Source organism: Chitinophagales bacterium (assembly GCA_041392475.1).
GTDB lineage: Bacteria > Bacteroidota > Bacteroidia > Chitinophagales > UBA2359 > JAUHXA01.
This window is the reverse complement of sequence record JAWKLZ010000001.1, coordinates 980,417-1,038,087: the sequence shown is the minus strand read 5'-3', so window position 1 is coordinate 1,038,087 and position 57,671 is coordinate 980,417. Positions and strand designations below refer to the sequence as shown.

The window sequence follows — 57,671 nt, the reverse complement described above, 5'->3', positions numbered from 1 at the left end:
GGTGAATCCAGATGTCATCATCGTGGACAATATCAGCTTCCTACACACCGAAAGCACCCAAGATACCAACATTGCGCTTGAAGTGATGAACTACCTCAAAGACCTCAAAGAAATCAGCGGTATGTCCATCATGGTCATTGGACACACCACCAAGGTCAATGCAGGTGCTTCACTCAACCTCACCCATCTGGGAGGTTCTGCTCATTTGGCCAATTTTGTGACCTCCATCTTTGCGATGAACAAAACCAATGGACAATTCGGCAATCGCTATGTCAAGCAACTCAAAGGTAGACTTGGTCGATAATTGGAGTAGTAGCACCAACAGTTTGCAGTGATGGTATGTTTGTCATGTAATTGTAATGTTAAAAGTTATGGGTTGTCTTATAACATAAAATATACTTGAAGTTTTGTCATTTTAGTTTGTTTTTAGCATCTTTGGAAAAGTAATAAGTTTGCATAGGAAAATCAATTAATATGCAAAGAACATTCACCACTGCAACTAAATGACAAAGCCATAAGATGGAAACACACAATCACCCCACCCAGATATTTATCTCTTATGCTGCCCAAGATGAAGTCCATAAAAAAGCATTGGAGAAACATTTGTCTGCTTTGCAAAGGCAAGGCATCATTACCTCTTTTGATGCAGGAAAAATACATGCAGGCGAAAATTGGAACGAAAGTATTCAACAACATTTAGCAGCAGCCGACATCATTTTGTTGTTGATGAGTGCGGATGCCCTTGCAGATGATTACCTACACGATGAGCAACTACAAAAAGCCCTACATCGAGCCGAAAAGAAAGAGGTCGTTGTGATACCTATTCTATTGCGTTCGGTAGATTACAAAGGCTTGGGTGTAGAAAAATACGCTGCTCTGCCCTCCAATGGCAAAGCTGTCACTTCATGGGACAATCAAGATGAAGCTTACCAACACATCACTTCCCAAATCCGTAGCGTTGTCGAAAACCTAAGCGACTACAAAAGTGGCAATGTCAGTGCTTTTGAAGAAATTTTCTCCAAAGAGGAAGAAAACGAGAACCCCGCTCCCAATGAAGCAGCAGGGAGCAAAACCATTCACCAAACGGCTGAAAAGATTTACAACATCGAAAAAATTGACAAAGCCGATTTTTCGTAAACTTATACGCTGTTAGGCAGCAGACTACAAAAGTTTTCAAAGTTAGGCAGCAGACTACAAAAGTTTTCAAAACTTTTGTAGTCTAAAAATAAGAACCCATGACTAAAATACAAGGCAATGCCAACATCGTTATTCAAGGTGTCAGTGACAGCACAATTACCGTCAATGTAAACGGTCAAATACAAGAATTGGCGAAAAGATTGGACGATTTGGTGGACTTGATGAAAAGTCAGCAAAGCCAATCTTTCCAAACTGCCGATAAAATCTACAATATCGGGAGTATAGGCGAAGCCAATTTTAGCTTTTTAATCGACCAAGTTTCACACAGCAAAAAACTCCCAACCGAATTAGCCGAAGACCTCATTACCAACGATACAATTTGGGTAAAAAGTTTGAATCGGGAATTTTTGCGGCATGGCGTTTCGGTAACAGACAGACATTCAGCTATTTTTCAGCACTACGGTTGGTTGATAGAAACCTTTTTGCAGAAGATGAATACGCCTGTCGGCAAAGAACGCAATCTTCGCCGCTTGTCCTTTATGGCAGAAGCTTTTCAGAGCAGTGTGCGCTACTTGTCTTACATACAATTGGCGCAAATATTGGTCAATGGACAGCAAGTAGTTGAACCTGTGATTGCAGATTTCTTCAAAATGAGTGAAACGGATTTTATTTCCTTCGATTGGCTCAACTTTTTGATTAGCCTGAACAACTTGCTGGCAAAAAAAGGCAATTTCATGGAAGAAATGCCCGACTTTGTAGCCGAACTGAGCGATACCGAAAGCGACTTGTATGGAGCAGCTTTGTTCCTCGAAAAAAACCGCCACAAGCTGCTGAAAGGTGCGATTCCCGAAGACGAACATTTCGACCAACTGCTGAATGAATACCTCACCGCTTTGGTGTTTTGGCTGCGAAACATTGCTTTTTTGGCGAAATACCGCTTGGTGTCCATCAAAGACATCAACCTCAATTACCGCTTGGGTTCTGCCAAAAATTTTGTGCATTTGTACGGTGAACTGCATGGAATGTACAGCGAAGTGTATGGCGAACAGGGTGATTTTTTGTCCCATTCCATCCAAGACTTTTTCACCTACAACAAAAGTGTCTTGCTCTTCAAAGGCAGAAACATCACCAACTCCCTCAACAGCATCAACGACAACGCCAATTACCTGTCTTTGTCGCCCTTAATCATTGACCAAAGCGTGTTTGCAGAAAAAGAAACCCAAACGCCTGAGATTTATTACTATATCGGCAATGAGAAACGCCGCTATTATTTTGCCCAATACAAAAATGAATTGGTCTATGGTACTCAAAAAGAAAGCACCTCCAATAAAACCTTGAAGGTAAAAGTGCAAAACAACAACCAACCTAAGTTGGACGAGTTGTTTGAGCAGATGGAGCAGGTGTTAGTGCCTTTTAGTTAGGAAGCGAGAAAGACCGCTTTGCTATACGTAGCCCACGAATTAATTCGTGGGCTACGTATAGGGTAGAACAAAATACAAAATAAGTTTTTAATATGAATTGGTTTTCAATGACTTATTTGTATTGTGGAATTGATTCGAAGATACAGAATAAAGTGAAATTACTCCGTTAGGAGTACAATATTTGTAGAAAGTCAGTATAAGAATTATCACAACTCCGTAGGAGTTGAACATCAGTAGTCTCTGCTTAGTGGATTTGTGTTGAACTCCTAACGGAGTTCTGTAATTACTTGCTTTATTTGGCTACAAATATTGAAGTCCTAACGGACTTGCCGTAACCGCCAATTTTAATTGGTTGGTTGTTATGATTTGGTTGTCAGAACCTCCCCAATAAATTTGGGAATTACAATGAAATTTAAACATGAAACAACATTCCCCCTTCAAATTCTTAGACGCCTACCAAAAAGCCGACAAAGACATCTTTTTCGGCAGGGAAAAGGAAACCAACGATTTGTACGACGCTTTGAGTGGGGTCAAACACTTGTTGGTGTATGGCCCTTCGGGGGCGGGCAAAACGAGTTTGATAGAATGTGGTTTGCGGAACCAATTTTCGGATGCCGATTGGTTTGCGCTGAGTATTCGGCGGGGCGACAACATCAATGCTTCTGTATTTGCCCGCATCAATGAGGTTTTGGAGGAAAAAATCGCCTTCAACCCACAAACTCGACTGCCAGAAGATACAGAGGTGAGTTTTGGCGGATTGGTAGAGCAATTGTTTGACGAGCGTTTCCAGCCTGTTTATTTGCTGTTCGACCAATTCGAGGAACTGCTCATTTTGGGCAGCGATGCCGAAAAAAAGGAATTTTTCACCCGCCTCAACGAACTCATACGCTACAAAGTACCTTGCCGCATCCTGCTCATCATGCGAGAGGAATTTATTGGGCATTTGTCGGAATTTGAAGCCCTGTGTCCGAGCATTTTCAAGCACCGTTTCCGCTTGGAGAAGATGCGAAAAGAAAAGGTGAGAGGCGTGATTTACGAGATGTTGGAGGCGGAGGAATACGAAGATTTTTATGCCGTTCAAGATAGTGCTGCTTTGGCGAATGCCATACTCGACAAACTGCCCGACCAAAAAAAGGAGATAGAACTGACCCATGTTCAGGTGTTTTTGAGTGAGCTATGGGACAGAGCCAAACAACAACAAACACCTGCCGACAAACTGCCTCTTTTGCAGCCCGATTTGGTGACGGAAGAAGATGATTTGGAGGGTGTATTGAACAGTTTTTTGAAAAAACAACTGCAAGCCCTCAACGCTTCTGCTTATGGCGAAAATACGGCATTGGAGATTTTGGCGGCAATGATTTCGGAACGACACACCAAACTGCAAATCAGTCAAGAGGCGATTGAAAACGACCTGCAAAGCAAAAAGGTGGCAATTCCACCTAAACTCTCCAATCTGCTGCAAGATTTGGAAAAACGTCGGCTGATACGCTCCCAAAAAGCGGGGGAACAGACGCAATACGAAATCAGTCACGATTTGTTGGCTTTGGCGGTTGGGCAGAACCTGACGGAAGAAATGCAGATGCGCCAAAAAGCGGGGGAGGTCTATGCGGTGTATGCCGAGCGACAAGGTTATTTTAGTCAAGACGAATTGGATTTTATTCGTCCCTATCAAGCGTATAAAGATTATCCGAGTGCTTTGGAGGGGAAAATACGGGAGAGTGAGGTGTTTTTGAAGAAAGAACAAGAACGTGAACTGCAAGCAGCACGAAATCAAAGCAGAAGATTAAGATTTTTGTTGGGAGCGGCTTTCTTGGCATTGGTGTTTGCGGGGTGGCAATATTGGGAGGCAGATAAGGCGAGAAAAGAAGCAGTTGCCAATGAGCAAAAAGCAAAAGCAGCTTTGGCAGATGTGGATAAAAATGAAATGATTGCTCGAACTAATTTAGATGAAGCAGAGGCATATATTTTGGAGTTGGAGTATGAAAAGGCTTTAGTGAAAATTGAGGTGGCAGCTGGCTTGCGGGTAGAAACCTTGGATTCCACTATTTTAAAAAACTATATGGAACCTGCGTTTTGGTATGTAGAAACACATCAATATGATAAAGCAAAGGAAATTCTGAAAACTGCTTTGGAGCATCTGCCCAATTCAACAGCAAAGGGTTTTCTGCAAAAAGCAAATCAAGAAGGTAAGGAAAGGCAGCACTTACAGGCGAGCTTAAAAGCTTTGGATGAAAAAAGGTATGGCGAACTGCAAAACCGCTATTATCCAAACATGATTAAGGTAGAGGGAGGAATTGTAGAAATGGAACAAGGACAAAATTTTAGGGTGGAATTGAGTGATTTTAAAATGGCAGAAACAGAAACTACGGTGTTTCAGTTTGCTTTGTATTGTCAAGTAGCGTATGGTGATAAGTGGAAAATAGATGGAAAATATGCCTATATGGAAGGGGCTACTGCCAAAGATAGTATTGGTTTGCATCCTGTGGCGAAAGTGAATTGGTACGATGCAGTTCAGTATTGCAATTGGTTGAGTGAACAAAAAGGAAATGCCAAAGCCTATAAGATAGACAAAGAGAACGAAGACCCGAATAATGGAAATGGCTATGATGAAATAAAATGGATTGTGGAAATGGATATCAAGACTAAAAAGGGTTATCGTCTGCCAACGGAAGCGGAATGGGAATATGCAGCAAAAGGAGGAGAATTGATGGAGCTGTTTGAATATTCGGGAAGTAATACGATTGAAGAAGTCGCTTGGTATGGGGAGAATAGCGAAAGTAGGACACACCCTGTGGGAAGTAAAAAACCGAATGGAAAAGGCTTGTACGATATGAGTGGCAATGTTTGGGAATGGTGTTTTGATTGGTATGGGGATTACCCAGAAAATACTTTGATTGCAAATTACTTTGGATTAAAAAATAGCTCGACTCGCGTTTTGCGGGGCGGTAGCTGGAACGACTTTTCGGAGGGTTGTCGTGTTGCCTCTCGGTACTCCAGCTCCCCGCACCGCAGGCACTACGCCAACGGCTTCCGCCTTGCCTATAGTTTATAGCGGTTCATCCATCCTACTTTTGAGCTAAAGAAAAGAGCGGAGCGATAGAAAGAGAAAGTGGAATGGAGTGGTCTTTGCAAGCAAGATGCTAAGCGGATGTTTGAACAAAGCTTGTTCCGAGAACTCGGAAAACTGTTAGATGGAAAGGAAATGCTTGTATGGTATGGAGGGGGGACTGCCTTGAACATGAAGGTTTAATAAAAAGGAAGCTTGTATAGTTTTGTTTAGTCGGTGTCGCCAAGTCCTTCGGACGTTGAGCGAACCTTCGTTTGTAGCGAAAACTTTGGCAAGATTTACTTGATTTTAGAGGCAATCAAAGTAGTGGAAAACTTGGCGACACCCGATGGGGTTTGGCGATGTTTGAAGCGGCTTAAGAAAACAAATCATCCATCGTTACCTCATTTCTTACCAGCAGATTGGCGTATTTGTTTTTCTCTACCCCATAAGTGGTAATCATGGTAAGAAATACCGATTTTTTGGTTTTGGTAGCGGTTTTGAAGGTCGCTATTTTCGAGCGTAGTTTTTCGGCATAGCCCTTATCTATCGAAAAGGAATCCAAAGAAAACTTACATTCACAAAGGTTGATAACTTGATTACAACGGTCAATCAACAAATCAATTTGAGCAGACTTTTGGCTTGTTTTTCCTCTCCATGCTACATTGTTGGAAAGCAACCAACCAATTTTCAGAAGCCTTTTCGTAAACGAGGTGGGATTGTTTGCGTAATACATCATCAAATTGAAAAGTTGTTGTTGAGTATTCGCATTGCCTAAACCCGAAATCTGAAAATCGAAAGTATAATTGAAGTATTCCCGAATCAGAAAGGTTTTGCCAACTCTTCGCCGACCATATACAGCCAAAAATTCAGACTTTTTGCTTTGAAGAACTCTGTCTAACTTTTGTATCTCTTTTTGTCTTCCTATAATTGAAGTATCCATCATCAGCCAAATTTGATATAAAAATACAAGTTTTGGCTGATAGATGCAATACTTGCAGCCAAAAATGTATTTTTTAGCTAAGTTTTGGCTGTTGATTCGTTAGGTGTCGCCAACCAATAACACCCTAAACCCATACATCCCTCTAAGACAAAGTTTCACTTGCTTGCTGGAACGAAAACTTGGTGTCAATTTTCACCCTCAACCGCCGCACCCAATACCACCAAATCCCCCAATACTTGTGGCCGTCTTTCACCATACCACACAAAACCAGAAAGGATAAACTCCGACAAATTCGCTCGTTGAATCGGGGTGAAAGTAGCGTCCGACTGACCGATAAATTTGATGCGGTTGATGCTTTTCTCTTCAAAAAATATCCAGATTTTGCTGGCAGTCGCTTGGTTGATACCCAAAAATTCCTCTTTTTCGTTCTGACCAAAATAAATACTTTCGGCATTGCCCTCCGCCTTCAATAGTTCTAAGTTGCTGTCTTTGAAGAAGCCGTAAATATTGCGCCCTGCAATTTGATTGAAAATGTTGTCTTGCAGCCGATTGCCGATAAAAGCCGATTTGAGGAGGTCAATCGTATGGGGTTTGTTGTTTTGGGTGGTCAGGCGAATGGTATCTGCGCTCAACTGAAATTCATCTACCCATAACACAGGTTTTTGAAACATCCGAAAAACAGAATCACGCAGCGAATAGGTCAAAGAATCGCAGACCCCTTGCAGATCGCTTTTCAGGATTTTGACATGGTGGTAGGCAAACAATACTTGCGCCGTATCGCTTTTTGCAGCCGTAGAATCCGTTGCAGCGATGGTTCTGATTTGTTTGAAAGTCGTCAAAGTATCGGCGGTGATGTAGAGGGTATCTTCCTCTACCACATTGGAAAGCAGCACATTGTTGTAAGCCAATACTTTTTCATCCTTGTCATAAAAATTGGCAAAATCGCTGTTGATGGTTAGGTTTCGAGCCGTGTCTATCCAATAGACATTTCCTTTGGCATTTCCGATGCCCGTTTTTTTGTCGTAGAAAAAATCGTCTGCGGTGATTTCGTTGTTGTCGCTCACAATCGTTGAACGGCTAAACAGTTGCAATTGGTCTTTTTTGGCATTGTATTCACCCGAATCGGTTTCAATCACACCATCCTTTTGTTTGATGGTCGTGGCTCGGTTAAATTTGGCTGATTCCGTTTGGATATTGTAATCCAACTGACTGGTAGTGATGTCGTAATTGGGGGAAACGAGGTGCACATCTTGCTCAAAAATCACCTGGTCTTTGCGCCCATAATACCGTCCCTTTTGGCTAGTCAGTGTTGTTTCCCCATTCAGCAGTTTGCCATTGCCGCTATATGTTCCCTCTTCGCTGTTCATATCGTAGTCCATCCTATCTGCGCTCAGTTTCATCGTGCCATCGTTCAACTGTACATTCCCTATCAACACCGATTGACGGGTATTGACCGAATACTCCACTTTATCGGCTTTCACCTTCACCTTGCTGTCTTCAATCCGCACATCCTTATACAAATACGACATTTTGGTGTTCACAAAATACTCCAAAGAATCGGCATACACATCGCTCTTTGCATCCTTCAAATGCACATTGTCGTTTAGAATCGCCTTTTTCGTTTTGAGGTCGTAAAACAAAAAATCGGAGTAAATGTCAGATTTAGGGTCTTTTAGATGCACATTACCTTCCAAACGGGCTATTTTTTTGTTGTCGTCAAAAAACAAAAAATCAGAGTAAATATCCAAGGAATCACCCTGTTTGAAATGCACCTTATTTTGAGCCTCCACAATTTCTTTGTCCATATAGTAGTAAGCACTATCGCACCAAAGGATCATTTCATCTGCCTTTTGCTGCAATTGGACATTGCCTGTCAATTTCCGAACAGGCTGATTCTTAATGGTAGTCTGCTCAAATTGATCGGCATGGATGATTTCGATATAAGTCGTATCTGTTTGAGGCTTGGCAGCCGTATTTGAAGCCGATTTGGGCGGCTTTGACTGCAATTTCTGATTGGGATTTTGCGCCATTAGGCTCGTTGCAGCCAAACTGCAAAGAAGCCAAAGAATGTAAAATAAAGGTCTGATATTCAAAATTTTGTTGTGTTTAAAATTATCCACAAATAGATTTCATCTTGCATCTTCCTTTTAAACGCATTCAAACCACAAAAGGGTGTGGTTAGGATTGTCTGGTTCTTTGACAAAATCTGTGATTTGAGACTTCGGAAGTTTGCCGCTCACAAAATCAAAAAACTATTTCGCTAAAAAGTAACTTCTTATAAAATGAAACTTCCGAAGTCTTTATTGCTTCCACAAAAATTGTCACAGAACCAAAAGTCTTTATGCCATTGAGGAACTTAACTTTATTGGAGTCACTAAATATTTTTTGGATAGTCGCTTAACTGCAATTTGGTGCTATATGCTTCTATAAATCCTTTTCCTTCAATTTTTGACTGTACCCAAGCCAAATAATCAAAATGCTCCAATTCTGTCTGAAAATGAGGGTCATTCATCAATTTATTCATTTTTTTCTGTAAATCTAAAAAGGCTGCATTGTCATCGGCATAAGGTACTTTTTTGAAAAAATTAAGTAAGAGTTTTTCAGAAGCATAAGGTTTTTGCAACTGCGATAAATACCGCTGTGTAGAGCGAATAATAGAGGGCAATAATTCCCAATTCTCTGATTCATAGTGTGTAATCAAGTACAATATGCGCCCAAAACGAAAAAGTTCACGGTTGAAAGTCAGGTCGTTGTTGTGGATGAAATGTTCCAAATACACAAGACATTGCGGGTAGTTCTGTAAGGCAAAATGGGTGTAAGCAAAAAAGTAGTAAAAAGGATAGCGGAAAGCCTCATTCAGTTTGTTGCCAAATTTCTCGAAACCCGCTTCAATGTCTGGAATCATTGCCGCTGCTTCTTCAAAACGCCCATTTTTCACCAGCGCATTGAAAACCATTGCAGTAGAAGAACGAAAGACCAGTAATTCTTCTACTTGTGTCAGTTTTCTATCCATTGCATACGCCACGTTTTTGATTTTGTCCAGTACCTTGTAAAAATTGGGGTAATCTCTCAATTCATTGTAGTTGTGGAGTAAGTTGTTGAGTGACACCAAGTAATTCACAAAACTTCGCTGTATCAAATCTTTGTTGGCTTCAAAAAGTTCCACCAATTCTTGACGGCTTTCACAACTGCGCTTCAAATCACCAATGGTTTCGTGGCACAAAGCTTTGATGTTGAAAAAGTGCATTTTCGCAAAGCTGGAAGTGGCATCGGCACTGTTTTGCAGTAGAGGGTCAGCCAAGAGTACTCGGTAGGCTTCTTCATCGTTCAGATTGCGGGCAACGTGGGTGCGGTGGTAGAGTTGAAAAGTTTTATTAGAAAGCCATTCATAATGCATCAGGTTGCTCAATTGCTGCAAAGCCCATTGTTCTTTTTCGATGTATTCATCAATGCGTTTTTCAAAATTATCCACATCTATTTTTCTGATATACAATAGTTTAAGGCGTTTGTATATGAGCAAACAATGTTCAAAGGTTTCCTTTTCTTCGGCAAAAGTAGCCGCTTTTTGCAGTAATTTGAGCGATTGAAGGAACAACCCTTTTTCACTCAATATTTCACTTTTGTCAATCAACTCACTGATTTGTTGGTTGATATTTTTGCCCGAATGAAAAGCCCACAAACTATCCAAAACCAAATTGTACAAGTAGTTTTTGATGACGTGAAACTGCTTCACAAATTTCTCTTTCTTGAACTTCACCTTCAAGTCATTTTCATCATAACTACTTTGGCTGTCAATGGCATCAAATACTTTTTGGTACTGATTATCCTCTATTTTATATTTGGAACAATGCAGCTTAAAATAGCGTTTTTCGGACTTGTCCATGGATTGAATAAGGTCAAAAAGTTGTGTTGAAACTGCCATTGAAGTGAAGATGAAAATTGAAGTGAAAACAAAAAATAAAGTTACAAAAAAAGACGAATCAATACCTAACTATCTTTTTTACAAACGATTCTCGACCGTTGTTCAGTTGCAATAGGTAAACACCATCGGGTAAATCTACCAAAGACCAATCGAAAGTCTGAAAACCTTGCTGCAATGACACCCGTTTTCGCTGCAAAGGCCGCCCTATCATATCGTAACAGAATACATCCAAAATTTGAGTTTCTGTGGTCCAAAATTGAAGTTGCAGCAAATGATTGGGTAAATATACGACTTCAAAATTTTCCAAAAAAGAAAGCATTTCCACACCAACTGCAATGTTTTCCTCTGTTGCAGAACAGTCTGCATTGTCAGTTACCGAGATACTTAGCAATTCTTCCATCAGTGGCATATCCTCCAAAACCACCATCTGGAAAGGTGCATTGACCACAGTTTCAACGCCATTGGAAAGGGAAATTTGGTAATTGCTGGCATTGAAGTCAGGCAAACCGCCGCTAACCGTCACATTTAAGTCAAACGTCTGATTGGTTTCATCGGTAAAGACCTCAAAATCAATGCCGATTTTATTCAAAAAAACCACAGGCGTAGGATTGGACAGTTTCAAACATTCATTGTTTTCGAGTTCGGGAAAACCGTTTTCGTCCATATCAAAACCTCCAACAGCCGTCACATAATACGAAATTCCCGTCATTAATTCAGGTATTGCCGCAAAGTCAAATGTTGGTACATTGCTGAAATACAGTGGATTGGTAATTGCATTGTTGGGCGTAGAGTGCAGAATATAAGCCAATGCCATTCCATCAGGAAGCATTGTGTTCAAATGATTGATTTGCAGTAGATCACCCGAACAAACAAATTGATTTTCAGAGGGCATTTCTCCAATATTGAGTATCTCACACAAATCTGTTTTGCACGAAATCGGCGCATTGTAGGCATTGAAGAGCGTATCTTCACATAGACTGTTGATAACCAAACCTGCCACTACAGTTACATTCATTTCACCATTGGCTGGCAAATCCTCCAACACAAAAACTTGTTCACCACTGCCGTCAATTGTTCCGCCACCTGTACCAAAAGTACCTGCAAAAACGGCAATCGGCGCATTGGGAAGTGTGCCATACGTCACCACAACTTCCAAACTATAGGTATTGGTCGTTGAGTCGCACATAGAGGGTATGGCCGACACTACTTCTAAATTGCAAAATGCTGGTGGACAAGCATCATAAGTCACTTCAAAAGACTGTAAACCACAAACATTGTTCTCAATTCCCGATGTCACTTCAATCGTTCTCAAACCCGATTCGGTGTCAGGCGGTAAGTTGAAAGTCGTTTCTGAAAGTAGGTCATTGAGGCAAGCAGGCAAAATTTGGTAAGTACATTCGTTGTCAATTCGTTCAATGGTGGGCATTTGCGGATTTGGGAAAAGCTGAATGGTCAAAGTTCCTGCTGCAATCGTTGAAGCATCCTCGCTGCAAGTCGCACGGGCATACAAAATTTTGGTTTCCAATTGACAAACATCATCCATCGAATGTGTCAACAATTCGCCTCCATAAGGAAGCGTAAAACTTTGGTCTTCAAACCATTCTATTGAAAAAACGCTTCCATCACCACTGAATTGCAATTCACTTTCGGCAGCCGTCAAATCTGGAAAACCACTTTCACAAAAACTTTCCGTTGCCACCATGTTTTGCAGAATCGTTTGGGAACAAACCAACATCGGACAGGCTTCAAAAGGTACATCGAAACTCATTGAAGTACAAGTGTTTTCAGCCAAATCTGATGTTACTTCAATCGTTCTCAAACCCGATTCGGTGTCAGGCGGTAAGTTGAAAGTCGTTTCTGAAAGTAGGTCATTGAGGCAAGCGGGCAAAATTTGGTAAGTACATTCGTTGTCAATACGTTCAATAATAGGCGTTTGTGGATTGGGAAATAGTTGGACGGTCAAAGTTCCTGCTGCAATCGTTGAAGCATCCTCGCTGCAAGTCGCACGGGCATACAAAATTTTGGTTTCCAATTGACAAACATCATCCATCGAATGTGTCAACAATTCGCCTCCATAAGGAAGCGTAAAATTTTGGTCTTCAAACCATTCTATTGAAAAAACGCTTCCGTCACCACTGAACTGCAATTCACTTTCGGCAGCCGTCAAATCCGCTGTTCCACTTTCACAAAAACTTTGAATAGCAGCCATGTTTTGCAGAATCATTTGGGAACAAACCAACATCGGACAGGCCTCAAAAGGAATGTCAAAACTCATTGAAGTACAAGGATTTTCATTCAAACCCGATGTCACTTCAATCGTTCTCAAACCCGATTCGGTGTCAGGCGGTAAGTTGAAAGTCGCTTCTGAAAGTAGGTCATTGAGGCAAGCGGGCAAAATTTGGTAAGTACATTCCTCGTCAATGCGTTCAATAATAGGCGTTTGTGGATTGGGAAATAGTTGGACGGTCAAAGTTCCTGCTGTAATCGTTGAAGCATCCTCGCTGCAAGTCGCACGGGCATACAAAATTTTGGTTTCCAATTGACAAACATCATCCATCGAATGTGTCAACAATTCGCCTCCATAAGGCAGTGTAAAATTTTGGTCTTCAAACCATTCTATTGAAAAAACGCTTCCGTCACCACTGAACTGCAATTCACTTTCGGCAGCCGTCAAATCTGGAAAACCACTTTCACAAAAACTTTCCGTTGCCGCCATGTTTTGCAGAATCGTTTGGGAACAAACCAACATCGGACAGGCTTCAAAAGGTACATTGAAACTCATTGAAGTACAAGTGTTTTCAGCCAAACCTGATGTCACTTCAATTGTTCTCAAACCTATTTCGGTATCGGGCAGCAAGCTAAAAGATGTTTCAGAAAGTACATCGTTGGCGCAAACGGGCAGCACTTGATAGGCACAAGCATCGTCTAACCTCACAATCTCAGGCATTTGTACGGGAGGATAAACCACAAATGCCAAAAAACCTGCTGCTATTGAAGTATTGTCAATATTGCAAATCCCTTTTGCAAATAGGGTATCGGTTTCACTTACACACAAATCACTTTGCGAATGTTGAAAGCTTTGGTTTAGGTAAGGGATGGTAAACATTTGATCTTCAAACCATTTAATTGTGAAAACTGTTCCGTCACCGCTGTACGCTATTTCTGCCTCGGCAAGAGTTAAATCGGGGGTAGCAATTTCGCAAAAACTTTGCAGACTGGCAGTAGTTTGGGTGATGGTTTGGTCGCAAACTGGGTCAGGGCATTTTTCATAAGGTACTTCAAAATTTGCTGTACAGGTTGGATTGAAGGGAGAGGTGACAGTAAGATTTCTGTTGGCAGCTTCTGCACTTGGCATCAAATCGAAAGTGGTTTCGGAAAGTAGGTCATTCGGGCAAGCAGGGAGAACAAGGTAAGCACATTCATCGTCTAATCGCACAATTTCAGGCATTTGTGGTAGGGGATATAGGATTGCCTCCAATGTTCCAGCGTCGTATTCGGTCGCATCAATGCTACACGTTGCTTTGGCGTACAAGATAAACGATTCTTGTTCACAAATCCCTATTTCTGAATGGGTAAACGTCTCAGGAATGTAGGGCGTATTGTAATCCACATCTATGAACCATTCAATCGAAAAGATACTGCCATCACCGCTGTATTGGATTTCGTTTTCAGCCGCCGCTAAATCTGGCATACCGCTACCGCAAAATTCCTGAACATTTTCGGTGGTTTGAACGATGGTTTGGTTACAAGGACAAGTGGGCAATACGTTCAATCCCGAAAGTGTACCTTGTGTATGTGCGGCTTTGTCTTGTGGGTCGCCGATGTTGTTAGTGGCATTTGGGTCTATATAGTTGATGGTGGTTAAATTACTGTCAAACAATAAGTTGCTGCTTGTGATGTCATTGATTACTTCAAAACAAACAAGCCCCATTTCTTGCCATGAGTTTGTGACAAGTGGGCAAAGTTGGGTGGTCAATGTTTGTTGTGCAATGGTTGTAAAATTGGCTTCTGAGGTATTGTCATCGAAACCAAATGCAGGTGTATTATAGGCTGCAAAATCACCTGTCAAACAAAGGTTTGTGTTGTCAAAATTACTGGAGGTATAAGTGGGAGATTGAAGGGTAAGCGGATTGTAGCTAAAAAAAACGGTATGTGAACCAATTCTAAAATTTTCTCCTTCGATTGCAGATTTGATTTGTATGCTGACACAAAAAATGGGGGTAGTGTTTTCACAATCTACTACTTGTTCTGCAAACTGCAAATCGTAGGTAGATTGATTGACAGTAGGTTGTGCGACAAGTAGAAGGCTGTGAAAAGTGATGGATAGTGAAAGTAACAGTTTATTCATGGCTTGGTGTCCTCTATTTTTGGTCTGTATCAAAAATCAAAAATAGGTAAATTTGACTCAATCCTTATGTCTATCCCTCATTTCTGCAATATCTGTTACTTCTTCGTTTTGCCTTATGAGTGCAGCAAAAGCTATTCCTTTTATGATGATATTTCGCTAAAAATTATTTCTATTCGTAGCCCATGAATTAATTCATGGGCTACGAATGGGGTTTATAATCAAGCGGTTATTCTGCTTTTAAAAATAGTATTTTATCACCAAAAAGGGAGTAAAATAAGTGACAGCTTATTTTTTACGCAAAAAATTGACAATTAATAGTGGTTCTGTGACAATTTTTGTAGAAACAATAAAGACTTCGGAAGTTTCATTTTATAAGAGGTTAATTTTTAGCGAAATAGTTTTTTTTTGATTTTGTAAGCGGCAAACTTCCGAAGTCTCAAATCACAGATTTTGTCAAAGAACCTTAATAGTTTTAGAAATTAATCACTATTCACCAATTACTGTTATAGTTGCTCAATGCGGTATTCAATTCTGAGACCCATGCTTGCATATCTTTCACTTTGCCGTATTGACCTGCATTATGATAGGTCTGTGCCAAATGTTCCAAAGCGAATTTTATGATTTGTAGGTTACAGGCAGGTTTGTCGTAGGATGGTTGAAAGGGGATTTTTGATTCATGGAGGTAATCTTTGAGTGTATTGCTTGTAAAAATAGCCCCTTTATCTTGCGGGTTGATATAGAATTGCAGTTTGGGAGCTGGTTTTTTCCAACCTCCATGCCTTTTGAAGTAGGCCAATACAAGGTTGTTGTTCAATAGAATACCCGATATTGGAATATCCAATTTTGAAGCGATGATTAGGTACAAAATGGCAATACTGACAGGTACTCCTTTTTTCAAACTCAGTATATGGTTGAGGGCAAAATGTTTCTCGGCATTCTCTTTATTGGCAACGGTTGTGAATTCATACGTATCATACAGCACCTTATTGATAATGCTAACCGATTGAAGAGGAGGATTGTAGCGACTGATTTCAAAATCAATATTATTGACAATTTCTTCAATGTTTTCCTGTATCCGCTGTTCATTCAAATCACGGTATTGGTATTTTGCTATCAATATCATGGCTTGCAGCAAATCATTGGGATGGTTTTGTAACCAATTTTGAAAAGATTTTGACACCAATTCGTAATTGATTTTATCCATTACCTGAATCAATCTTTCTTCAAGTAATACATTGCCTGTGATTAGGCTTTCATCATAAGCGTCCTCCAATTGTGGGAGAATAGTTGTGCTGTAAGATACCAGTTTCGTACTGATATTTGTGTACACTTCTTTATCCTCATCTTCAAGTAGATAAAGAAGGTATTTTAATTCCTTTTGCATGGATGTCGCAGTTCTGTTCAGTGATAACATAAATAATAGCTTAGTCGAATGTAATGTAAAATGCAGTTCGATTGAAGATACACAATCTATTCCAGACACAAAAGGGCTAATAAGGAATAAAAATATAAAATTGTGTAGAAAGTATGAATACTTTTCTTCTTCAATTGGTTACAAAACAAAACATTGTTAAGTTATTTCTGAACAATTCTCCAATCAAACCTACTTTTTTGTTTTAGTATCTTTTTTAGCACTTGCTTTGGGTTTCGCTGTTGTCTTGCCTTTTGGACTTGCCTTCGTTTTTGCAGTTGTGGTAGTTTTAGTACCTGCTTTGGTTTTGGGTGCAGCTTTGGTCTTAGCGGGAGTAGTCGCTTTGGCCTTACTTGCTCCTCGTCCTCTTGCAGGCTTTTTAGGTGCTTCTTCTATCAGCTTCAATACCTCTTCGATGGTCAATTCTTCAGGAGTTTCTTTCTTCTCCTTCGGAATTTTCACATTTTGCTTACCCGCTTTGATATAAGGTCCCCAACGTCCGTGCAGTATTCTGATATCGGGATAGTCGTCAAATTCCTTGATGAGTTTTTTGGCATCTTCAATGCGCTTATTTTTAATCACTTCAATAGCCTCCTCCAAGGTAATCTCCAATGGGGTCAATCCACTATCTTTTTTCAACGAACAGAACAACTTATTGTGAACCACATAAGGCCCAAAACGCCCTGTTGCAGCTTTCACCACATGCCCTTCAAACTCTCCTAAGGTACGTGGCAATTTGAACAATTCCAATGCTTGCTCCAAAGTGACCGTTTCCAAAGTCAATGGATAGCGAATCGCAGAATATTCTTTTTCTTCATCCTCAGGTCCTCCAATTTGAACCATCGGCCCAAAACGACCCAAACGAGCGATGATGGGCTTACCAGATTTGGGGTGAATCCCTAATTCTCGTTCACCAGAAGCACGTTCAGCAGTTTCCATCGTTTCCTCTACATTCTTGTGAAAAGGTTTGTAGAAATTGTCAATCATCTGATTCCATTCCTTCTTACCGTCTGCAATCTCGTCAAACTCCTCTTCAATCTTTGCCGTAAAATCGTAGTTCAAAACATTTGGGAAATGCTCCAACAAAAAATCATTTACCACAATTCCTGTATCAGTCGGGAACAGCTTTTGCCTTTCAAAACCTGTATTTTCTGACTCTATCTTCTTATCTATTTTTTGACTCTTACCATCCAACAAAAATAGGGTATATTCACGTTTTACACCGTCTCTATCTTCCTTGATGACATAGCCTCGTTTTTGAATCGTACTGATGGTAGGCGCATAAGTTGAAGGTCGTCCGATGCCCAATTCCTCCAATTTTTTCACCAAAGTAGCCTCACTGTATCTGGGTGCTGCTCTATTGAAACGCTCACGAGCCTCCATTTCCTTCAAATCCAATACTTGCCCAACAGTCAAAGGCGGCAACATATCCCTTTCTTCGGGAGCCTCATCTTCATCAATCGCTTCTCGATACAACTTCAAAAAACCATCAAATTTCAATACCTCACCTTTTCCGACCAATTCTTCCGATCGAGTCGAAATACCTACTCTTGCAGTCGTACGCTCCAATTCGGCATCCGCCATTTGAGAAGCTACCGCACGTTTCCAAATCAAAGAATACAAGCGTTCTTCATCGTAATCACTGCCCGCAGTTTGCTTGTCAAAATAAGTGGGGCGAATCGCCTCATGCGCTTCTTGTGCTGACTCTGATTTGGTTTTAAATACCCTCGGTTGTACATACTTGTCACCAAATTCACTGCCAATCATGCTGTGTGCTGCCGTACGAGCAGTATCAGATAAGTTGGTTGAGTCGGTACGCATATAGGTGATGTGACCTGCTTCATACAGTTTTTGGGCAACACGCATGGTTCGTGTCACCGAAAAACCCAATTTTCGGCTGGCTTCTTGCTGCAATGTCGAGGTAGTGTAAGGAGCAGGAGGTGATTTTTTGCCTGGTTTCACTTTGATGTCATTGATGGCATAAGCAGCTCCCATACAGTCTTTCAAAAACGCTTCAACAGTGGCTTCTTCGTCTATTTTTTTTGCCAGTTCTGCTTTGAAGATGGCTTTTTTGCCCTGTGCATCTTTCACTTCAAAAAATGCGGTAATTTTAAAATGAGGCATTACTTCAAAATTGCGAATTTCACGCTCCCGTTCTACCACAATTCGTACGGCAACCGACTGCACACGTCCAGCCGACAAAGAACCAGAACGGGCAATTTTTCGCCACAAAATCGGAGATATGCCGAAACCCACCAAACGATCCAATACCCGTCTTGCTTGTTGGGCATTCACCAAATCTTTGTTGAGCAATCTTGGATTTTGAACTGCATTGAGGATAGCAGGTTTGGTAATCTCATGAAAGACAATTCGTTTGGTTTCCTTTTCATTCAAGCCCAAGACCTCGCACAAATGCCAAGAAATGGCCTCTCCTTCACGGTCCTCGTCCGTTGCGAGCCAAACCTCTGCACCTTTAGCCGCTTTCTTCAGTTCTTTTACAACCTCTTTCTTGTCCTTCGAGACCTCATAAATCGGATTGTAATTATTCTCAATATCAATCGCCTTGTCACCTTTCGCCAAATCTCGAATGTGTCCATAACAAGACTTAACTGTAAAGCCTTCACCTAAATATTTTTCAATGGTCTTCGCCTTCGCTGGCGATTCTACTATCATTAAGTTTTTACTCATGTCTGCTGATTTTAGAGTTTGGATGCAAAATTATGGCATCCTCAATTTGCCGAATGTAAACGGTCAAATCGCTCTTCTATTCTTTATTGTTTGAAAATAAAAGCTGCAAAGTTGGGGGATTTAAGTCGAAAAAACAAAAGATTGGTATTTTTGCAGCAAAATTCAACGAATCATCATGGTATTAAGTTCACTTACTGCAATCTCTCCTATTGACGGAAGATACCGTTCAAAAGTCTCTACTCTTGCTCCTTATTTTTCCGAATTTGGTTTGATTCATTATCGAATATATGTCGAAATTGAATATTTTATTGCCCTCTGTCAAGTTCCACTGCCTCAATTGAAGGGAATAAAACCTGAGGTATTCCCACAGTTAAGGTCTGTTTACGAGAACTTTCAATTAAAAGATGCTCAGCGCATTAAAGATATAGAAAGCACGACCAATCACGATGTGAAAGCGGTAGAATATTTTTTGAAAGAAATTTTTGACAATTTGGGTTTACAAGCCTACAAAGAGTTTATTCATTTTGGCTTGACTTCCCAAGACATCAATAATACGGCCACTCCTTTATTGCTCAAAAAAGCTTTTGAAGCAGAATATATTTCGATGCTCTCTACCCTTCAAAATAAACTCCAAGAATTGTCAGTCGAATGGCAAGACATTCCCATGCTTGCAAGAACACATGGACAGCCCGCTTCGCCAACCTTATTGGGCAAAGAAATACAGGTGTTTGTGGAAAGAATTAGCAGTCAGGTGACTCTTTTGCAACAAGTTCCTTTTGCGGCAAAATTTGGAGGAGCTACGGGCAACTTCAATGCTCATGCAGTGGCATATCCTTCAATAGATTGGGTGGCTTTTTCCAACCATTTTGTAGAGAAAGTACTGCTTTTGAAGCGTTCGCAATACACGACTCAGATTGAACACTACGATTATTTGGCCGCATTTTTTGATGCAATGAAACGCATCAACACCATTTTGATTGACCTTTGCAGAGATGTTTGGACGTATATTTCGATGGAGTATTTCAAGCAAAAAATAAAAAAAGGGGAAGTCGGGTCTTCTACCATGCCGCACAAGGTCAATCCTATTGACTTTGAAAATGCGGAAGGAAACTTGGGCATAGCCAATGCCATTTTGGAGCATCTGAGTGCCAAACTCCCGCTTTCTCGCCTTCAAAGGGATTTGACCGATTCTACTGTGTTGCGAAACATTGGCGTTCCAATGGCGCATACGTTGATTGGTTTTCAAAGTATTATGAAAGGATTGGGCAAATTGCTTTTGAATGAGTCAGCTCTTCATGCAGATTTGGACAACAACTGGGCAGTTGTCACAGAAGCGATTCAAACGATTTTGAGGCGAGAGGCTTACCCCAATCCTTATGAGGCTTTGAAGGCTTTGAGCCGCACGAACGAACGAATCACAAAGCAGGGCATCACCGATTTTATTTATCAGCTGGAGGTATCAGAGGAAGTGAAACAGGAACTACTGCGAATCAGTCCTTTCAATTATGTTGGGGTTTTTGGCAAATGAGATTATTTATAGATTTTGGCAATTTATTTGCTGTGCATACTGTTTTAGACATAAGACAAAAGATGAAAGACATAAGATTTTAAATTGTTGATTTTTACACTCGTTTTAAACTTTGCAGCGTTTCAAAGTCAAAATTAATCAAAACACCTATCTGCTATGAAGTTCAAGTTTTTGCTGTATTTATTGTTGTTATTTTTTATTTCTGTTGATAGTCAGGCGCAAGGATATACTGTTATTGAAGGCGATATCAAGCTTCCTTCGAGTGAAGAAGTAACTGTCACCATTATCAGCAATCAAATTATTGGAGAAAAAATCATTTATTCGACACCTGTTACCATTGACGATCAACTGAATGGGCATTTTTTGTTGGCTTTTCAGCCCGAAAAACCGATGTTGGTACGGTTTGAACACGCTTTTGAGAATTTGCTGGTCTATGTGGTGCCAGGAGAACGTTTCAAAATCACTTTTGAAGCAGAAAAAATGCTGCAAACCATCAAATTTACGGGTGCAGGAGCAGATAACAACACTTATATGGCGGCTTACTACAATAAGTTTGGCAAAGAAGTCGACCAAATCTACATCAATATGGAAGCGGGCCACATGATGACACATGAGTTTGAGCAATACATCAACAATCGCCGCTTAGAAAAAATGGAATTTTACAAAAAATACAAGGAAAACCATAAATTTACGAATGAGTTTGACGAATATGCGATTGGCGATATTGTTTACAACTGGGCTTTTGACCGCCTTCGATATGCGGAATTGAAGAAATGGGAATTGACGAATGTGTATTTTAATTTTTTGAAGGAAGTAAGAGTAGAAAATGGTGCATTGGTCAACAGTCAGGCCTACTCCAATTTTTTGCGGTTTTACATCGAATATTTGTACTACGAACAAGCCAAACAAGGTGCAACAATGGTGCCTTATGTATCACAATATGAAATCGCCAAAAACCTGCTTCAAAACAAAGAAATCAAAGAACTTACGCTTGCAAAATTGATTATCGAAGGCTGTATGAAAGGTGACATCAAAAGCTTGGAAGATATCTATTCTGATTTTGATTTGTCGAACGACAATGTAGCTTATTTTATGACTGTGAATAAAACTTTCTCCAATGCCAAAAAATTTGCTGCTGGAAGCCCTGCACCCGATTTTATGCTCAAAACCATTGACGGTGAGATTGTTTCCTTGGCGGATTTTCGGGGCAAGGTGATACATATTTCTTTTTGGGCGAGTTGGTGCAATCCTTGTTTGCAGCAGGTAAAATACATCAAGGAGATTTACAAGGAGTTGGACCCTGAAGAGATGGTTTTTCTCTACATTTCGATTGACGAAAAAGAGGACGCATGGCGCAATATGGTTGCCAAAAAAGAATTGGTAGGGGTGCAAGTGCTTTCGCAAGGACTCAAATCTTTTACTGCTCAGGAATACAATGTGGCGGGAGTGCCTTTGTATTTTTTCATTGATAAAAATGGTAATTTCGCTGCAAAACCTCCTCGCCCTTCTGAAAAAGAGCGTTTTATCGAAACTGCCAGGGCATTGATGGCGCAACCTTATGGCGCGGATAATCCAAATGGAAATTAGCACCAAAATTTAGAGTACCATGGAAAAAATAGATTATTTGCGCTACAACATCGCACAGGCTTTGAAAACTCCCGATATTCAGGCTTTTTTTCACTTGGTTTCGCACAATGTGATTCGAATGCCACGGGATGAACCTTATTCACGTGTGCTGTATCGAGAACAACTGGATTCGGTGCAAAATGACCTCAATTTTGTGGAGATTTTGCCGATTGCGAATGAGGAATTGACCCTCCAAATTATGCGTGATTTTGTAGCATACATTGCAGCGAGTGACGATGCTGAAACTACTGATTACGACAAAAAATTGGAAGCACATCTTCAAAAGGCCCTGCAAAGTGATGACCCCTTGCTGCATTTCTCCAATGTATTCAAAGTGCATCCAAATTATGTGGACGAGTGGCGGGATTTTGAGAATCGGTATTATTATGAAAGGGCGGTGGAATGGTTGGAAGGGAGAATTTAAAATATTGATAGTCAGCATTTATCATGGATGTAGTTAGTCATATCTACAAAATCCCACTTCAAGTAACCATCTTTCATTGAGGTAATAAACTGAAAATTTTTGAAGTCTTCTATTTCTTTTTTATTGAAGTTGCTAAACTTCCAAAGTTTCATTCCCGAAATGCACTTTGCTTCTTGTTTTCTTGTAGTCTGTTTGCCTTTTCTCGCAACCAATTTCCAAAAGTAATTTGCTTACAATTCTTGAGGTCTTCCAATAAGTGAGGATCTTTGTAGTCGCCTACACTTTCCTTTAGTTTTAGGAGTCGGCTTACAAAACGAATGAAATTGCTGAAAATCAATAGGCGGTCTTCAGCCATAATGTGTTTGTTGTTGTTCAAAAAATGTTTGTACGCATCAATTTGAGCATAAAGAGCTTCTGTTTCATCCAACTCATAATAAATACAGACCAACATGTTTCGGTAATCTATTTTGTCATAAAAACCATCGTAATTCACCCACATTAGATATTGAAGGGCTTCTTGAAATCGGCTTTGATAGAAACGGATGTAAGACATACAGAAATTAGCTGTATTGGTTCTTACGGTTTCGGGTAAATACTTTTGGTATTGTTGTATAAACTGTTCTGCAACATCGGTGTGTTTTAAGTGTGTGCCAATCGTAGCGAAATTGGAGAACCAAGTACGAGGTATTTCACCATTTTGAATGGGTATTTTCCGCTCCAGTTCGAATTGATACAACTGAAATAATTCCTCTGTAAAACGCACATCACCAGTACGCCTTCCTTCTTTTAAGCAATAATTTTCCAAATTAATGTAGAAATCTTCCAGTTGATTTTTTGTGAGTTGTTCTTCAAATTGTGTTACCAATTTTTTTAAGGTATGGTAATGCTTTTCTTCTCGGGTTCTCAGCATTTGCGCCAATGTATAAGTCATTAAAATAATTGGTTCTTCGTGATTGAGGAGGGGCATCAATAGCTCAATTACTTCTTCATAAAATTGCAAATCCATATCAAGCTGATAAATGTTGTTCAAATTGAGCCAAAGTGCATATTGGCGCAATAATTTCAATAGATAATAACTCGTCAATGTTTGACTATAGGCTTGTTCCTCCTTTTCTTTAAAGTGTTTAAATTCAGCACCTGAAAGTGCTTCTAAATAGTAATTTTTTTGCCACTCATAAAATGTGGAAAGGTGCAAAAAATAAAGCTCGTTTTTAGCATTAGGGTTTTCAAATTTTTTCTGTATTTGTTTGAAGTGATAGCTTATCAGACGGTCTTGTTTCCGATTTATCAATTCTTCTAAACCAAATAATTCGCCCGACATATAGGAATTCGACATGCCCAGTTGTTCTAAAAACTGTATCCCCAGTCGATACAGTTGCGAACCCCTTGTTCGCATTTTTTGGTCGTTATAGACTGCCTTTCCAAATAATTTTTTAAAAATGATGCTCTTGTCGACTTGGTTATGTGTGAATTCAGGATAGTATTTTTTTAAATGTCTAAGCAGTTTTAACAAGTCCTGATTTTTATTGAAAAATGGGCTTGCGACAAAATCTTCAAACTGCCGTATTTCTTTGTCTGAAAAACTTTTTAAAAGGTCTATAAGTTTGGTTTGGTGCATTCAAATAAGATTTTCTTGGTAGTGTATAGGAAACAAAACAACGATTCAATTTTATAGCCTTTTTTTACTTACTTGATTTTTATCTTTTTGTAAAAAAGTTGCCGAAACGTAGGATAGAGATATAGGTACTTACTATTAGGTTTCTAACCACATTAAACCAAGCCTAAAATAGCAGAATGATGTGGTTTGAAAAAGCGAAATCGTTATTTTTTTTAAAAAAATCTTCAAAAAACAAACGCTTTTTTGGTAAGCCGTTAGATTTAATTTGTTCATATTGTTTGGTATATACTATTTTTTTTCTCTACAATGACTGCACAAATGATAAAAAGATTCTTAGCACACCTTCTCACCTACATCTATCTTTGTAATTGTAATCAAGAGGGAATTGTATAAAATATCAACAAAATAAAGCCCTCTTTTTTATAGAAGATTTGAATTGCAGCCATCATTTTCAGAAAATTTATTTATAACCTAAATTCCTTTTTTTTATGAAACTTTTGTTAATTCGTAGTCTATTTGTTATCCTAATTGCTTTATCCGTTTGTTTTCAATCTATCTATGCACAGCCAAAAGAAGACAAGCCCGACTTTGAAATTGAAAAAATTCCTTTTAGTGAGTCTAGTTCAGAAGTCAAGCTCATCCCAGGAAGTTACATTTTCATCTTCAATAGCACTGTAGTACCATCCTTTCTCGACAAATACGGCGAAGAAATGGCTAAAACCGATGATAGGGATCAGAAAGCAAGACTCTTTGAAGCCTACGATCAAGAAACCAAAGCAGCTATTTTGAAAATTGCAGAAAGTAAATTGAGTCTTTCTCCCAAGCAGATTGCAGACATTTATACCGGCAGCATCACAGGGTTTTCGGTCAAAGGCATGGACGCAGATCGGGCCAAAGAACTTCAAGCACAAGTCGCCAAAATGGACGAGTTTTTGGGCATGGGAGAAGATTTTGAAATGAGTCTCAATGTGTCAGCTGTTCATGAAGCTTCTGAAGAAGAAGCCAATGAATTGGTTTTGGCTCAATCGTCTAGTTGGGGAACAAATTATACGGGTTGGGCCGACAAAACAGGCAGTGCGTATTGGGCGTGGATATTGGACTCAGGCATTGACCTTGATCATCCCGATCTCAATGTGAGAACTTCTCATGCTAAATCTTTCGTGGGCTACACCAATTCTGCCAACGATGATCATGGACATGGCTCTCATGTAGCGGGAATTGTAGCTGCCAAAAACAACAGTATAGGAACAAAAGGTGTGGCTGCAGGTGCTTGGGTTGTTCCTGTGAAAGTATGTAGCAGTAAAGCGAAATGTGATTGTTCCGCTATTTTGGGAGGGTTGCAACATGTAGCCAAATATTTCCTTGCAGGGGATGTAGTGAACATGAGTTTTGGAGGAGTTCCTCCTAGTTGGTGGGATAATTTGTGGAATACTTCGGCTGCACAAACTGAACCACAGATAAGAAATTTGGCTAAGGCAGGCGTTCACATGGTTTCGTCAGCAGGCAATGACAAACAAAAAGCCAGCAATGTGACACCCGCACGTTTGAACGGCTCACGCCTCTACACCATTTCTGCAATGGATTGGAACTACGATATTGCCAATTTTTCCAACTATGGAAACCCACCTATGGACTATGCAGCACCAGGGGTAAGTATTCTCTCTTGCTACAAAAATGGTGGGTATGCTTACATGGATGGCACTTCAATGGCGGCTCCTCATGTAGCAGGTATTTTGCTGTCCAACGGTGGAACGATCAATTCTTCAAGGGTTTTGAACACTGACAAAGATTCAACCAAAGATAAAGTGGCCAAACGATAATAGCCGAAACTTTTCAGACCTTATCAAATTAAATTGATTGTAAAAAAAGGGCAGCACACTCTGAGTGTACTGCCCTTTTTTATATTTCCCTGCAAAACGTTTGTTAACATAATGAATGAAGATTGAAAAATAGGAGGAACAACAAAAAGATTGATATAGATTTACACCTGACAATATTAAAAATTAGTGACTTCATGGTATGCGATATTTACATAGTGCCTGAACGGAAAGAGATAATTATCTGTCTATCAAAACATAACTAATGGTTAAAACAAACGAACTTTTTCCTTCAATTTTTATATTCTTATAGCAACTTGATGTTAATTTATTAGGAATTTATTGAAGGTATTGATATATGGGGAAACTTTAAAAAATTCATCTGTTTAAGTATTTAGTTACGTTTTGACATTCAATTAGTTAAGGGTTTTCGTTCAAGCACTACATAAAATATGTTTTTCGAAGCTTTCTATTCACAAATACTCATTTCAAAAGATTTTTGTGCATATTTTTCCAAACCATATAAAGCCTGTTGTTCTTTCAACAATTTTCTCATCATTCAAATTGAGGTTTAACGGATTAATAATACATTCCCCTTCTCAAAAATCCTCGCCCTACAAACGCTCTCCAATTCCCCTTCAAAACTTAACCACCAAACATACAATCCATTCGGCAAATCCGAACCATCCCAAGATTGCAGCACATCATTGGCTTCAAAAACGACTTCACCCCAACGATTGAAAACCTTGAAGGTAAAATCGTTGGCATTGGGTGTATTTTGGAAACAATTGGTCGTCACCTGCAAAACATCATTGATGCCGTCCTTATTGGGAGAAAAAGCAGTCGGAACGTACAAACTGCAATAATTCAAGGCATTGGAAGTAGAAAGCACCTCTACCAAAATACTGTCTTTTTGAAGGTAAGCGCAATCGGCAGCCCTAAGTGAAAACACAAAATATTGACTCTCCGAAGGCGAAACTTCTATCAAAAAAGCCTCATTCTGCAAGCCCTCCCATTCGATTCCTTCAATATTCGTCCGATTTTCGATGCTTAGGGTAATAGATTCACCCACACAAATAGTCGCATTAGGCGTTTTGGTATAATCAATGGGTTGTGAATCTGTTACAACAATGGTCAAGCTATCCATTGCAGTTGGACAAGTGCCGATACCATCCGCTTCTGCATAAAAAGTGCGGGTTTCGCTGGGCTGCAAAATGCGGATAGAAGCATTGTCGCCATTGTCGAGCCAGCGAAAACCATTATCATTGTTCACCTCCAAAGACAATTCAACCGTTTCGCCATTGCATATATTCTGCTCAGAAGCAGTGATTTCGATATTGGGAGGCGGATTCACCACAATAGTCACCAATTCAAGCGGATGTTGGCAGCCATTGAAGTCAATCGGAATCAGTTCATAAGTCGTTGTGGTCATTGGAATCACTTCAAATGGATTGGCATACAGGTCGAAATCTTTCCAATAAATCGTTTCCAAATTTGTGCCATTCACTTCAATAACAACCGTTTCGCCTTCGCAAATTTGGGGAACTTCAATGGGTTCGAGCAGCACTTCCAAGCTGTTGGGCGGTGCTTCAATGGTATCGGATAGGGTAATGCTGCAACCCGTAACGGAGGTCAATTCGACCGAAACCACATCGCCCACTTTTGCATTTTCAATCGTTGCAGTGCGCCCCGTTTCGCCATTCGACCACAAATATACTGCAAATCCTTCTGCAACAGAAAGTGTAGCCGAGCCTTCACCGATACAAATATCGCTCTCAAAACTGATGTCCAAAGGCAAACAAGCCGCATCAATATAGGCATAACCCGCATGGTCGCCTTTACCACAATCAGTGGTCAACAATTCAATCGTAATCGCTTGACCCACATAACTCGACAATTCAAAACCCACTGATGTCCATGGCAGCACTTCCCAACCATTGCAGGGAACAAAGCCAGGAATATCAGGACTCGCCCGAACCGCATATTCACCACAAGGCAGCAAATCACCCATTTCATTGAACACCCGCATTTCAAAACGAGGTTGAAGCTCTGGAGAGTGACCAGGGTCTTCGAGCATTACCGCATATTGCACCAAAAAATAGGTGTTTTCAGGCGTGACCGTAAAGGTTTTCACTACTCTTTCCGCTCCACCCCCTGAACTTTTGTTGCCAAGTCGCAACGAGTGATTGCCGCCAACTGCTACACGAGGAATGCTCAAATCGCAATCAGCAGCGACAGGGTCAGGAGATAGATTGGTGTTGGTAATCAAGTGTTGAAAGTTGGAGGTAGCAGCTGTGTTGATGGTCACATCGCCTTCGGTGGTGATAAAACCAATGAAACTCTGCCAACCTTCCAAAGTTCCCAATTCAAAATTTTCGTTGTTGCAGCCGCTGTCCTGGGCATTTAGATAGAATGTTCTCCCAAAAAAGAGTAGGCATATCCATAGCAAGTATTGAGGGTTTTTCATTTGCCAAAGTTTTTTGTCAATAACTTAAAGTCTTTCATCTTTTGTCTAAATGATTTAAGATACGAAAAAACCGTATCTTCGAGCCGATTTTCACCACAAAATAAATGCAGCATAAAACAGGCTTGAAGTGGTGAATATCAAGCCCTTTTCATTTTCATTATAATTTTGATTTCATTCCGATGAACTATTTGCAAGCAGAGAATCTCACAAAGGTATATGGCGATAAGGTACTTTTTGAAAATATTGACATCAGCATCAACAAAGGACAAAAAATTGCGCTCATTGCCCAAAATGGTATAGGAAAAACTTCTTTGCTTCGCATTTTGGTGGGTTTGGATTCCTCTGATGAGGGTGGGTCGGTTCGCATTCACCGAGATGTGAAAGTGGGATATTTGTCGCAAGACCCCGTTTTTGACCCAACTTATACGGTGTTAGAAGCCATTTTTTACTCCGACAATCCTGTTTTGACTGCCATTCGAGAGTACGAATCCATTTTGGTCAAGCAAGAAAAAAAACCGAGCCCAGAAAATTCGGAAGCCCTGCAAAAAGCCATCAATCAGATGCAAAATTTGGAGGCATGGGATTATGAGGCGAAAATCAAGGAAATACTTTCTCGCTTCAAAGTGACCAAACTCGACCAAAACGTGAGCGAACTATCTGGAGGTGAGCGCAAAAGGGTGGCAATGGCTAGGGTATTGATTGAAGAACCCGACTTGTTGGTGATGGATGAGCCAACGAATCACCTCGACATGGAGATGATTGAATGGTTGGAAAAATTTCTCAGTCAGCAAAATATGACCATATTGCTGGTGACGCACGACCGTTATTTTTTGGATAGAGTGACCAACGAAATTCTTGAATTGGAGCGGGGAAGTGTGCAGATTTTTCGGGGGAGTTATGAATATTACCTTGAAAAAAAGGCAGAGTTGGACTTCAATTTGGGGCAAGAAGTCGACAAAGCCAAAAAACTGATGAAGCGAGAACTGCAATGGCTGCGAACACAACCCAAAGCACGAGGCACAAAAGCAAAATCGAGAATTGATGCGTTTGACCCCATTGAAGAAAAAGCAGGTCTCAAATTGGAGGACGAACAACTCGGTTTTGACGGCATCAGAATGGCAAGAATTGGCAACAAAACCATTGAAATTCTGGATATTGACAAAGCGTATGGCGAAGATGTGATTCTCAAAAACTTCACCTATATCTTCAATCGCAGGGACAGAGTGGGCATTGTGGGCAGAAATGGGGCGGGTAAATCCACCTTGCTCAACATATTGACGGGCAAAGAAAGACCCGATGCAGGGAAGGTGGTCATTGGTAAAACAGTAGTTTTTGGCTATTATACACAAATGGGTTTGAATCTCAAAGTGGATAAGAAGGTCATTGACGTGGTGCGAGAAATTGCCGAATATTTGCCGATGGAAAAGGGGAGGAGTTTGACCGCCGAACAACTGCTGACCCATTTTCATTTTCCATACAGCAAACACGAAAACTATGTGTCGACCCTAAGTGGAGGCGAACAACGCCGATTGTATTTGCTCACCGTCTTGATGCAAAACCCCAATTTTTTGATATTGGATGAGCCGACCAATGACCTCGATATTTTGACACTCAATGTATTGGAAGAGTTTTTGCGCTTGTTTCAAGGCTGTTTGGTCGTTGTATCGCATGACCGTTATTTTATGGACAAGTTGGTGGACCATTTGTTTGTGTTTGAAGGTGATGGAAAAATTCGCGATTTTCCAGGGAATTATTCGCAATACCGAGAGGTAAAAGAGGAGGAGGAAAAAGCGGCAAGAATTGAGCGAAAAGTAGAGAAAGCGGCAGAGCCCACTCCCATTTCTTCACCCAAATCGGACAGCTCTAAAACAAAAAACAAACTGACCTTCAATGAAAAACGAGAATACAACCAATTGGAGAAAGACATCGAAAAATTGGAGGCAGAGAAGGAAACTTTGGAGGCGAAATTGAATGCGAGTGAGGGAACGTATGAGGAATTGCAGCAATGGGCAGAACGAATTGCAGTGATTATGGTTGTCATTGAAGAAAAATCGGATAGATGGTTGGAATTGAGTGAGTTTGTGTGAACATCAATTCACCAATTTTCCCGCTTTTCGCATGGCTCGCACCATCATCCAGCCCAAAAAAACGCTGATACCCAATCCATAACGACACCATTGCAGCTCACCCGCTTGGTAAAATAGCCAAGTGAAAACCCCCACTGCAATGAGCAAAATGGTGTAAATCAACTGCTGCCCCAAAAAATACAGAAGTTTGGTTCGTTCCTTATTGCCAGCGACTTGCACTTCCAATTCACCTCGATGTGCCTGATACAATACTTTCCGCAAATCGGTGGGTAGTGAAATCAAATTCGTTGCCATTTGCTGAATCAAATCCCTCACAAATTTCACCGTATCCCCCTTTTCGCCCATCATGAACTTTTGCATATAAGGCTGCACGACCTCCAAAGGGTTGCTGTGAATGTCGAGCGTATTGCAGATGCCCATGAGCAGCGTTACCATTCGGTTCAACAAAACATAATCTTTTGGCACTTGTATGATGTTGGTAATGTCTTTTAAACCCACCTCAATAATCAACTTGAAAAGGCTGCTTTCAAAAGGATTCACCTTGATGTCTTTCAAGTTCATTCCTTCAAATTGAATCTCATTTTGCAGAAATTCCCGAAAAGCATCGATCACCTTTTCTGCAATGCGAATCGCCTCCTTGTCGTCTGCAATAAATCCCACCGTTTTGAGGGCTTCAATGATTCGCTGTGTATCGTTTTTAGCAGCTCCTTCAATCAATTGCAGCAAACCTGTACGCATAACAGGCTGAATGGTAGCCACTGCGCCAAAATCCAACAAGACAATCGTTCCGTCTTGCTGCACCAAAATATTGCCAGGATGCGGGTCGGCGTGGTAAAAACCATCCACAAAAACCATCTGACAATAGGCGTGAACCAGTCTATCCGAAACTGCTCGCTTGTCAATATTCCACGCATCCAATTGTGCAATTTGGTTGATTTTCACCCCCTCATAAAAAGTCGTTGTCAACACTCGGCTCGTTGAAAATGCTTCCTGTACTTCGGGAATCGCCAATCCTATTTCTTTCTTCAAATTGGACTGAATGCGCTGCATGGACTTTGCTTCCTTTTCAAAATCCAACTCTTCTTCAATCATTTGCCTAACCTGTGTGTAGGTATATTCGATGCCTTTGATTTCGAAAAACCAAGCGGTCAATTTGGTGAGGCGTTCGATGATGTACAAATCTGTTGCAGCGATTTCTTCAATGTTTTTGTGTTGAACTTTCACCACGACCACCTTTCCGTTCTTCAATATAGCCTTGTGTGCTTGACCAATGGAAGCGGCTGCAAGTGGTTGTTCTTCAAAATGTTGAAAAAGATTTTCGGGCGTGTTGCCGAGTTCTTCTTGGATTCTTTGGCGAATTTCGGCAATGGGGCGAGCGGGGATTTTGTCTTGCAGTTCTTCCAAAGGAGCTTGAAAAGCTTCGGGTAGAAAATTGCTGAGAATGGACAGCAATTGACCGACTTTGATGAACAAACCCTGCAATTGAAGGATGGTTTTTTTGACTCGATTGGCGTTTTTGATATGCAGCCCATTGAGTCTTTTTTGGTAATAGCTTTTTCCAATCAACTTGCTGATTAGATACACTTTGAAGTAGCTCATCATTACCACAAAAGCAGTCCAATAGGCTTTGCGGATGCGGTAAGAACGGCGGTATATTTTGGAGTTGGAGTTTGACATGGTGTTGGGTCTGAAATGGAAGCCAAGATTACGAAAAAATGATTGGCTTACCAAACAACTACCTTCCCTCGTTCTTCCCCAAATCGCCAAAAGTAAACTCCCGCCTTCAATTCACCTCGTTCAATTCGCAAGCGATCGGAGGAAAAATGGCTATACTTTCGCACAACACGCCCATTCACATCCATCAAAACCAATTCGTTGTACTTGTTTTGCAGCAAATCAAAACTAAAAATGGCAAAATCGGAAAAAGGATTGGGAAAAATCATTGCAGCAGTAGCAGCCGTTTCGACACCTTCCACATTACTCCAAAAATCCACATTCACACACGCATCCTGCAAGTTGCCAGCAATCTCTTCATAGTTTTGATTCATAACCGTTTTGACCTCCGAGATACAAATATTTTCTGCGGTAATCGCTGTGTAATAAATGCGGAAAAAAGGAGTCGGTTCGTAGGTTTTGGCAAAAGGTTTTTCATTGTAAGCCAAGCCGATGAGTAAGCCGTTGGAGTTGTGAGCAAGCTGCAATTCAAAAATTTCGGTATCGTAGAAAGGGAATATACTCAAAATATCTATGCCCGTGATTTGCAACTCAAAAGCTAAGATAGAACTGTTGGGATTGGTCACATACACGTCCACATACTGAAGGTCTAAGCGCAAATCACCAATGCTGAAAGTGGCAGTATGATTTGGATTGAAGATGGCAGAAGTAGGCAAATTGCAGTGATGATGACTCAAGGTCGGATGTGTATGTATGCCACTGCTTTCCAATTCACAGGCCAACAACAAGGCAGGGTCTGCAATGCTTATTTTTCCATCGCTGTTCAAGTCCGTACAGGTATTGAATTGCAGATTTCCACTCAATATATCGTGCATATACACATCTATATCCGCATAACTGTACAACAAATCATTGTTTCGATCACCCGCCTTTTGACTGCCCTCACAATTGCCCGAACAGTCTGCCGATGCCGTTCCATAGACTTCTCCCAAACAATCTACAATCGCTTCACATTCATTAAATTTGGTGAGAATCGGTTTGTTTTGAGCATCTCTCTCCAACTGAAAACAGACCTTTGCCCAGTTGTTGTGGTAATTGCTCTCTTCAAAACCCAGGGCATCAGGGCGTTCCATCCAATTGACCCGAACTACCAAAGTATAAAGTCCCGCTTCTAAGTTGGTGATGTCCACCCATTGGCAAGCCAAATTGTAGTCGTAAATATCGCCACAACCCGACGAAATGCCTTGATTGGAGCAGTCATATTTGTTGTTGCCCTCAGGACAATCCAAATCCACCACACAAAAGCCGTTTTTGAAGCCAATCGGCAACTCGTTTCCGCTTTCATCGTAGAGCACGTATTCGGCATAACCCTCATAGTGCCAATGGTTATGACAATCATCCCATTCCCAAATACCCTGATCAGCACCAGCCCCAGAAGGTGGTTTTCCGACATAATAATCCTTGTCGCCAATGTTGCGGATATGTGTACTGAACCGCAAAACTTCACGAATCCCATATCCTTGCAAACAGCCCTCTTGAATGGCGCAAGCATCCTCATTTTGCAGATAACTCAATTGCAAACTGTTTTTCAATACACTCTCAATTACCACCAAATCAGGCCCATCGGGGCAATTTGGATGACCTTGATAGACACAAGCTGTTTCGTCCGACACGGTTGCCAATGGGTCAAAATTGCAGGCAGCCGCATCCATACAACCCACAATCGGGCCTTCAAAATGAATCTGCCAATTCACCGACATATCAAAGCAACTTTCGTTCCCACCGACTCGGATATAATAGGTTTTGCCTTGCTCCAAAATCATGTTTGCTTCCGCCAATTCACCACAACCGCCATCCGCATAAAAAATAGATCCAATCTGTGTATCGTCCCACTTCAAACCATTGCAGTAATCATACACCCAAATTTTTGTATTGCAGTTGTTTGCTAAGTCACAAGTAGTCAATGAATAACGTCCTGTTTCTTCCGCTTCAAAAACATACCAATTATTGGGAATTTGAGCGGGGTAAATCCAATCCGTTTTTGCAGGAATTGGAAATGCACAACTCGAACCCAAAGGACAGCCACCCATTTGCAGCGTAAATACTTTTCCGAAATTGGTATCTCTTGCCACCAATTCGCTATCATAATACACTGAAAACCTCCCATCGGGAAAACCTCCATAATCCTGCAATCCATCTCCAAAACTATCTTCAATCGTAAAGGTTAGGCATTGGCTCGCCTCTACACAAAGGCTTGCTCCTGTGTCTTTTCCACTTGCCAGTATATTGCCAAATTGATCGGTTAGCCGCCAAGTTGTTTCCAAAGCTGCCGAACGGTCGGGAATGATTTCGATGAGTACGGCTATTTTGTTGGTGCAGTTTTGTGCTGATAGGGGATTGCTTATCACAAAGCAACAATATAGGAGGAGGAAGTAAGTAATAACTTTCATGGCCCGTGGGTTTTACAGTTTGTGGGTGGACTGTAAATGTGAAAAGGGGCTTGAATGAGGGATATTTTTTATAAAACAGCTAAATCCATGCCAATCAGCAAGTCCACTATTGTCCTTTTGGCAAGGTAAAATAGAAAGTGCTGCCTTGTGCTGGAACAGATTCGAGCCAAATCTCACCACCAAGTTTGTTGATGATTTTTTGACAAATCGCCAAACCAATGCCTGTGCCTTGGTATTCGGCACTACTGTGTAGGCGTTTAAAAATAGTGAAAACCTGTTCGGTATAATCTGCTTCAATGCCTATGCCATTGTCAACTACCGAAAGTGTGTAATTATTCTCATTTTCAACGACATGAATCTGTATTTTTGGTGTACACTCTTTGCGAAATTTGATGGCGTTGCTGAGTAAATTTTGGAAAAGTTGGATCATAAATAGCCTTGGAGCTTTCACTTTTGGCAGTGCATCCGCTTCAATCTGCACTTCATTTTCGTGGATACTTGAGCGCAGGTTTTGTTGTACAATACACAGAATGTCATCTAAATCTACTTCCTCCTGCATTTCTTTCTCATTGAGTTTGTCAATTGTGGCGTAATTTAATAAATCGTTCAGCAACAAATTCATGCGTTCTACTCCGCCTGTCACAAAAGCCATGTATTCTTTCTCTTCAATGTTCAATTTGGATGCTGCCGAGCGTTCTAGGAGATTGGTAAAGCTATTAATCATTCGCAGGGGTTCCTTCAAATCGTGAGATGCCACATAAACAAACTGCTTCAAATCTTCGTTTACTTCCTTCAATGATAGGTTGCTTTGTTCCAATAGTTTACCATTCAAAAATTCTTTTACTTTGAGGTTGTATAAGTAGCTGCCGATAAAAAAGCTAAGTGCTACAATCACGAAACTATTGATGATATGTCCAACGAGTTTATCGGTATTTGTCTGGAAATAAATCAAGCCCCCCACCAATACTACATAGCTAATCGTCAATATGATAGCCAATTCAAAGTTGCGAAAATTGAACATAAAACTTAACGCCAATACAAACATCACAAAAATGGTGATTTCGCCGTGAATCAGTTGGTTGTTGAGCGAAATACCCAAAAACCATACGGCAAAGACAGCCATAGACATCCACACCAGTTTTTGAGTAAATTGATGGTTTTTTTGATTCAGTTTTTCTTCATTCAGTTTATATGAGATTGCAGAAATACCAAAAAAGGGAAAGACACTCAGATGAAAAAGAAACAAGTCAAAATAAGCGGGAATACGTTCCCAATCTCCTTTTATATAATGCAGATAGTCAGTTGGTAATATCAAAATATGAATAACTACCAATACCATACTTATCAAAAAAAGTTTTTTGAGGTTTCGGCGATGCAATTGTGTTTGAAATTCCTCTATGTATTGTGTAGGAATTGATTTATTCCAAATATATTTTGATATTGATTTCATGACTGATTATTTGCTTATGACCCAAATGGAAGTCAAAGCTTTAGAACAGAAGTTTTTTCTTTATCAGAAAGAATAACAATTTTTAAGCCATTCTTTTCAAAACCCACTCAAATAGTCGGTACAATTACCTTCAATGCCCCCTTCAATACTTTCACTTCAAAATCAGTTGCCTTACCCGCAGGATCACCGTCAATCTGAGCATCAGTAAGTACTTCACATTGAATTACGGCCTTATCAGTTTGAATTACATCAACATACGATACACTTGACGCTTTTCCCATCATAAACATGGGCAACAAATACAAAGCCCTCCATTTCGGAAAAGGTTTCACCACAATCATTTCCAACAAACCGTCCGTCATATCCGAAACCTCTGGTGCTACGCCAATTTGATATCCATACTGCCCCGAATTTGAAAAGTTGAGAAACAATGCCTCGCTTTCAAAACGCATATCATCGCAGAAAATCGTATATTTTTGAGGAGAATAAGTCGCATAAGAATGTAAAGCCCAACGAGCATATGGCACAAATCCTCTCACTTTGGTCGTAGCAAAACGGTTCACAATCAAGGCTTCAATCCCAACACCAGCATTGCTAAAAAATACTTTGTTATTGATTATCCCCACATCACATTGAATTGTATGCGCCTCATTCAAGACCTCCAAGGCCTTTTTTCGATTTCTCGGAATCCTCAATTTACGGGCAAAACCATTACCCGATCCCCCAGGAACTATCCCTAAAGCTACCTCCGTATGAATCAACTGCTGTGCCACCTCATTGATAGAGCCATCTCCACCAACAGCCACTACCACATCAAAAGCATCATTTACTGCCTTTTTTGCCAATAATTTAGCGTGACCAGCATATTGTGTATAAGCAATATGTACTTCATATTTATTAGAGTCTGTCAGTTGATGTGCCAATTTAGGAATCTTTTTTTTCTTGTTGATTCCCGCAATCGGATTGATGATAAATAATATCTTCTTTTTCTGCATTTTTTTATATTGATAGATAATTCGATTTATTGAAGTTCTTCAACGAAAAAAAGGATTAAATGCCTTATTGCCAATTAATTAATTTCCTAATTTTATTCATGTGTCTATCGTTCAAAGTCTAAAATACCTCTTTGCTGACATTTCACACTCCAAAAAAACAGTAATTTTACGGTTTAGGCAACGAACTTTAAAATTATTAGCGTTTTAAATTAACATTCACCTAATATTTGAAGTGATATGGAGTCTTCCGATATTGAACAAAAATGGAAATTAGCTATTTTATGGTTTAGGTAAAAGATTTTTACTTTTGAGTTTCCTTTTTTCGTTCGTATGAAACTATTTTTGATTCTGGTTTTCAATATTCATTTTCATCAAATTACGATATGTTTAAAAATATATGTACGATTATAATACTTGCTCTTCTTTTGTTGGGAGAGTTGTCTGCTCAAGAAGTCAGAAAATACAGCAATGAATTTTTGTCATTGGGAGTCGGCGCAAGGGCATTGGCAATGGGTAATGCCCAAAATGCTTCGGTTAACGACGTAACTGCTGGCTTTTGGAATCCAGCAGGTCTGACAGGGCTTAACAACTTGCAAGTAGGAGCGATGCACTCAGAATGGTTTGCAGGGATAGCGAAATATGATTACGCAAGCCTTGCGTTGCCTATTTCTAATGGAGAGAGAGCTTTAGGTCTTTCCGTCATTCGCTTTGGAGTAGATGACATTCCCAACACTCTTTTCATTATTGAACCAGATGGCAGCATCAACTATGATAATGTGACGACTTTCTCCGCAGCCGACTATGCCTTTTTGTTTTCTTATGCTCAGAAAATCAAAAAGCTAAATGTAGGCGCAAACATAAAAGTCATACACCGAACAGTCGGTACTTTCGCCAAATCATGGGGCTTCGGTTTAGACATTGGCGCACAATTGGCAGTCAGTGAAAACTTTCACTTAGGGCTGACCATCAAAGATTTGACTACTACCATCAATGCTTGGTCGTTCAACTTTACGGAAGAAGAAAAACAAATGCTCGCATTGACAGACAACGTTATACCTTCAAGTTCCGTTGAACTCACAGGACAAAGGGCTATTTTGGGAGGTGCTTACAACTTCAAATTTGGTGAAAAACTGGCATTATTGGCAGAAGCTAACCTTGATTTTACCTTCGATGGCAAACGCAATGTGTTGGTCAAAAGTGATTTTATGAGTATTGACCCACATTTTGGCTTAGAATTGGGTTTCGACAATGCCATTTTTCTTCGAGGAGGCATGAACAATATTCAGCAATTCACCGATGATTTAACGGGAAATACCCTTACCAGCACACAACCGAGTGCAGGTATTGGTATCAAAATCAAAGAATTGCAAATAGATTATGCCTTCACGGGCTTCAACCGTGTAGATGATGGTGTATATTCACACATCTTCTCTTTGGTGTTCAATTTCAGCAAAAACGAATAATTACTAAGTAACTCCAATAAAATATGGTTCCGATATCTACTTCTGAAATTTATTCTCAAAAGATGGCGAATTAATCTTGCTGTCCAATTCTTGTCAAAGCAAAAATTTAGAAAGTTTCTGTTCCAAATCGGGGAATTATATTATTGGCAACTCTAAGTAATATTTTCAATTAATTATAGCACATTTTTTACTATCAACATGATACAAAGGTTACTATTCCTTATATTATCTTGTGCATTCATCAGCACAAACGTACAAGCTCAGCAGAAATTCGGCAATGAGTGGGTAAATTTTGATAAAAACTATTACAAAATAAAAGTTGCGGAAAGCAAACTGTATAGAATTCCCTTCAATACTTTGCAGTTATTAGATCTGCCATTGGAAGGTACTCAATTCCAGCTATTCTATATGGGAAAAGAAATACCGATTTATGTCAGTACAAACGGAAATTTCGGTATAAGTGATTACATCGAATTTTATGGAGAAAAATTAGATGGTACGTTAGATCAAGCCCTATTTTTAGAACCTTCTTTTCAATTGCACAATTACTACAATCTTTTTACAGATACGAGTGCTTACTATCTGACTGCCAATTCACAAGAAGAAAATTTGCGCTATCAAACCATTGAAAACAATTTGACCAATTTGCCTCCTAAAGAAACACACTTCAAACACACAGTCGTCAATGCCATGCTCAACCAGTTTTTTCCTGGCAATTCTATCACCAATTTTGCCAATGAACACAATTATTATGCAGAATATGGTGATGGTGAGGGATTTGCAAGTGGAACAGTCGTGGATAAAGGACACATCACCTTCAAATCCATCACACCTTCTGTCTATTTGCAGGGAGAAAATGCGGTAGTTACTACACGCATTGTAGGTTGGTCAGACGATTTCAGCAAACCTACCGATGACCATCATACTCAGATACGCTTCAATGGAGAATTGTATGTCGATACTTATTTTGAAGGAAGAGGCAACATTACCAGAAGCTTTGAAGTCCCAGTTGACGTATTTTTAGATACACAAGAGGTTTACTATGAATCATTGCAGGATGAAGGAGTCATTGCAGACAAGTTTTCAGTTTCTTATTATTCCATCACTTATCCACGAACCTTTGAATTTGACAACCTCACCCACAATTTTACTTTTGAACTACCAAATGATGGGGATAAATATTTAGAAGTCAAAAACTTTGGAGGAGGAAACGCTCCTATTCTTTACGATTTAACCAATCACATACGATTGCAGCCCAAAGTCATAAATGTTGGAGGAAATCTTATTTATCAAATATTTTTGCCACAGGTTGCAGGGGGCGCAGCAATGAGGAAACTTCACTTATCCCATACATCTTTTGCAGGAGTGCCTGCCACTGTTTCACAGGCCAAACAGGTAAATTTTATCAACCATTTGGCTTTACAAAATCAGGGTGATTATATTGTTCTCAGTCATCCAAGTTTGATGGAAGGAGAAGTAAATCAAGTAGATCGCTATCTTCAATACCGAAATAGTGAAGCAGGAGGAGCGCATAAAGCAGTCCTTGTGAATGTTGAAGAATTATTTGAGCAGTTTTCCTTTGGTGTAGAAAAACATCCATCTTCTATCCGAAACTTTACCAACTATGCACTGGAAAAGTGGGAAGTAAAACCCCATTTTTTGTTTTTGTTGGGCAAATCCGTTGGTTATAGTTTTTCTCGTACAAATAGTGTGGCATGGGCGCAAAACTTGGTGCCGACTTTCGGACATATTCCATCCGACAATTGGTTGAGTAGTCCAATGGACAATAGCAGCTATAAACCACAATTGGCAACAGGCAGAATACCCGCCAATACACCTCAACAGGTGCAGGATTATTTGGATAAAGTGATACTTTATGAAGCGTTGCAAAATTCTCCTTGTACTAAGGAGGATCGTCTTTGGTCCAAACATGCTATGCACTTAGCGGGTGGAGGAAACCTGAAGGAAGAACAAGAATATTCAAGTTTTATTGATAGTTATTCAGATATTTATGAAGATAGATTGATGGGAGGGAAGGTTGTATTTCGTTATTCTAAAGCCAGTGATAATGTAATTGAGCCTATCGAACTGGACAATACCATCAATAATGGAGTTTCGATCATCAACTTTTTTGGTCATTCATCTGGTCCTGACTTCAATATACCATTGGGTTCTCCCTTTGATTTTAAGAATTATGGGAAGTATCCGATGATTATTGGTAGTTCTTGTTTTACAGGCAACATTCACCGAAACTTAAACCTTGGGCAAGACGCAGAAACGAGCATGGCAGAAACTTGGGTGTTGGCAAAAGATTTGGGGGCAATTGGGTATATGTCCTCCATCAGTTTTGGTTTTCCTTCATTTATGGATATCCATGTGACGGAGTTGTACCAAAATATGTGCAAAGAAAATTACCACCAAACCATCGGTGAAATTCTTCAGCAAACCATTATAGATGCAGAAGCTACAACAAATAGCATAAAAGGAACCCGATTGGTCAGCGAACAATTTGCACTAACCTGTGACCCTGCTATTATCCTCAATAGTTGGAAAAAACCCGAGTTGGCCATCACTCCATCAGATATATTTGTTACACCTGTCCAATTGACTACTAACTTAGATTCTTTTGCAGTGAATATAGTGCTTGCCAACCTTGGAAAAGCCACAACAGATTCAGTCGACATTCTAATTCGTCGAACTTTTCCCGATGATAGCCAAGAAATTGCAGCCACAAAAAAGGTGCTGATGCCAGCTTATGTTGATACATTAAAATTGTATGTTCAGATGGGTGAAGGCAGTTTTGTGTCGGGCAAAAACTCGTTAACGGTAGAAATAGATTATGAAGGAAAGATTGAAGAAGACTGTGAGGACAACAATACAGTTGTCAAAGACCTCACTATTTTTTCTGACCTTTTAGTTCCGATTAGTCCATGTGATTTTTCCATCGTGACAGAAATTAAGCCAACGCTTTTTGCTTCAACAGGACAACCCGACAGTCAGGCTAAGGCCTACATCATACAAGTTGATACAACGATATTGTTCAATAGCCCTGTTTTTGAACAGCATACGCTGACCAGCGAAGCAGGGGTGATTCAATGGCAACCTAATATCAACTTCCTCAATAATGCGGTGTATTATTGGCGGGTAAGTCCAATTCCTTCCGATGGTACAGATTTCAGTTGGCAGCAAAGTTCTTTTATCTATGCCCCTGAAAGCAAAAAAGGATGGAACCAATCCCACTTTTACCAATTCCAACAAAATCAATATGACCAGATAGTATTGGATGAAACTACCCGACAATTTGAATACACAGGTTTCGAAAATGAACTATGGATTACCAATCAGCACAATAATTTCAACGATATAGGAATCGTCTTAAATCTCAACTTGATTATTGGACAATCCTGTTTGTCGGGAGCCTGCAATGGAGGAATCGTATTTGCAGCTTTCAAACCTGCGGCAACCTTAGAACCATTACTTTCTACGAGAACAGTATTGCAAGGCGGTTGCGATGGACGAGGTAGTTTTGGCAATATTCAGTGTAGTGCTGGCTTCAAAGCGGGAATAGAGTTCCACACAGGGACAGTAGAACAGCTGGATAGTATGCTCAATTTTATGTACGAAGATATTCCAGATGGATACTATGTTTTGTCGTATTCGGTTAGTAACCATCGATTAGGAACAGATGATGTGAGCGAACCTATTTTTGAACGCCAAGAAGCCATTTTGAAGTTCTACGAAGACTTGGGTATTCCTCAAGCTAAAAACATCAAGCCTGACCAAACTTTTATCCTATTTGGAAGGAAAGGAGCGTCCAATTATCCCGGTCATTTTGTAGCGACAACCGAAGAAAACCTCAACGAAAAAATAGAATTGAGACTGACCGTAGGCACCGAAGAAAAGGGGCAGTTTTATTCTCCTGCCATTGGGCCTTCCAAAAACTGGGAAACCCTGCAATGGGATTACAAAAGCTTAGAACCTTTTGCCAATCAAGATGATATCAGTATCAATGTATATGGAATCCCTCCAATCGGTAGCGAAACCTTGCTACTCAATACAGGCAAAAACCAAAATACCGATCTGAGCGAAATTTCTGCTGAATCGTATCCTTTTCTGCGATTACAGGCATTGACTTCCGATACCATCAATTTTACTACTCCACAAATGGAACATTGGCGGGTATTTTTTGAACGTGCGCCAGAATTTGCACTCAATCGGCAGTCTTTCTTTGAGTTTTACAACGATACACTACAAGAAGGCGAAAACCTTCGTTTGCGCTTGGCAGTCACCAATGCGAGCGATGCGTCCGCCGATAGTTTGCTCATAGGCTACACCATCATCAACCAAGAAAACAACACCATCCCGCTCAATCAGTCAGCCCAAAAGGCATTGATGGCAGGCGAAACCTTCATCAGCGACCTTCAATATTCGACTGAAGGTTTGGTGGGCAACAACATCTTGGTGGTCGAACTGAATCCAAACCACGACCAACTCGAAAAATTTGGCTTCAACAATATCTTGTTTGTGCCTTTCTTCGTGACTTCCGACGAAAAAAATCCTGTATTGGATGTGACCTTCGATGGGCGGCACATTTTGGATGGTGATTTGGTGTCTGCAAGTCCAGAAATTTTAATTCGTGCAAAAGACGAAAATCCGTTTTTGGAGCTAAACGACCCAGAAGATTTTAGTCTGCAATTGGAGCATCCCGATGGCACAGTTGAGGAATTGAGTTTGGATAGCGAACTAATTCAGTTCATTCCAGCTACTCAAAGCCAAGCTGCTGAGGGCAAAAACGAGGCAAGCATTGTTTATACGCCCGACTTGCTGCAAGATGGTACTTACACTTTGACGGCTACTGCCAAAGACCGCAGCGACAACCGCTTTAACCCCAAATCCTACAAAACGAGTTTTGAAGTGGTGAATGAACATTTGATTTCCAATGTATTGAATTACCCCAATCCTTTTACTACCAGTACCCAATTTATTTTCACCCTAACAGGTAGTGAAGTTCCTGAGCAACTCCGCATTCAAATCATGACGGTTTCGGGCAAGATTGTGAAGGAAATCAGTGGCGCAGAATTGGGGGAATTGTTTATCGGTCGCAACCGCACCGAATACAAATGGGATGGAACCGATGAGTTTGGCAACCGCTTGGCTAATGGTGTGTATCTCTACAAAGTCACGGCTTATCGACAGGGACAGGCATTGGAGAAATACAACACGACTGAAAAAGTGGATGGCTTGTTCAAAAATGGTTGGGGCAAGATGTATTTGATGCGGTAAATTCACCTCAATACTTCACGACCTTCTCCGTCCACCAACTTTTTCCATCCGAAATTTGCACCAAATAAATGCCATTCGGTTGTTCGGATAAGTCGACTTCAATGGAAGATTGCAGCAAGGGCGTATGCTGCAAAGTGCGACCGTGAATGTCGGTAATGGTCAATTGCAGGTTTTGCAGTTTGGGGTTTTGAAGGTGAAGAACAAAGCGGTTGTTGGTTGGATTGGGATGGAGTGTAATTTGTTGTGCAAAGTAGGTTCCATCTTCAATTTCATCAATTATGGTTTCGTAAACATGAAAATTGTCTATTATCCAACCTTCCTGCTGGGTATCAACGGAGTTTGATACAAAAGTGAATCGTAAAAAGATGGTATCTGCGGGTATGTTGGAGCTTTCAGACCAACAAAACCCCATTCTTTTCCAAGTATTGTCTTGTTCACTTATGCCTTTTTGCCCCGAAAAAAGGGAGACAACGGGAATACTGCTCAACATAAATGGTTGATGCAAAGGATCTTCAAAGATATTGTACCAAGTTGTTTGATTGTCGTAAGAAACCTCGATGATGCCACCATCTACCCCTTTTTCACAATCCATTTTTTGCCACCATTCCAATATGAAATAAGGAAAACCTGCCCATAGCAGACTTCTGTCAATTTTGAAACTAAAAGAAGATTGATTGTCAATAGGGTAGGTGTTGGCCGTGTCTGTTGTCAAGGCATTGGGGGGCGAAAAGGCACTTGAAAAAAGTGTTTTGGAAGGCTGGCCTATTTGCCAAATGTTGCTGTGATTGGCAGTATCTATGTTGATGAGCAGATTTTGATTGGGATCTTCAAATGAGTTGTATTGCTGGGAAAACAGTGTTTGGCTGTTCACCAAAATAAATAGAATAATGAATGTTATTATTTGTTTCATAATAAAAACGGTTTGAAAAGATGAATGAAAACTGTCAATATCCCCTCAGATACAACGGTTTATTTCTTTTGCCTGGTGTCTTTCTACTCTTGCCTCAATGCTTCAACACCTTCTCCGTCCACCAACTCTTTCCATCCGAAATTTGCACCAAATAAATGCCGTTAGGTTGTTCGGATAAGTCGACTTCAATGGAAGATTGCAGCAAGGGCGTGTGCTGCAAGGTACGACCGTGTAAATCGCCATTTTCATCTTCAAAACCGACCAACTGCATTTGTGTGGTAGGTGCGTTTTGCCGCAATTCCTTCAATGGAATTCCAGAAATCAAACCATATTGTTCGCTGATTTTGAGTACAATGTCATTGAAGTTGCTACTGACAGGAGTACCATTTTGAAGGGCTTGAAGGTGAAAGGTTTTTACATTGTCGGCAACATCCAAAAAGTTCTCCGATTCCATACTGACACATTCCACTTCAATTTGGTCAAAATCTTGGTAGGTTTCACTTTCAATCAGCCATTTATCCCCCACATTTGCCAATACGTTGAAAATCATTGAAGGAGGACTTGCAGGATTGACTTCAAAAACCGTTTCGCCATACCAGCCATTTTGTTTTACCATGACTTCATTCGGAAAACGGTAATTCGTTTCGTTCCACAAATCATTGGTTGTTAATGTTTCGTAGCAACCACCTGAAATATTTTCCATATACGCTCTTAGAATGTACTGGTATTCAGTGTCGTTTACGGTTTCTACTGCATCTACATAAAAAGGCGATATAGCATCCATTTTTTCACCTGTGAAATGAAAATAGGTCACCTGATTGGGGGGAAACAAATCCCAATTATCTGCTTGAAGCAAAGTAGTCGCTACAAAAAAGGTGAGGAAAAGTAGCATTGTATATTTCATAAGGAATCATTTATTGCGAAAAAAAAGAAGTCATGTATAAAGATAGGCTATTTACATCAAAATAACAATACTGATAACTCAAAATATGTAGTTTTTTAAGCTGATTGATAGTATTTTAGTATTTCGCTTACAGAAAGATAATATTGAAATGAAAAAAGCCCAGAATTGATTATCAATTCTGGGCTTTTGAAAATTTGAGTTTTTATGAAGACTAAAGCTTTGTTAGCAGTTCTGCCTTTTTGCGGAGAAATTCCTCTTCTGTGAGGATGCCTTTTTCGGTCAATTCGTGAAGGCGGTGAAGTGTTTCAAAAATGTCTTTTTCTTCGGGAGCAGGGTCAATTTCGACAGGTTTTGGGTCTTCGTCGTATTGTTTTTTGAGTTTACCCGCATATTCCTTTCCACGCTCAAATTCACGCTCATACATTTCCTTGGCTTTGTCCACATCAAAATTGAGGAGGTCGTTGCCGCCTTCGAGATGGTTCACAAACACTTGCCCTAAAGCATAAGTAGAAGCACCCGACAAGATTGCCAAAGAAATACTGCCGACTACATAGCCATATCCTGGCACTAACTTCGTGGCAATTGCGCCCACACGCACCAAGGTATTGCCGACCAAAGCCGTGATGAGACTTTTGCTCACTCTGCGAGAATAGTCCACATCATAAGTACGGCAAAGCTGTTTCATCATGGCCAATTGCACCAAGGTCAAAACGCCTACATCTACGATAGGGAAGGGGATAGCACCCGCACCCATGGACCAAAGAATGTGATTATTCACCACTTCGTTTGCCCGTTCTTTGCGGTTTTCGTTGTTGTTTTCAGGAAACAAGCCGCCGATTTTGTGTTTGAGGTAAGTAGGTAAAAAGGATATGAAACTCATGTATATGGTTTTTGTATTGGTGAAAAGACAGTTAGTGAAACTTCAAATTCAAAAAACTAATGTTAAATGAATTGGTATCAACTCATTTATCAGAAATTAAGAAAAAAAAGGGAAAGGTATCTACACTTTCTGTCTTGAAAACATCCAATGACAAAAATTAGTTCAATATTAACAAATCTTAATTTTCCTCTAATGTAGTGGGTTTTTTGATGAAAAACAAAGAAAGCCTCATTTGAATAGTACCATCGAATAGAAACTTTAAGAAATTTCTATTCGATTATTAATTTCATACTAACCACCCCTGTACGAGTCGAAATTTTTGCGATATAAACTCCGCTATCAAAATCAGCTACTTTAAGACTTGCCTTACTACTGTTTGGGTGCAAAACCAAAATCTCCTTCCCAAGGGTATCAAAAATAGTGATGGTTTCAATAGTGTGGTTTTCGGAAGTTATGGTCAGGTGATCTTTTACAGGGTTTGGGAAGCAGTGTACTCCTTCTATGTTCGATAATGGATCAATACTTACGGCTTCTGGACTTGTTTGTACAATGTCATCAAACAGGAAAGTAGCATTAGGGGAAGCATCATTGAGGGTAGCATAACCCAACATGAACGTCAACACATTGTAGACTGGTGGATCTCCCGCAAAATCCCAATAATAGGTTTCCCATGCACCCGACACAGTGGTAAAGACATTTTTTTCATTCGCAGCTCCCGATTCGGTACTTTCAACTTTAAACTTCAATAAAGTTCCTACGGGTGCATCTGTATAGACTTTCATCGAGAGGGCACTAAGGGTGGTATAGTCCATGAAGTCTGTCAATACAATTTTGCTCTGCGCCCAAGGTGCTCCACCACTCCTAACAAACTGACCAACAGTAGTACTGGGGTTGATTTCGTCTATTTTAGGATTGGGAACTACGCTTGTTATTGCACCAAATACGTTTACAAAGTCAGAGCTAACAACGCTCGCTTCAAAGTCGATGGGCAAGGTAGTTGGTAAAGGATTAGGCAATGAGGGCCCCACGAACTGTTCGACATCATCGAATAGGAAGGTAGAAGTGGCAGATCCATCTCCTACATTGCCAAAATCGAATATAAAGTTTATTTTGTTGAAAGCATTGGACTGATTGTCAAAGTTCCAACTGGCGGTCTCCCATTCTCCCGATACCGTAGTGACATAATCTAAATTGTACAAGCCACTAGAACCCTCCAATTCCAATTTGATCCGTGTACCCGCTGGAGCTTCTGTATATACCTTCATGGAAATATGCCACATAGTAGAAAAATCCAAGTTGTCGGATAACAATATTTTACTTCCGCCCCAAAACTCACCTCCGTTTCGCACGACTTCACAAACCGTATTGCTGGTATTGATGCCATTCATTTGAGGGTTTGGTATCACCGTTGCCTTTGCTCCCGAAAAATCAAGAAAGTCGCTGGTCACGACTCCTGTTTCAAAATCGATAGGTAAGGAGGTAGGTCTTGGAGCGGGAGGGCCTGCAATTTGCTCAATATCGTCAAAATAGAAGGTAGAAGCGGCAGATCCATCTCCTATATTGCCAAAATCGAACATGAATACGATTTCGTTCAGGTTATTTGGTGTACCCGCAAAAATCCACTCTAAGGTTTCCCACTCACCAGAAGTAGTTGTGAAGGCATCCACATTATCTACCGAGGGACCTTCTCCTTCGAGCTTGAATTTGACAACTGTTCCCACAGGAGCAGTCGTATATACTTTCATGGAAATTTTTGTCAGTGTAGAGAAATCTAAATTGGAGGATAGCAAAATTTTACTGCCCGCAAAAACAGCTCCACCATCTCTAATAATACGGGCTACGGTAGTGCTGGTGTTGATTCCTTCTACTACAGGATTGGCAATCACAGTTGCTGTTCCTCCATCAAAATCAACAAAGTCGGAGGTAGTTACAGCGCCTTCAAAATTAATCGGCAAGCTTTGAGAATACCCGTAATAGAAAGTAAACAGGCTTAAAAACAGTACAATTTTTTTCATTTTAAATTTCTTCTAAGTTTTGATAAAAAATGCAGTCCAAAGGTAAAGATTCAATGTGGTTATAATACGATTTATCAGTCCTTTGAAGGGTAGCTGTAAAGTTACAATATTGCCCGAATTATTACACTGGGATAGAAAATTCTTAATAGTTCTGCAGCAACGCAGCGATTCTCTCAAATAGATAGGGTGTTGGTATGGTGAGTCTCTATTTAGGACTTTATGATTCGTTTTGAGAGATTTGCTGCTTTAATATTCCATTTTCCTCCCCTAAATAGCCCTCTCAAGGGGAAATAAGGCGTAAGTTAGACACTGTTCGAGTGATTATCAATCACCAATTCGCACCTCCACTTTTTGTGTTGTAGAAGGTTTGTCTGCGTCCATAGCTTTTTCCATTTCGGTAGGCGGTCTCCAATTGGGCATAGTAGCTACCATATTGTTGGGGGTAATCCTTGCCGAAACCGCACCGTCAGCAGTCATGACATACACATGACTCTCGTTGAGCGTAGATGCTACATAAGCAATGTATGCGCCATCAGGGGACCAAGTAGGCATCATTTCATTGATATCGGGTGTATTGGTGATGTTGACAGGTTCTCCTTCTCCATTTGCTTTTACTCTAAAAATATCATAATTGCCTGTTCTGTTGGACACAAATACCAATTCTTTGCCATCAGGCGACCAATCGGGTGTGAAATCAAGTGCATTGTTGTCGGTAATGCGTACTAAGTTGCTGCCACTTCTATCTGCCACAAAAATTTCGGATTGGTTGTCGTGTCTAAAAGAATGGAAAGCAAATGAAAGGGCATCGGGCGACCAAACAGGATAGGCATCATTGTAGGTCGTAGCCGTAAGTTTTTGCAGATTGTCCCCATTTCTATCCATTCTGTAAATGTGTTGTGCCTTATCCTTGTCGCTGGTAAATAAGATTTCATTATCTTTTGAAGCACTGGGTGAACGCTCTTTGAAGTCAAAGCGACTGACCTGCTTGTAGAGCGAATCTTCAAGCGAAAAAAAGTAGGTATGCGGTTTTCCATTGCGGTCAGATTCAAAAACAAAACCCGTAGCATCGGGCAACCATTTGGGCAGCAAGTCATTGCCTTTGTCGTCGGTTATTTGCTGCAAATTTGTTCCATCTCCATTGAGGATATGTATGTTGTATTTTCCCTTTTTTTGAATACTGCAAAGTAGCTTAAAATCTGCAATTCTGTCCTTCAATGCTCGGCTGCTGACCTCATTTCTCAATGCAATCTCCTTCACCATACTGAGAGAATCTTTCCCCATGTCGGCAGAAGGAGTTTGTCCATTTTTATTGCCACAAGCAGTTAAAAAACAAATTGATAGAATCAGAATTCCTAAAAGATGTATTGACTTCATCTTGTGTTTATTTTTTAATAAGAAAAAAATACGCTTGATGATGACTGCAAAACAACCATTTTTCAGTCACTATCAAGCGTGCAAATTTCTCATTAAAAAAGGGAAATAGGAAAGAACATCGGAAATTTGAATCGAAAATGACTACAATTCCTTTTGAAATTCAAACTGAAGTTCATTTATCGCATTGGTTAGCATCTGTTTATTGAAGTATTGAGGTGATTTGAGTATTAATAAACGAAAGTTTTTGGTTCGTTGAAGGTTTTGGGTTGCCTTATCTTTGTGGGTGTTAAAAAGACAATAAATAACCTTTTCACTCAATTTTTTATTACCATTTAAAACCTTCAAGAAATGAAAATTTTTCAAAAATTCTTTGTTTTTTTAGTTTGTTTAAGCATATTATTTGTTTTTCAAAGTGAATCCATCCTTGCAGCTAATGTAAATAGCAGCAGTGATGATGTACAATCCGTCAAAATCATCAAAGCGGTGGGCAGAATTGTTGAAGTACTGCCCGAAAAAGGCGCAAAGTACAGCATACAAATTGTGGTAGAAGATAATGGCAATTTACCCAATGAAATTGAAGTGGGACTTATGCGCTATGTAAAAACAAATGCTGCTGATCCTCAAAATACTGCTGTTGGCGTTTTGGGTACATTAGCGGACAATGATTCTTCGAATCCTTCAAGTAGAGCCTATGGTGCTTTGAGGAAAATGCCATTTGCTGATAGACAAATGACCGTTTTTGAACTGGTAAATCCTCAAACAACGAACCAAAAAGGCTTACAGGTAGGAGATGCCAAAGTGGTTAAATTGTCTTCGGATGTGATTGAATATACCTTGGGTGATAATACAGCGAGTAGAAGGCCCTTGACCTGTGTAAATGAAGTTTGCGATGATTGGGGTTGTATGTGCAAAATCGAGATGGAAAGACCTTGGTGATAAAAACAAAAGATTCTTTGACAAAATCTGTTAAATATGACTTCGGTAGTTTATCCTTTGAAAGGAATACCAAGGTATTTTGTTGAAGATTAATTTTTTACGAAACTGCCGAAGTCTTTACCGATTCCACAAAAATCTTCAAAGAACCCCAAACAAAAAAGCGACTCCGAATAGAGTCGCTTTTTTGTTTTTAAGTTTATTACGTCTCGTGTCTTAACTTACTCAATAATCACCTTCTGCGTAAACTTTTGACTGGTACTTTTTTGGCTAATCATCACCAAATAAGTACCCCGTTTGTAAAGATTAAAGTCGGGTAGAAATTTGGAATAAGAGCCCGAAAGATTCGACAAATCTTCGGTGTAAACAGGAAAACCAACGATGTCAAAAATTTCCAGTTTGGTATCTTCTGCAACTTCTGCCAAGTCAAATGCAAATAAAAATTCTCCCTTATGGTAGTCAGGTGTCACCATAAAATTTTCTACATTCAAGCCACTTGCCATTTGCAGCCAAGCTGCTTTTTCATCCAGCGTATTGAGGTCAAAAATATCAGTAGTTGCTACCGTGACAGTGAATTTTGGATAGGCTTTGATAGAGCGATTTTCTTCTACATTGCTCATATCTTCCAGATATTCAAAACTTTCAGGGGTAGGTGAGCTTGAGTTTATTTGTTGGTCAGGAACTTCTACTTCATAGGTTGTCGTATTTTGAGGAAGCCGTTTGCTTTCTGCAATGTTCACCGTAGCCGAACGCAAAGTCATATTCCCTTTTCCATCCGTTTCGACCCACTCAATTTCTCTCACCCCGTCCACTTCTTTGACCGTAGCTCCCGCAGGAATTTTGAAGTATTTATCCAAGTTGATTTCCCCTGTTTCGACATTGTAATACTCAGACTCCAAAATTTCTTTGGTACGAACACTGATTTTTCGCTGTCCTTTGCTCGCACTTGCCGCACGGTTGATACCCGCATCGTCATAGCCTCTCAATCTTAAAAATTGTTGGGCAGCAGATTGACTTGATAGAAGAGTGTCAATGACCGTAGAAATGCCGTTCATTTCGTCGGTCACGATGACATTTACTTTTTTGGTGTAAGAAGCTTGGGCTATTAGTGAATTGAACGAAGCGGAAGACAAAATAAAAATTACAAAAACGCATACAGAATAAAAATGTTTTTTCATTACAGGAGGTTTTATAGTGAAGGATTAAAATATAAAAGCTACAAAAATAGGAGGATTCCTTTTATTTGTATTGTTATTTCGGAAAAAACTTGCAAATAGTATCATAACCACTTGATTAGTTTTATTTTTTATATCATTCATATAATCTCTTTATTGTAAAGATAATACGAAAAATATAAAAGGTGTCATTCTCTTAATTTTTTTGGAGAATAACACCTTTTTAGGAATTGAAAAATTTGCCAAGTTTGAGAAACGTTGGCGAGTTTATTGCAACTAATTAACGCACAAATTTATACTCCTTTCCAGGATAGTACGCCCAGTCACCCAATTGTTCTTCAATACGCAACAACTGATTGTATTTAGCGATTCTATCAGAACGAGAAAGTGAACCCGTTTTGATTTGCCCTGTATTCAAAGCCACTGCCAAATCTGCAATCGTCACATCTTCGGTTTCACCCGAACGGTGACTCATCACGCTATTGTAGCCATTTCTTCCCGCCAATTGCACACAGTTGATGGTTTCGGTCAAAGAGCCAATTTGGTTCACTTTGATTAAAATAGCATTGGCAATCTCTTGGTCAATACCCGTTTGAAGGCGGTTGACATTGGTCACAAACAAATCATCACCCACCAATTGAACGCTATCACCAATCAAGTTGGTCAAAGTTTTCCAGCCATCCCAATCGTCCTCGTCCATACCGTCTTCAATCGAAATAATGGGATATTTTTTAGCCAAATCTACATAAAATTGAGCCATCTCGCTGGAAGTCAGTTTGTCACCACTTGATTTGTGGAAATGATACAAACCTTCCTCACCCAAGTAAAACTCAGAAGAAGCTACATCCATGGCCAACATCACATCCTCACCTGGTCGGTAATTGGCTTTTTCGATGGCCTGCAAAATCACCTGAATTGCCTCCTCATTAGAACCCAAATTTGGTGCAAATCCACCTTCGTCTCCAACATTGGTAGAAAACCCTTTTTTCTGCAATACTTTTTTGAGGTTGTGAAATATTTCCGCACCCATTCTCAAAGCATCCGAAAAACGCTCTGCACCAACAGGAACAATCATAAACTCTTGAAAGTCCACGCTATTGTCGGCATGAGAACCACCGTTGATGATGTTCATCATCGGAATAGGAAGGGTATGGGCATTCACACCACCGAGGTATTTGAACAAAGGTTGCTCCATTTCAGCAGCAGCAGCCTGCGCTACTGCAAGTGAAACACCCAAAATAGCATTTGCACCCAAGTTGCTTTTGTTAGGTGTGCCATCCAGTTCAATCATCAGATAATCAATTGCCGCTTGCTCGAAAACGCTGACTCCTTCTAACTCATTGAAAATAGTAGTCATCACATTTTCTACGGCATTCAATACACTTTTGCCCATATAATAATCACTCACACCATCCCGAAGTTCAACTGCTTCGTGTTTGCCTGTTGAAGCTCCTGAAGGCACTGCTGCACGTCCAATCGCACCGTTTTCTGTTTGTACTTCTACTTCGACAGTTGGATTTCCCCTTGAATCGAGAATCTGCCTTGCTGTAATATCCGTAATAATACTCATAGGAATAAATATAAGTTAAAATAAAATGACCTATTTGTGGTAGTTTGCTCTTCAATAAGTTTGCTTTTCCTTCAATAAAGAAGGCGAAACAATGGCGAAGGTAAGGAATTAATAAAAAATATCTAAATACATGACAAATTATAGATAGTCGCAAGCTCTCATAAATGCAAAATTTCCCCTTCAATTTTAATCGTATCTTTGCTCCCCTCCAAACAAGCACTCCAAATTAGAGGTCTCTATTCACAAACAAAAGACTAATTTTAGGCTCAAAAAATTATTGAATGGCAAACCAAAAAAAATTCGGGGCTTTTGCTGGAGTGTTTACTCCCTCCTTACTGACCATCTTAGGCGTAATCATGTACATGCGTTTGGGTTGGGTAGTTGGTAATGCAGGGTTGATTGGTACTATTGCCATCATCGTCATTGCCCATGTTATCTCGATAACCACAGGACTCAGTATTTCCTCAATTGCCACCGACAAAAAAGTAGGTGCAGGAGGAGTTTATTATGTACTCTCCAGAAGCCTCGGGTTGCCCATTGGAGGAGCAATCGGTGTGACGCTCTTTGTAGGCACAGCCATGAGTATTGCGCTCTATCTCATTGGTTTTGCAGAAAGTTTCAACCCCTATTTTGGATTGGATGCGAGTATCAATGGACTTAGAATGGGTGGTTCATTGGCCTTGCTCTCTTTGGCGATTTTGGCACTTATTAGCACCTCTTTGGCTCTGAAAGCACAGTTTTTTATCATGGCAGCGATAGTGTGTTCCTTGGTGTCGATATTTTTTGGAGTCTCTCCTCAAGTTCCCGAAACACTGGCTTTTTTACCACCTTCCGAAGGCCTTTCGATGGAAGTCATTTTTGCAGTATTTTTCCCTGCGGTTACTGGTTTTACGGCAGGAATCGCCATGTCGGGGGACTTAAAAGATCCCAAAAAATCCATTCCACTGGGTACCTTATGGGCGATTGGTGTTGGTTTTGTAGTGTATATTGCGTTGGCGGTGTTCCTCTTTTATACCATTGATGGCGGGTTGTTAAGAAGTGACAACAACATCATGCTCAAATTGGCACTATTTGCGCCAGCAGTCGTTGCAGGGATTTGGGGAGCAACATTGTCTTCTGCGCTTGGCGGTATTTTGGGTGCGCCCAGAATATTGCAGGCCATGTCGGTGGACAAAATCACTCCCAATTTTTTTGCCACAGGCGTAGGGAAAGGGAATGATCCTCGGAATGCCTTATTGCTTACTGTACTCATTGCAGAAGCAGGTATTTTGATTGGAGAATTGGATACGATTGCAAGGGTATGTTCGATGTTTTACCTTGCAGCTTATGGGTTTATCAATCTTTCGTTTTACTTGGAGAGTTGGGCAAGCTCTGATTTTAATCCCACATTTAGAGTCAAAAAATGGGTGGGATTGATAGGATTCATTGCCACCTTTGTTGTCATGTTTCGCTTGGATATGATTGCGATGGTGGTGGCATTTATCGTGATTGGGGGAATCTATTTCTGGCTGGCTAAAAAACAATTGGCTTTGGGTTCGGGCGATGTTTGGCAAAGTGTATGGTCGTCTGTGGTCAAAACAGGGCTGCGCCGAATGGATGAAAAACAAGACCACAAAAGAAATTGGAAACCCAATGTTTTGCTCTTTAGTGGCGGCACCAATCAACGTTCACACCTGCTCGAATTCAGCAAAGAATTGGTGGGTAATCGTGGAATTGTGACCAATTTTGACCTACATGAAAATCAAGAAGCCGCACTTTTATTTCCCAAACACCAGCAAAGTGTAACGGACGAGTTGCTCAAACAATACGGTGTTTTTGGGAGGCGAATTGAAGTCAAAAACATCTTCAAAGGCATCGAAACCATTGCTTCTACTTTTGGTTTTTCGGGTATTGAACCCAATACTATTCTCATGGGTTGGGCGAAAAATACGGCTGATCCCATTTGGTTTGCCCAAATGACCCAAAAGTTGATAGACTTGGATTACAATGTGTTGTACCTTGATTATGATTGGCGTTTTGGGTTCAGAAAATACCAACAAATTGACCTGTGGTGGAGGGGTTTTGGGAATAATGCCGAATTGATGTTGAACATTTCCAAGTTTTTATTGGCTTCAAATCTATGGCGCAATGCCCAAATTAGGGTACTGCTCGTTGAAGATACGAATAGCAACAAGAAGGTAATAGAGAAGAAAATCAAAAAAATCTTGGAAGAACGCAGGATTGTTGCTTCTGTCAAGGTGATTGGAAATGCGGTGGACAAACGCCCCTTATACGAATTGATGAAGGTTTATTCTTCCGAAACAGATTTAATATTGGTTGGTATTCCTGCCGTCAAATTGGAGGAGGCACAAAATTTTGTGAGCAGAACGAATGATTTGGTTGGCACGATAGGCACGACTTTGCTGGTGAAGGCTTCTACCCAATTTGGTGAAGTTCAGGTCTTGACACCCAATACCGTTGCAGTGACTTCCAATAGTCAAGGTGCTAAAAATCAAGTTCTTCCCGATGTATTGGCAGTAGAAGATGTTGCTTTGGCAACAGCGGTCAGTGAACTACAATTTGCTTTGGACAAGCAATTTTCGGATTTTGTAGAAGAGGTGTTTTCGCCTATTCAAGAAAAATATTTGGAACTGTACCATCTGACCTTGACCGAAATAAAAGGCATGGGGAATGAAGCCGAAACGGATAAGGAGGAATACCAAGAGTTTTCGCAGATGTTGGATAAGCTTCAACTGAAATTGAAGCAAATACGTCAAAGGGAAATTCCGATACTGAGTGAATTGTTTTCGGAAAGTAACAGGGAGTTTGGGCTTGAAATAGAGCAAATATTTGACACCGTGCCTAAGAAAATAAAGGTCACAAAATCAGGTAAAACGCAAACTATAAAGTTGCGGAAAATTGCTGCAATGCTTCAATCTGCCCGATTGACTCCTGCCTTCAACCGCCTCTATTTGACCTTTGGAAACGACTGTTTTGAAAATCTATCCAAAACCATAGGTGACATCATTTCAAAGACCTATCACTTATTTGAAATTGATGGATTCACTGGGCATACGGCCATATTGAAGCCCGAAATGCCTTTGATTGTAGCTGAATTGACAGAGTTGTTGGTCCAACAAATGTCTTTTTTCCAAGACCTAAAAATGCAAATGGAATTTGAAGGCTTGTCTTTGTTTAGAAACTTTTCAAACGAGATCATCACCATCAGTCAAGACCCTGATACGGCTGCAAAATTGAAGGCTATAAAGCTGCAAACCAACAAAAGAAACGTCCATAGATTTACCGAAAACATTGCTTTTTTCCCTTCAAATTGGAGCAACAATCAAAACGTTCTCCATACTTCTCTGGAAACGAATTTAGAACTTGCACAAGTTAATCTGTTGATCAATGAGGGGATTTGTGATATGCTAAAAACCTTGGATCAGGAAGTGAACCGTCCTATTGAAGAGCAGTTTTCGGGGCATGTGACTACAATGCAAAAGGTGATTGAAGAATTTGATGGTGGATTGAAAACCCAATCAATCGAAGACTTTGATGTGCATGAAAACCAGTTTATTGGGATTGACCGCTTAATTAATTTGATTGTAAAACAAATGGAGGATGTACCTTCAATGGTAGATTATGATGCAGTTTTGATGAGCAAAACATTGGTTGAAGATTTTGAAGACCTGCAGATGGAGGGCATTTTGCCAACAAATCTGGATTTGTCCAAAATTGTAGATTTTATTTTGGAAACCAAACTGAATGGGCCTATTTACAATCACATTGAACATTATTTGGCGGAAGCTTCAAATATTTATTACAATCAGATCAATAGCGTGAACCTGTTGAAGTATTCGCTGAGGGAGTCAAAAAAACAACAGGAAATTAAGGAGTTGCTGCAAACGGTGAGGCAAAAATTTGAGCATGAAAACGAGCTTTTCAAAATCGCCAAAATAAGGTTTGAAGAGGACATTCGGGCTATATTGTATGATTTGCAGATGGAGCTTGATAGCCGATTTTTGGTCGAAAATGCGGACAATTGGAACCGATTTATCAATGTGTCAAAACGAGAAAAGGGGATTGCTCGCATCAAAAATAGGGTCAACTCCCAAATTAATGGCATTTATACG

The 57,671-nt window shown here is 40.2% G+C and carries 33 protein-coding genes (2 of these 33 running past the window's edge); 13 read left to right on the top strand and 20 right to left on the bottom strand.

Features of this window, described 5'->3' with window-relative positions; genetic code table 11:
- The 4 genes from R3E32_03840 to R3E32_03825 form a co-directional block, all read left to right on the top strand.
- A protein-coding gene (locus R3E32_03840; GenBank protein ID MEZ4883848.1) for an AAA family ATPase crosses the window boundary here: on the top strand, positions 1-304 show its 3' portion. It extends 350 nt beyond the left edge of the window; 304 of the gene's 654 nt are visible here — the last part of the coding sequence; the start codon falls outside the window, past its left edge; the stop codon is at positions 302-304.
- A 215-nt stretch (positions 305-519) separates the two neighbouring features.
- Positions 520-1,137, top strand: a complete 618-nt coding sequence (locus R3E32_03835) for a toll/interleukin-1 receptor domain-containing protein (protein ID MEZ4883847.1) — start codon at positions 520-522, stop codon at positions 1,135-1,137.
- Between the two features lie 98 nt (positions 1,138-1,235).
- Positions 1,236-2,558, top strand: coding sequence for a hypothetical protein (locus R3E32_03830; protein MEZ4883846.1), 1,323 nt, complete (start codon positions 1,236-1,238; stop codon positions 2,556-2,558).
- Between the two features lie 418 nt (positions 2,559-2,976).
- Positions 2,977-5,610, top strand: coding sequence for an SUMF1/EgtB/PvdO family nonheme iron enzyme (locus R3E32_03825; GenBank protein ID MEZ4883845.1), 2,634 nt, complete (start codon positions 2,977-2,979; stop codon positions 5,608-5,610).
- Positions 5,611-5,980: 370 nt separating this feature from the next.
- Here R3E32_03825 and R3E32_03820 read toward each other — a convergent pair whose 3' ends face one another.
- The 6 genes from R3E32_03820 to topA form a co-directional block, all read right to left on the bottom strand.
- Positions 5,981-6,547: a hypothetical protein gene (locus tag R3E32_03820; protein MEZ4883844.1), complete on the bottom strand. Its 567-nt coding sequence runs from the start codon at positions 6,545-6,547 to the stop codon at positions 5,981-5,983.
- Between the two features lie 185 nt (positions 6,548-6,732).
- Positions 6,733-8,640: an OstA-like protein gene (locus R3E32_03815; GenBank protein MEZ4883843.1), complete on the bottom strand. Its 1,908-nt coding sequence runs from the start codon at positions 8,638-8,640 to the stop codon at positions 6,733-6,735.
- Between the two features lie 281 nt (positions 8,641-8,921).
- Positions 8,922-10,469 (bottom strand): hypothetical protein, encoded by a 1,548-nt coding sequence (locus tag R3E32_03810; protein ID MEZ4883842.1) that lies wholly within the window; start codon positions 10,467-10,469, stop codon positions 8,922-8,924.
- 58 nt (positions 10,470-10,527) lie between these two features.
- The gene (locus R3E32_03805) at positions 10,528-14,817 is read right to left on the bottom strand and encodes a T9SS type A sorting domain-containing protein (GenBank protein MEZ4883841.1); all 4,290 of its coding nucleotides are present in this window, start codon (positions 14,815-14,817) and stop codon (positions 10,528-10,530) included.
- A 490-nt stretch (positions 14,818-15,307) separates the two neighbouring features.
- Positions 15,308-16,201, bottom strand: coding sequence for a transglutaminase family protein (locus R3E32_03800; GenBank protein MEZ4883840.1), 894 nt, complete (start codon positions 16,199-16,201; stop codon positions 15,308-15,310).
- A gap of 219 nt (positions 16,202-16,420) precedes the next feature.
- Positions 16,421-18,916, bottom strand: a complete 2,496-nt coding sequence (gene topA / locus R3E32_03795) for a type I DNA topoisomerase (GenBank protein ID MEZ4883839.1) — start codon at positions 18,914-18,916, stop codon at positions 16,421-16,423.
- A 175-nt stretch (positions 18,917-19,091) separates the two neighbouring features.
- On the opposite strand from topA, the gene purB reads away from it, so the two are divergent.
- The 3 genes from purB (at position 19,092) to R3E32_03780 (ending at position 22,494) form a co-directional block, all read left to right on the top strand.
- On the top strand, positions 19,092-20,444 hold the full coding sequence (purB, locus tag R3E32_03790; protein ID MEZ4883838.1) for an adenylosuccinate lyase: 1,353 nt from the start codon (positions 19,092-19,094) through the stop codon (positions 20,442-20,444).
- Between the two features lie 156 nt (positions 20,445-20,600).
- Positions 20,601-22,031, top strand: a complete 1,431-nt coding sequence (locus R3E32_03785; GenBank protein MEZ4883837.1) for a TlpA disulfide reductase family protein — start codon at positions 20,601-20,603, stop codon at positions 22,029-22,031.
- A gap of 19 nt (positions 22,032-22,050) precedes the next feature.
- Complete coding sequence (locus tag R3E32_03780; protein ID MEZ4883836.1) at positions 22,051-22,494, top strand: UPF0158 family protein; 444 nt, start codon at positions 22,051-22,053, stop codon at positions 22,492-22,494.
- An 11-nt stretch (positions 22,495-22,505) separates the two neighbouring features.
- Here R3E32_03780 and R3E32_03775 read toward each other — a convergent pair whose 3' ends face one another.
- Both R3E32_03775 and R3E32_03770 read right to left on the bottom strand, forming a co-directional pair.
- Positions 22,506-22,646, bottom strand: coding sequence for a hypothetical protein (locus R3E32_03775; protein MEZ4883835.1), 141 nt, complete (start codon positions 22,644-22,646; stop codon positions 22,506-22,508).
- A complete protein-coding gene (locus tag R3E32_03770; protein ID MEZ4883834.1) occupies positions 22,643-24,112 on the bottom strand; it encodes a hypothetical protein in 1,470 nt (489 codons plus the stop codon). The genes R3E32_03775 and R3E32_03770 overlap by 4 nt, the downstream gene beginning before the upstream one ends.
- Positions 24,113-24,600: 488 nt before the next feature.
- Here R3E32_03770 and R3E32_03765 point away from each other — a divergent pair, with 488 nt between their 5' ends.
- Positions 24,601-25,932: a S8 family serine peptidase gene (locus R3E32_03765; GenBank protein ID MEZ4883833.1), complete on the top strand. Its 1,332-nt coding sequence runs from the start codon at positions 24,601-24,603 to the stop codon at positions 25,930-25,932.
- 568 nt (positions 25,933-26,500) lie between these two features.
- Here the strand turns inward: R3E32_03765 and R3E32_03760 are convergent.
- Positions 26,501-28,396, bottom strand: coding sequence for a gliding motility-associated C-terminal domain-containing protein (locus tag R3E32_03760; GenBank protein MEZ4883832.1), 1,896 nt, complete (start codon positions 28,394-28,396; stop codon positions 26,501-26,503).
- A 179-nt stretch (positions 28,397-28,575) separates the two neighbouring features.
- Here R3E32_03760 and R3E32_03755 point away from each other — a divergent pair, with 179 nt between their 5' ends.
- Complete coding sequence (locus R3E32_03755; GenBank protein MEZ4883831.1) at positions 28,576-30,483, top strand: ABC-F family ATP-binding cassette domain-containing protein; 1,908 nt, start codon at positions 28,576-28,578, stop codon at positions 30,481-30,483.
- Positions 30,484-30,486: 3 nt separating this feature from the next.
- On the opposite strand, the gene R3E32_03750 is transcribed toward R3E32_03755, so the two are convergent.
- The 4 genes from R3E32_03750 to R3E32_03735 all read right to left on the bottom strand — a co-directional run bounded on the left by R3E32_03750 (position 30,487) and on the right by R3E32_03735 (position 37,052).
- Positions 30,487-32,160 (bottom strand): AarF/UbiB family protein, encoded by a 1,674-nt coding sequence (locus tag R3E32_03750; protein ID MEZ4883830.1) that lies wholly within the window; start codon positions 32,158-32,160, stop codon positions 30,487-30,489.
- 47 nt (positions 32,161-32,207) lie between these two features.
- Positions 32,208-34,607, bottom strand: a complete 2,400-nt coding sequence (locus tag R3E32_03745; GenBank protein ID MEZ4883829.1) for a lysyl oxidase family protein — start codon at positions 34,605-34,607, stop codon at positions 32,208-32,210.
- A gap of 106 nt (positions 34,608-34,713) precedes the next feature.
- Positions 34,714-36,057, bottom strand: coding sequence for an ATP-binding protein (locus tag R3E32_03740; protein MEZ4883828.1), 1,344 nt, complete (start codon positions 36,055-36,057; stop codon positions 34,714-34,716).
- Positions 36,058-36,164: 107 nt separating this feature from the next.
- Positions 36,165-37,052 carry a diacylglycerol kinase family lipid kinase gene (locus R3E32_03735; GenBank protein MEZ4883827.1) on the bottom strand — a complete coding sequence of 296 codons (888 nt, stop codon included), beginning with the start codon at positions 37,050-37,052 and terminating at the stop codon, positions 36,165-36,167.
- A 383-nt stretch (positions 37,053-37,435) separates the two neighbouring features.
- On the opposite strand from R3E32_03735, the gene R3E32_03730 reads away from it, so the two are divergent.
- A complete protein-coding gene (locus tag R3E32_03730) occupies positions 37,436-38,515 on the top strand; it encodes a PorV/PorQ family protein (protein MEZ4883826.1) in 1,080 nt (359 codons plus the stop codon).
- A 198-nt stretch (positions 38,516-38,713) separates the two neighbouring features.
- Entirely contained in the window at positions 38,714-43,798 is a 5,085-nt protein-coding gene (locus tag R3E32_03725; protein MEZ4883825.1) for a C25 family cysteine peptidase, read from the top strand.
- Positions 43,799-43,805: 7 nt separating this feature from the next.
- On the opposite strand, the gene R3E32_03720 is transcribed toward R3E32_03725, so the two are convergent.
- The 5 genes from R3E32_03720 to R3E32_03700 form a co-directional block, all read right to left on the bottom strand.
- Positions 43,806-44,708: a T9SS type A sorting domain-containing protein gene (locus tag R3E32_03720; protein ID MEZ4883824.1), complete on the bottom strand. Its 903-nt coding sequence runs from the start codon at positions 44,706-44,708 to the stop codon at positions 43,806-43,808.
- A 94-nt stretch (positions 44,709-44,802) separates the two neighbouring features.
- Positions 44,803-45,612 carry a T9SS type A sorting domain-containing protein gene (locus R3E32_03715; GenBank protein MEZ4883823.1) on the bottom strand — a complete coding sequence of 270 codons (810 nt, stop codon included), beginning with the start codon at positions 45,610-45,612 and terminating at the stop codon, positions 44,803-44,805.
- A 211-nt stretch (positions 45,613-45,823) separates the two neighbouring features.
- The gene (locus tag R3E32_03710; GenBank protein MEZ4883822.1) at positions 45,824-46,492 is read right to left on the bottom strand and encodes a DUF697 domain-containing protein; all 669 of its coding nucleotides are present in this window, start codon (positions 46,490-46,492) and stop codon (positions 45,824-45,826) included.
- A 269-nt stretch (positions 46,493-46,761) separates the two neighbouring features.
- A complete protein-coding gene (locus tag R3E32_03705; GenBank protein ID MEZ4883821.1) occupies positions 46,762-48,507 on the bottom strand; it encodes a T9SS type A sorting domain-containing protein in 1,746 nt (581 codons plus the stop codon).
- A 324-nt stretch (positions 48,508-48,831) separates the two neighbouring features.
- Positions 48,832-49,881: a hypothetical protein gene (locus R3E32_03700; GenBank protein MEZ4883820.1), complete on the bottom strand. Its 1,050-nt coding sequence runs from the start codon at positions 49,879-49,881 to the stop codon at positions 48,832-48,834.
- Positions 49,882-50,229: 348 nt separating this feature from the next.
- Between R3E32_03700 and R3E32_03695 the strand changes: the two genes are divergently transcribed.
- Positions 50,230-50,817 (top strand): hypothetical protein, encoded by a 588-nt coding sequence (locus R3E32_03695; GenBank protein MEZ4883819.1) that lies wholly within the window; start codon positions 50,230-50,232, stop codon positions 50,815-50,817.
- Between the two features lie 218 nt (positions 50,818-51,035).
- On the opposite strand, the gene R3E32_03690 is transcribed toward R3E32_03695, so the two are convergent.
- Positions 51,036-51,992, bottom strand: a complete 957-nt coding sequence (locus R3E32_03690; GenBank protein MEZ4883818.1) for a hypothetical protein — start codon at positions 51,990-51,992, stop codon at positions 51,036-51,038.
- 277 nt (positions 51,993-52,269) lie between these two features.
- Entirely contained in the window at positions 52,270-53,559 is a 1,290-nt protein-coding gene (eno, locus tag R3E32_03685) for a phosphopyruvate hydratase (GenBank protein MEZ4883817.1), read from the bottom strand.
- 281 nt (positions 53,560-53,840) lie between these two features.
- Here eno and R3E32_03680 point away from each other — a divergent pair, with 281 nt between their 5' ends.
- A protein-coding gene (locus R3E32_03680) for a hypothetical protein (protein MEZ4883816.1) crosses the window boundary here: on the top strand, positions 53,841-57,671 show its 5' portion. Its footprint extends 621 nt past the window's final position; 3,831 of the gene's 4,452 nt are visible here — the first part of the coding sequence; its start codon is at positions 53,841-53,843; its stop codon lies beyond the right edge, outside the window.

Coding starts and splice junctions, on each gene's coding strand:
- R3E32_03785 (MEZ4883837.1), top strand. CDS start 20,601: ATGAAGTTCAAGTTTTTGCTGTATTTATTGTTGTTATTTTTTATTTCT.
- R3E32_03765 (MEZ4883833.1), top strand. CDS start 24,601: ATGAAACTTTTGTTAATTCGTAGTCTATTTGTTATCCTAATTGCTTTA.
- R3E32_03825 (MEZ4883845.1), top strand. CDS start 2,977: ATGAAACAACATTCCCCCTTCAAATTCTTAGACGCCTACCAAAAAGCC.
- R3E32_03690 (MEZ4883818.1), bottom strand. CDS start 51,992: ATGAAAAAACATTTTTATTCTGTATGCGTTTTTGTAATTTTTATTTTG.
- R3E32_03750 (MEZ4883830.1), bottom strand. CDS start 32,160: ATGTCAAACTCCAACTCCAAAATATACCGCCGTTCTTACCGCATCCGC.
- R3E32_03715 (MEZ4883823.1), bottom strand. CDS start 45,612: ATGAAATATACAATGCTACTTTTCCTCACCTTTTTTGTAGCGACTACT.
- R3E32_03800 (MEZ4883840.1), bottom strand. CDS start 16,201: ATGCAAAAGGAATTAAAATACCTTCTTTATCTACTTGAAGATGAGGAT.
- topA (MEZ4883839.1), bottom strand. CDS start 18,916: ATGAGTAAAAACTTAATGATAGTAGAATCGCCAGCGAAGGCGAAGACC.
- R3E32_03705 (MEZ4883821.1), bottom strand. CDS start 48,507: ATGAAAAAAATTGTACTGTTTTTAAGCCTGTTTACTTTCTATTACGGG.
- R3E32_03745 (MEZ4883829.1), bottom strand. CDS start 34,607: ATGAAAGTTATTACTTACTTCCTCCTCCTATATTGTTGCTTTGTGATA.
- R3E32_03735 (MEZ4883827.1), bottom strand. CDS start 37,052: ATGCAGAAAAAGAAGATATTATTTATCATCAATCCGATTGCGGGAATC.
- purB (MEZ4883838.1), top strand. CDS start 19,092: ATGGTATTAAGTTCACTTACTGCAATCTCTCCTATTGACGGAAGATAC.
- R3E32_03725 (MEZ4883825.1), top strand. CDS start 38,714: ATGATACAAAGGTTACTATTCCTTATATTATCTTGTGCATTCATCAGC.
- R3E32_03700 (MEZ4883820.1), bottom strand. CDS start 49,881: ATGAAGTCAATACATCTTTTAGGAATTCTGATTCTATCAATTTGTTTT.
- R3E32_03835 (MEZ4883847.1), top strand. CDS start 520: ATGGAAACACACAATCACCCCACCCAGATATTTATCTCTTATGCTGCC.
- R3E32_03805 (MEZ4883841.1), bottom strand. CDS start 14,817: ATGAATAAACTGTTACTTTCACTATCCATCACTTTTCACAGCCTTCTA.
- eno (MEZ4883817.1), bottom strand. CDS start 53,559: ATGAGTATTATTACGGATATTACAGCAAGGCAGATTCTCGATTCAAGG.
- R3E32_03830 (MEZ4883846.1), top strand. CDS start 1,236: ATGACTAAAATACAAGGCAATGCCAACATCGTTATTCAAGGTGTCAGT.
- R3E32_03775 (MEZ4883835.1), bottom strand. CDS start 22,646: ATGAAACTTTGGAAGTTTAGCAACTTCAATAAAAAAGAAATAGAAGAC.
- R3E32_03720 (MEZ4883824.1), bottom strand. CDS start 44,708: ATGAAACAAATAATAACATTCATTATTCTATTTATTTTGGTGAACAGC.
- R3E32_03780 (MEZ4883836.1), top strand. CDS start 22,051: ATGGAAAAAATAGATTATTTGCGCTACAACATCGCACAGGCTTTGAAA.
- R3E32_03755 (MEZ4883831.1), top strand. CDS start 28,576: ATGAACTATTTGCAAGCAGAGAATCTCACAAAGGTATATGGCGATAAG.
- R3E32_03730 (MEZ4883826.1), top strand. CDS start 37,436: ATGTTTAAAAATATATGTACGATTATAATACTTGCTCTTCTTTTGTTG.
- R3E32_03760 (MEZ4883832.1), bottom strand. CDS start 28,396: ATGAAAAACCCTCAATACTTGCTATGGATATGCCTACTCTTTTTTGGG.
- R3E32_03740 (MEZ4883828.1), bottom strand. CDS start 36,057: ATGAAATCAATATCAAAATATATTTGGAATAAATCAATTCCTACACAA.
- R3E32_03820 (MEZ4883844.1), bottom strand. CDS start 6,547: ATGGATACTTCAATTATAGGAAGACAAAAAGAGATACAAAAGTTAGAC.
- R3E32_03710 (MEZ4883822.1), bottom strand. CDS start 46,492: ATGAGTTTCATATCCTTTTTACCTACTTACCTCAAACACAAAATCGGC.
- R3E32_03695 (MEZ4883819.1), top strand. CDS start 50,230: ATGAAAATTTTTCAAAAATTCTTTGTTTTTTTAGTTTGTTTAAGCATA.
- R3E32_03770 (MEZ4883834.1), bottom strand. CDS start 24,112: ATGCACCAAACCAAACTTATAGACCTTTTAAAAAGTTTTTCAGACAAA.
- R3E32_03810 (MEZ4883842.1), bottom strand. CDS start 10,469: ATGGCAGTTTCAACACAACTTTTTGACCTTATTCAATCCATGGACAAG.